The organism is Dyadobacter sp. CY312, assembly GCF_021390535.1.
Lineage (GTDB): Bacteria > Bacteroidota > Bacteroidia > Cytophagales > Spirosomataceae > Dyadobacter.
The window spans coordinates 230687-288357 of the sequence record NZ_JAJUXG010000013.1 but is presented as its reverse complement, the minus strand read 5'-3'; the positions used below and the strand labels follow the sequence as shown (position 1 = coordinate 288357).

Sequence of the window (57671 nt, the reverse complement as noted above, 5' to 3'; positions counted from 1 at the left end):
CATGCCGGCATACAGGCGGGGAAAACGCGCATCTGTATTTTCGGGAGTCCATGAATCCTTGAACATCGTAAGTGCATTGGACTCAAGATTGAACGGATCGTAGCGCAGAAATTGCTGAAAACCGGTTGCGCCCTGAAAATTTGCAGTCAGATCAAATCCATGATAATTCAGTGAAAGGTTAAGCCCAAAGATTAGCTGGGGAATATCACTCTTTCCTACTTTGTGAATATCCTTGCCGTCAATCACATTATTTCCATCAAAATCCACATATTTGATATCCCCCGTTTTGATGGATTTATTGCCGTTTCCATCCTGCACAGGAGCTTGGTCTATTTCTTCCTGAGTTTGGAAAAGTCCCGCTGATTCCAGCGCAAAAAACTGATCAAATGGTTGTCCTGTTCTTTTGATCCGGTTTTCTACGTCGGCGGGCTCATCCATATAAATGACCTTGCTCTTGGCGTAAGTAACATTCCCTTCTGCCGAAAATTTGACTTTCCTGAACTGATTTTGATAGCGAAGCACAACTTCCAGACCTTTGTTATCGACAATTCCGATATTTTCAAAAGGCAGCGTTGCGCCAAAAGTTTCAGGCACAGACGCATTTCTTGGCAATAATATATCTTTTGTTCTTTTGTAGAAATAATCAATTTCACCCGAAATTTTCCCGTTCAGTATTCCAAATTCCAAACCCAGATCTGTGTTTGTTGCCGTCTCCCACGTAATGTTTGGATTGGGAATACCAAGGTCGGTAATTCCCGATTGGTAGTTATTTCCGATTACAGAACCAGCTCCGAATTTAAAGCCGGTCAGGTATTGGTAAGCGGCCACACGGTCATTCCCAAACTGCCCGTATGATGCCCGTATTTTCAGATTACTGATCAGCGTCTGATTTTTTAGAAAGGCCTCTTCACTAATGCGCCATCCTGCTGACACCGCCGGGAAAAGTCCCCAGCGTTTGTCGCTTGGAAAATTGAAGGAACCATCATATCGGAAATTCGCCTGGAGAAGATAACGTTCTTCAAAATTGTAATTAACCCTTCCCACGTACCCCAAACGGGCCGTTTGGGTAGCTGACCCACCGTTTTTCTGATTCAGATCCGGACCGGCGAAAATCTGGTCGATAGCTGGTGAAATATAATTTACACGGGATGCCTGCAAATTTTGGTAGTTGTACCCGATCTTTTCTATCAAAAATAAGGCCGAGAGCCCATGTCTGCCGAAATTGCGGTCATAAGTCAGTGAAGTTTGTAGCGTAGAGCGCATATCATTGGCTGTTCCTTCCGACAAATTGGTACCACCGCCACTTTGGAATCTATTGTATTTATCAATCGCCCGGTCATACGTATAATAAGTATATGTAGTCGAAAAATTCTTGGCCGTTGAGAAAAAACGGTCATACGAGTAGCGAAGTTTGGCAGATAACCCTTTTAAAAAATTTGGTGAATAATCGGCCTGTAAGGTTCCTTGAAAAACATCATTTCCAGTTTTATTATAACCCGAATTTTTAGCCAGCCCGATAGGGGATAAGCCCTGTCCGTTAGAACCTAAGCCACCAGCAGCAATGTTGTCGGGCGTATACGGGCGTTCGGTTGGTTTGGAATAGATCACCGTTGAAAAAATTCCGTCGCCTATGGAAGACTGGCTCAGATTTTCATGTCTTGCACCAATATCCAGGCTGAGCCTCAAATCTCTGGTAACCTGGTTGTCAATATTGACTCTCAGATTGTAGCGCTTAAAACCAGACAGATCATACAACCCATCCTGATTGAGCACACCCATGGAAATAAAATATTTTGCACCCTCAGATTTTCCGCCACTAAGCGTAAGGTTATGCTGCTGAATAGCGGCTCTTTTTTTGAGTACTTCCGACCACCAATCCGTTGAAGGAAGCGTCCCGTTTTTGTATTGTTCCACCTGTTCATCGGTAAAACGCGGATTATCTCCCAGATTCACCTTTGCAATATTAAGATAAGTTGCATAGTCGTAGGCGTCCATGATCTTTGGCACGATTGTCGGCGTCTGAAATCCTATCGATCCGGTATAACTGATCTTGATTTTTCCTTCTTTTCCTCTTTTTGTTGTGATTAAAACGACTCCGTTCGCTGCCCGGGCTCCATATACGGAGGCGGAAGCTGCATCCTTCAAAACTGTAACACTTTCAATTTCATTGGGATCCAGCCGACTAAAAGAACGCTCAATGCCGTCTACCAAAATCAGCGCACCATTATCTCCAAAAGTGCTTTTTCCTCTGATCAGGAAAGTTGGATCGTCAAAACCCGGTTTTCCGCTTTGTTGTGTAGTGATCACGCCGGTCATTTTTCCTGTCAGGGAATTGGCAAGGTTTGGATTGGGTGCTTTGGTTAGTGCTTCTCCCCTGATCGTGGAAACCGAACCGGTCACATCGACTTTTTTCTGAGTACCATAGCCAACGACAACCACTTCGTCCAGCGCTTTGTTATCGCCCAGAAGTATTACAGAAAGTGAAGTTTTAGTGCCCGGAATAACCTCCTGAGATAGATATCCGACAAAAGAAAAAACCAAAGCCACCGCTATATCATCAGGTACAGATAATGAAAACTGACCATCCGAGCCTGAGGTTGTTCCCTGCGACGTTCCTTTTACAACAATACTTACACCTGGTAAAGCCGTTCCGGTTTCATCTGTGACAAGGCCGGTCAGATTTCTTTCGCTGGTTGCTCTGATGGCATTGCTTTCAGGTTTTTGTAAAACCGGGAGAGTTGGTTCCGTTTGCTGGCTGAGTACGATCTGATTCCCTGCCAAACGGTAATTTACTTCCATCGGCCTTAAAAGAGATTCAAGTACAGCCTTCAACGGCTGATTCTGAACATTGACTGTTGTCAGCCTTTCTGCGCGGATGGCTTTGGAACTATACACAAAACGAACAGAAGCCTGGTTTTCGATCGCCGTCAAAATGGCTTTCAGTGGCTTATCGCGCACCTGAAGGGAAAGTGGTTTTTCGAGCAGGTCCTGGCCAGGTGCATCAGTTGCGTAGGTCAATCCTGCAAAGAGCAAAGCCAGCATCATTTGGGTAAAGGATATCCTCATGATCAACAAGAGAAGTAAGTTTTTTTTCATAAATTTGATCGGCCTGAAAAGGTGGTTTTTGTTTAAAATGGTAAGAAATTTGAGGCAAAGACAATCCCTTCCCGCATTCCCCAATGCGCGTTTTACAACGGGATTCATTCTTGTCCGGCGGTGTTGCAAGCGCAGCCGGACAGTTTTTTCGATTTTAAGCTGAATTATATCACTGGCATTTTTTTGCATAGATCACAACCTGGCCATCCACGATTTCATATCGGGCCTGAATGGTTTCGCAAATCAGGTTGAGTTTTTCAAAAAGCGGCTCTGTCGTCAGCCGGGCCGTGAAGTTGCAATCGTGCAGAAGCAGTTCATCAAAAACGATTTTAATACCGTATGCTTTTTCCAGTTCGTACAAAACTTTGGGAACAGGTGTATCAACGAATTCAAGGACGTCGGCGCCAGTTTCTCCATGCAATATCACGGGATTCTCAACCAGCGTTTTTACCAGTCTTTCGCCGGATTTCTCATACACCGCCTGTTGATTAGGTGCCAGAATAATTTCGTCAGAAAGGGCATGCGATGTGGGTGCACCATTTTTTTGTTTAAAAACTGTAACCTTACCGGTGCTTACTGCTACTGAAACATTTTCATCTGTTGAAAAAGCCTTAATCTTAAAACTGGTTCCCAGCACCTTGGTAACCACATCTCCGGTATAAACAAAAAACGGTTTTTCCGTATTTCTGGCCACCGTAAAAAATGCTTCACCGCTCAGATACACCTCTCTTTTTTTCTTGCCGAAATCCGTATCTATCCTGAGCTTACTTTTGGGAAATAACGTTACGAGTGTACTGTCAGATAATCTGAAACTGCGAGGTTGGGATCCCTCATTTATTTCCTGAAGATCATCTGTCAAGTTCAGAGAAATGCCTGAATCAGAAAAAATGTTCTGTTTTAAAAAGACATATCCCAGGCTCAGTAAAAAGAGAATCGAAGCGGCGATTTTCCAAACCATTTTTTGATAGAAAGCGCGGGTATTATTGCCTGAGTCGGAGAGAATAGCGTCAATACCAGCTCTTATTTCCTGCTGATCAACCGGAATATCTTCACATGTAAAAGCAATTATCATGGTTCGGGCCTTTTCAATAGCCTCATATTGTAGGGTATTAGCAGCCTGCCAGGCTGGCCAGAAATTATCTTCCGGTGGCAATTTTCCAAGAACCCATTTTCGGAAATATGGATCCTGAACAAAATCTTCTGCCTCAAACTGATTGTAGTTTTTCATATATCTTTTAGCTTTTGGTTCTCTACTTGGGTAGCAGAACCGAAATTTTTTTATGTCTTGCGTGGTTTCTTTTGGTTATTTTTATCTTCTGTATAGATGTCAGACGGACTACAGAAGCCTCAATGATCAGATTACATTAGTTGCGGAATAAAAGCAGGGAAGCAATGCTTAAAAACCAATTTTTACGTAGAAATTTCAATGCTTCATAAACCAGATTGACTGCCGAATGATAGTTAATGGCCATAATGCCGGCAATATCCTCGTACTCCATTTGCTGATGAAAACGAAGATAAATTGCTTCACGCTGACGCTTGGTTAGTTTATCCAGCTTGACACGCAGTTTTTTCAAATCCTCGTGTTGCACCTCATTGGAAATCATATAGGATTCAATGGCAAATTGCACCTCAAAGGAGTAATCTTCAGTAACCTCATTTGCTTCCCGAAACCATTTTAATCTTCGGGATTCGCGAAGTAGTTTGCGACGAAGGGATTTTAGAAGGTACATTTTAATTAGACGTACATCGTCAAGCTTCTCCCGATTGTTCCAAAGATCAAGAATAAGATCATGCAGACAGTCTTTTACAAACTCACGGTCTTTCTGAAACCTTACACCATAATTTAACAATAACGGATAATACAATTCCAATAGATCCGCAAAGGCCTGTCTGTCTCCCAATTTGAAATTTCTCCACAGATCAGAATGTCTGTCGTCCGATAAAGTATCTGTCTGACCGGATAATTCTGTTTTCATATTTGGATCTGACATGGTCATTATCTTTACCTCTTGTGCTAAATATTTATAAAAATTCTTGCTGAAACCAAATTGTTAGAGGGGGTTCAGGTATAAAGAGACAATCGTCTTTGATATGTCCTGAAAAAAGTTGAATTATTTTTAATTTATTTTCTTTACAGGTTTCGATAATCTCCAAATCAAAGATTCTTCTAAGTTTGGAGCTATTTTCAAAAGGGAGAAAACACGGTTACTTGGCTGAATGTTGTTATATGACAGTTCAGTATTGTTACAAAATTCAGATTGAAGACATTAAGCTTTTTTACGGAGAGCTCGAATACATATCCAGATCTGAGCATACACATAGAGATTTTGCCGTATCCATTTCTGCTTATTTCGGTACTTGCACCAGCCCTAAGCTCATCATGAAAAATATCGCATCATCTGGAAAATCGGAACATAGCTCATAATTTTTTGAATTCATCGGCTTACACTCCTTTTCATGCCCTTATATTTGTTCTGCGGCAATTTATTGCGATTCGTTTTTTATTCCTTATCTCAATGTTTATTAATCTGAACCCGGCCAGACAGTTTATTCTTACCGCCCTTATCCTGGCGCTTACGGCTGCTTTTTGCTTCGCGCAGGATGCCACTGTTACGCTGACTGGCACCGTTACCGATGAAAAAACAGGTAAGCCACTGCCATTTGCCAATGTGTTTATCAACAACTCAACTATTGGAACCAATGCTGATGGTAACGGGAATTACCGGCTCACGAATCTTTCGATTGGAAATCTGGAAATGGGAGTATCCTTTTTAGGTTACGAAACCATCCGGCAAACTTTGCGTTTTGAACAGCCTGGTGTAAAAAAGATCATGTTTAAAATGAAGGAGGGCATGGCTTTGCAGGGCGTGACGGTATATGCCCGAAAGAACAAAAGGCGGGAGAAGAATCTAAAAATTATAACCAGGGAGTTATTGGGTACAAATCAGTTTGCCAAACTTTGCCGTATTGTAAATCCGGAGGTACTGAAAATTTACGAAGAGGACAACGGGCATCTGACTGCACAAAGTACCAAACCTGTAATTATCGAAAACAATGCCTTAGGCTACCGGATTTTTCAGGATCTGGATGACTTCGATTTTTTTGAAGGTAAAGTTTATTATGGTGGCAGCACGCGTTTTGAATTGCTCGTTCCCAAAGACGACGCACAAAAGAAATTATGGCGAGCTAATCAGAAGGTGGCATATACCGGGTCAATGAAACATTTGCTGGCAAGCATGGTTGCAGACAGTCTGATTGAGCAGGGATTCAAGGTTTATCAAGTCATTCCGGATTCGCTCCGCCGTTTTGGAGTAAGGCAAGGGTATGGGAACAATTTACTTTCCAATCACCTGCATACCAGAATCGAAGCTGTCCGTGGTATGCGTCTGATCCGCCCTGGTGAACTGGAAACGGAGAGACTGCTTGTGTCAGGTACTCCGTTGGAAGTGTTTTATACCAATAAAAAAAGTCGCTCACCTTATGCTGATATGCCTCATCCCTTCACGCAAATTACTTTCCCCAACGGATATATTGTGATTACACCACAAGGCTGGGTTTCTATGCCAATGGGTTTTGAAATTGCCGGAGATTTGGGAAAAGATCGGTTCTCCTCTCTTCTGCCAGCCGACTGGAAACGCGACGATTGACATTATTTTATCGTATTTTCCAAGATGACAAAAGGCGTTGCAGTATTCCAGTTCGGCGTAAAATGATCTTCATTCAAGAATCCTTTTGAGTAATTCCCAAGAACAATATCAATATCTCCGTCGCCATCCACATCATTCACATCCATACATATCCATCTGCCATTCTGGTTAACAGGAGCCGCGTGTGGTGTAAAGCTTAAAGTTTTGTTTTGGGAACTGTTTTTGTTTTCAAAATAAATGAAACCCTCAGCCGGGTTATTTTTTAAGTCTGCAAAAAACGCGATGGACGCCAGATCAATATCTCCGTCGAGGTCGAAATCAGCCGCAATCACTTTCGTAGCTCCGTTTACAGGATAGAAATAGCTTTGCTTAAAACTCATATTTCCTGAGTTTGTGAAAATATAAATACCATGATAAGGCTTCAATATGCGGGAATAATCGCTATTGTCGCCGGCTGTATAGATGATGTCAGGATTGCCATCTTTGTTGACGTCGGCCATCTGAAAGCTGCTTGAACCATAGACAGGAGGGAATCTGAGAATATTTTTCTGATCAAATCCACCTTTTTTGTTGTTGGTAAAAAGCCATATTCCTTCATCCCCATGTGCGAAAAGTGTCATGATATCCATCCAGCCATCAGCATTAAAATCACCAGTAATACTTTGCGTCGCACCGGCAACCTCACGAATCGGGAGGGTTTTAAAAGACTTGTCAGCCTTTTGTTTCATCAAAAAAAGCCCGCCTTTGTTATGTCCGAAACTTGATGTTACATAATCAGTGAGTCCGTCTTTGTCGAAATCCGCTGCAACTGTCTGTATTGGCCTGATCAGATTGGAGGCAATGGTTGAAGTACTCTTACCAGACTCATCAACAAGCATCACGTTTCCCGAAGGAATATCCAGTGCTTTCATTTCTCCAATGCAAGTGACTAACGCCTGTTGCTTATTGATAAAATCCATGTTCACCGCAGGGGAGGGCAGCGGGTTGGAAGAGATCAGTTTCAGATCATTATTCCAATGGTAAAGGTTTCCGGTTTCAGAATCACTCGTGTAAATGGAAAGGGTTATAGGATCAATAGCGGCCAATGTTGTTGTGGCGATCCGATCCGAAGGGGCTTGTGGTTTTCTGAGTTTAAATATTGAAAAGTCAGATTTCAATGGAACATCTGATTTTGCAGTTGCTAAATGGGCAGGTGCCAGTGAATCGTAATAGGCTACAATCATCATCCAGTCGGCATAAGAAATGGCTGATTTTTCATTTTGGTAGTAAGCACTATTTTGCCACACTTCCAAGCCAAGCTGCCTGGCCATAGCTGGTAGCACACGCTTTTTCCAGGTCTCCTTGTCCAGTAAAGCAGGTGATACGGCAAGATGACAACTCCCGCAGTGCCTTGCTGATAATTGCGCTCCTGGATGTGAAAGGTCGTCGGCAAGCCCTTCCTTTTTTGTGCCGGAAGAACAGGAATTCAAAAAAACACAAAGTAAAATGGATGAAGCAGTTAAAAGTCGATGCAAAATTTATGAGCGCTAAAAAGTTCTAGATCAGCTATAATTTTCCGGGGATGAAATATACAAAAAGAGGCAACCCGAAGGCCGCCTCTTTTATAGATTTGATCAGATTTTACTGATAATTAGGATTTTGTTTCAAAGATGAAACGCCGCCACGTGTACTTAAATCGATCTGACTTTGTGGAATTGGGTAGTATTCGTTTTTACCTTTTACGAATTTCCCACCTGTAATGTCAGAAGTGATTTTGCTTTCATATTGAATGTAAGCGTTAAGGGTCTCTTCCGAGATTCCCCATCTGCTCAGGTCAAAGAAGCGATGTCCTTCCATTCCAAGCTCCAATCTTCTTTCAAAATAGATCGTTTTAAGTGCCTTGTCTTTTCCAAGTGCTGCAAATGCTCCCGGAGCGTAAACCGCAACTTTGTAATTGGCCGCAGGCGTGGTTGAAAAACCTTCCAGTGGTTTTGCGTCGTTTTTGTACTTATACAGCCAGCCTTTCGGGTTTGCAGCTCTGGCACGAACCATATTTACATATTCCTGCGCTTTAGCCAGTGTTCCGGCCTGAGCTTCTGCTTCTGCTGCAAGTAGCAATACGTCAGCATATCTGATGATCAGGATGTTAATTGCAGAACCTGGTGCCCATGAGTGTCTGTCCGAATATTTGTCCTGAGTTGCTTGCCAGTAGATGTGTTTTTTAGGTGCATAAGGTCCGGCATAAGATTGTAGACGAATCCAGGCTTGTCCTGGGTGATTGCCCCAGTCATGATACGGAAGCCCGCGACGACCAACTGTCCAGTCTAAACGAGGATCAAGAGAAGTCACGTCGGGTGTAAATGGTGCTGTTGACAAAATGTTCATGTCGTTTTTAACCATTGTCGCATTGTAATTGTCAACGAATGGAAGACCAGTTGCAGGATCGGTACGGAAAGAGTTCACAAGATCCTGACTTGGCTGGTAAAACCCGCAGCATCCGAATGGACTTGAACCGTAAGGGTGATTCAGCATAGAACCTGCATTCGCGTTGTCAATGGTGTTGGTTCCGTCATTGGCAGCAGCCTGAACAGCAAAGATTGATTCAGAATTGTTCTTTGTTGCTCCATCGAAATTGTCTTCATATTTCTCGCTAAGGGCATATTTCAATCCGTTGCTTGTAACACCTTGTGATATAATCTGATCAAAAAGTGTTTTTGCCTCAGCAAATTTTTTCTGATAGACCAGTGTTTTTGCAAGATATGATGCAGCTGCCCATTTGTTGGCTCTACCAACCTCTGCCTGAGTGGCAGGCAGGTTGTCCATGGCAAATTTGAAATCAGCTTCAATTTGTGGCCAGATATCCGTCGTGTTTGTTTGCGCAGCAGGATCTGTCGTGGTTTCATCTATCCAGGGCACGTTGTTATACATTTTCTTCACCTCTGAATAATAATGACCACGAAGAAAACGAGCCTGAGCCATGATGTCCGCTCTTTGTGCATCAGTCATATTTGTTGCCAAAGGAGCAAATTTCAATACTGTGTTCGCACGATTAATTCCTTCATAAACAGCTTTCCATTTACTGTTGAAGAAACCATTGCTTGGTCCTGCACTATAAGTCATGATGGCGTTAATACCTGCCTGATCTGAACCATCACTTCCTTTGTGTGCATCGCCACCTGCAATACTGCCATATATCCAATTATCTGCGTTGGCATCCCATGCACTCGCAGCACCCACACCATTTCCGTCGAGTGCAGCATAGGCACCAATCAAGAGATTTTCAACACCTGCCTTGGTGCTTAGCTGAGCATCGCTGAGTGATCCAAGAGCTGGTTTGTCCAGAAAGCTATCCTGGCAACTATATAAGAAGAGCCCTGCTACGAGAGCCGTCATGATCTTAATATTTTTAGACATCTTCATCGTATTTAAGATTAAGCGTTAAATTAAAATGAGAGATTTAAACCAACAATGAACTGGCGCTGATTAGGATACGCACCTTCATCAAGACCAAATGATGTTGAACCTTCTGTTTGGCTTTGACCAATTTCCGGGTCTATACCTGAATATTTGGTAATAGTAAACAGGTTGGCAGTTTGGAAATAAACTCTCAGGCGATCCAATCCAACTTTTTTTACCATTGCTGATGGGAAGGTGTATCCGATCTGAGCGTTTTTTGCACGCAGGTAAGATCCATTCTCAACATAGTATGAGTTAGGAACGTCCGTAGTACTGAAAGACCCTTTGCTTTCTTGTATCGGAGCTTTTGCGTTATGGTTTTCGGGAGTCCAGGAGTCGTAAAGAGCTGTGTGGCTTTTTGCTCCCTGGAAGTTGGCGTTGAAATCGTGCCACCATTTCAGGTTGTTCCAGATGTCGTTTCCTTGTACACCATAAAGAAATATACCAAAATCGAAACCTTTATAGTTAGCGCCAATATTCAAACCGTAACTAAATTTAGGACTTGGATTACCCAGGAAGGTACGGTCAGTAGCGGTTACTTGTCCATCTCCATTCAAGTCGGCATATCTGAATCGACCCACTTTTACATCTGTTTGATATAATGCTTCGGGATTTTTAGTTTTTTCCTGTATCGCACTATTTGCTGCATCAATTTCGGACTGCGAGTTCCAGAATCCATCAATTTTATAGCCATAGAATTGACCAATAGAATGACCAACAGCATTTCTTACAATACTGCTACCATTGAATCTGCGTCCTTCCTGATCAAAATAATCGATTCCTTCTGCGATGGATACAATCTCATTTTGATAGGTAGTGAGCGTCAACGTTGCGTTAAGTTTAAGATCTTTTGTAACCTGCTTTTCGCCGTAAACCGAAAGGTCTAGCCCTTGATTTTTCATTTGCGCAATGTTAACAGCAGGCGCAGAGCCCTGGCCAACAGTACCCGCAAGTTCGAGGGTATAAAGAAGATCTTTAATGTCTTTGCGGTAATAATCAGCAGAAATTTCCAATGCACCATTGAATAATGTTGCATCTACCCCAATGTTGGAGTTGATATTACTTTCCCATTTAGCATCCGGGTTACCAATTCGCGTTCTCTGGAAACCTTGCACTGTGCTGTTACTTGATCCCTTTATGTCATAAAATGAATGACTTCTGTTAAGACCGTAAGTGGTAAAAGAGTTGGCAGGGTTAACATTAAGCTGGTTTCCCATAATACCATATCCTCCGCGAATCTTTAATTCATCCACCCATGTAACGCCTTTCATGAAATCTTCCTGACTAACACGCCATCCTGCACTCACGGCAGGAAAAACTCCGTAGCGGTTGTTTAAGAATCTTGAAGATCCGTCGCGACGAATTGTTCCACTTAATAAATAGCGATCCTTAAAGCTGTAATCAATTCTTCCTATTAAAGAGTACAAGGCGTCTGTGTACCTATAACTTCTATGCGTTGGTGTTCCTGCTCCACTTCCGAAATCGGTGTAATTCGGGTCAAATGAGAAGTAACTCTGAGTTGAACCTTCAAAATAACGACCGGTATTTTGGTAAGCCTCTGTTCCTGCAAGAACTTTAATGTTATGAATTTCATTAAAGTTCTTTTCCCAGGTCAGCGTATTTGTCCAGGTCCAGTTGTAGCCAGAGTAACCGGTCTCATTATAGGCATTTGTTGTGGTGTTTTCTGCATTTTCATATTGTGGATAAGAAAATGAGCGGGAATTTCCTGTGAATATCGCTCCCCCAAAACTACTTCTCAATACGAAATCTTTAAGAAAATCGGCTTCAATAAATACGTTACCTGTAATTCTGTTATCCAGACCCTTGTTGTTTCTTGCGCGCTCTCTGATCGCTACCGGGTTTGCTGCATTACCCAATCCCGAACCAAATGATCCCGCATAGTTTCCTCTGATGTCGTGAACCGGGATAATTGGTTGCATTCTGTATGCCATACCAATACCACCACCTTCTTCCAAAATACCCGAACGAGGGTTATCCATAAGGGCAATTGCAAGATTCTCGCCAATACGTACGTGTTTGTTTACGTTGAATTGCGTGTTTGAACGCAAAGTGTAACGTTTCAGGTAAGTATTTAACAATGTTCCCTGCTGATTGAAATAGTTGAATGAGAACAAGTAACTTCCCTGTGCTCCACCACCGCCAACAGAAATATTGTGGCTGGTAATAGGAGCCGGTTTGAAAACTTCATGAAACCAATCGGTACCTGCCTGGTTTGCCTTTACTATTCTTGTGAAGGAGTTAAAATCACTAGCATCCGTGTAGTTTGGGTTTACATAGTAGGTAGACTCATCAACTTCTCCTTGTTTCTTTCCTGACGGCACAATGTAATAAGGAAGGGTGGGGGTTGATCCTTCGCCATACTGGTCATCTTTTAGGGCTTCTCCTGAATTTCTTTTTGCCATCCATTTCAAATCAGCCATTCCCTGAGGGCTTAGTATATTCCATACATTTCCTGATGGAGTACGCTGTGTACCGTAATAAGCATCATATGACACCTTCACTTTACCTGCACCTCTTTTGGTTGTAAGAACTACCACCCCATTTGCCGCCCGGGATCCGTAGATAGAGGCGGAACCAGCATCTTTCAAAATCTGCATGGTTGCAATGTCATTCGGGTTAAGGCTGTTGATATCATCCGTTGGTACACCATCCACAACATACAATGGAGAGTTGTTACCAAATGTGTTGATACCACGAATACGGATTTGCGGAGCCGTTCCCGGTTGTCCTGAACCAAGTACCGTTACACCAGACGCACGTCCCTGCAACTGGTTGGTTAAGTTAGAGTTTGGTTGTTCTGTTAGTTCACCCACTTTTACAACCGAAACTGCACCTGTAAGGTCCTTCTTTTTGGCAGTACCGTAACCTACAACAACCACTTCGCTAAGTAGTTTTTCGTCTTGTGTAAGTGTTACGTTAGCGGAAGACTGGTTTGCTGTTACATCTACGTCCTTCGGTGTAAAGCCAACGAAACTGAATGTAAGCGTAACATTTCCATCCGGTACGTCAATCTTATAATTTCCTTCTGCATCGGAGTTAGTACCTCTTTGAGAACCTTTAACTACAACGGATACACCTGGAAGTCCGGCACCATTGTTGTCGCTAACGACTCCGGCTATACTTCGGTCTAAAGCACTGTTTTCCTGGAATGATGTCGGCTTCAAATTTCCTGTCTGAGTTTGGACTCTTTTAAGAATGATTTGTTTACCTGAGACTTCAAAACCCAGATTGAGTGGTGAAAGTATCGTTTTTAACGCCGCTCCAAGCTGCTCTTGTTTGATGTTGACAGACACTTTACGGTCTGACTTCACCAGGCTGGAACTATAAAGGAATTTAACCTTAACCTGCTCTTCAATAGTGGATAATACCTTCCGTACATCCTGATTCTGCATATTAATGGTGACGCGGCTATTTAGTACTTCCTGCGCTTCACTTGTTCGTGCGAAGGCTATGCCGGATAGTAGCGCCGCAATGATAAGTTGGGTACAACTAAATCTCATAATGGTTTGCCAGTGAGCATAGTTAGGATACAATTTTTGCATAACTTTACAAAGTTTTGTTAAACATGAAAAAAATGGGACAAAACAAATCCTCCATCCGTCGTAAGCGGATGTAATCGTAAGAGAGAGGAAAACGATCAGGTTGATGATGGTGCAAACATCATCAGCCTTTTTTTGTGGTGTTAATTTTGCATAAGCAGGGTGGGTTAAGATTATAAATTAGTTAGGTTTTTCGGTACAATAGCTGGTAAATTTTATTCGCACCCCTTGCCGGAGATCACGATCTGCGCATTCACAATGGCGAATTCGGCCTCCACGCCTTTACAGATCAATTCAATTTTGTCGTATAAAGATTCCTGTGAAAAGGAGGCCGTAAGCAGGCAGTTTTTGAGAATGTCTTTATCGTATACAATATCAATTCCATAAGATTCTTCGAGATTTTTAAAAATATCTGAAACCGGTGCGTCTTCGAAATTGACAATGGCTGGTGTAATTGCCGCACAGGTGATAATTTCCGGAGCGTCAATCAGATATTTTTTCATGCTCTCCGCTTTCCTGGAATACAGCACCCTATGGTTTGGAGTTAGGATAGTCTCTTGGGACTGGTCGTAAAGTTCCATGTTTTGGCTACGCGTAAAAACAGACACTTTTCCTGTTTTAACGGCTACTTCCATTTGTTGGGAATTTTCAAAGGCTTTTATGGTAAAGCTCGTGCCTAATACCTTGGTGACCAATTCGTTGGCATACACAAAAAATGGACGTTTAGTGTTTCTTTTAACTTCAAAAAAAGCTTGTCCGGATAGATACACTTCGCGCTGCTCCTTTTCATTGAAATTGCCGGGGTAACTTATAGCGCTATTAGGTTCCAGAACAATATGGCTACTATCCGGAAGTGTGATGTTGATGGCTTTTGCTGTATTATTTTTTCTTTCAACAAGTGGGATTTCAGAGGAAGTAGTCAGTTTGTTGTAAGTGATGTCTATTTTTTTATGCTCCGGACGTAGCAACCATCCGACAGTGAGAATTATTACCGCAGCGGCTGCCGCTATACCAGAAAGCCTTGGCCAAAGGGGCTTCATTTTTTTCTCCGGAATCGCGACACCATTTTGTATCCTTCCCCATATATGGCCTATCTGCTGGTCATCCGGAAAGTTACTTTCCATCTCTGCTGCCATGGAAAACAGGATTTCTTTCGCAGTCGCAATTACTTCTGATTTTTCCGGGTGATTCTGCAAAAATTCCTGCCAGAAGCGATTGGCTTCGGTGGTTGGTTCGTCTACCCATTTTTGGAAATAGCTGTCTTCTAAGAAGTCTTCCAGCTCGAAATCTCCGTAATTCATACTAATGGTACTATTTTGTGTAAAAATTATACACGACCTATATATAGTAAGAGGAACCAACGTGTCGGTTTAACTCACTATCAGGAAAAAAAATTAAATAGTAATACGAGAAGAATATTATGAAGGGAAAGTTGGCGCAGTTTCGATACACCGCGTTGGATGAGGTTTCGAACCGATTGTTCGTTAATGGAGAGGATTTCTGAAATTTCAGCATAACTAAAGTCCTGATAGTAACGTAACATCAAAACCTCATACTGGCGTATGGGCAGGTTTTTCAGCCAATAGTTCAGGCTGTCTTTTTGATGTTGCACATCTTCCTCTTCTATGATATAAAATTCCTGAGGAAGCGTAACGGGAAGTGTTTCTTCTGTTATGCATTCCCAGTTTTGGGTAGTCGTGTTTGCTGGCGATAGTGATTTATGGATACGCCTTCTAAGAGAACGAAAAAGGTAAAACCGTGGAGATTCGACTTGAGACAGCCTGCTCCTTGTTTGCCAGAGATCAATAAACAGTTCCTGAATCAGGTCTTCTACAGCGTCTTCATCGGATAGTAGCTTTTTACCATATGAGAACAACACCCTTACATGGCGCTGGTAGAGCGTGGTGAATGCAACTTCGTCACCGAGCAGGAAAGCCTGCCATAGTAACTTATCATCATTAGTAGTAGAATTTGATACCAAAGTGCCAGAACGTTGCTTTTGACAAAAGTATTAAAATTTCTTCAAATAGATCAATTTTTGCTTTTATGCCAAATATAATTTATCAATTTGTTGCCACATTTTGATGTGAAGCTACGAAGCGGGCGAGATAATTGTCTTGAGATAAAGCAAGTAATAAAAATCTCCGAACTTAAATTGCTGTTGCTCAATGAAAATTGCGTCAACCAGCATTGTTGCCACTCGACGCACTCGCGACAGCTCTTACCGGAACGAACCCAATAATAAGTTAACGGTGCAGGTGCATCAATATACTTTTATTAACTTTATTTTCTACATCGTTTCCTCATTTCTTCTCTGAACTGTACTCGTTCTTCGTGACTCATCCCCATCCATTTTCCCCGCCATGATCTTGGTTCAAATGTGTCTTGTCCGGTATTTTCTTCGGACGTTTTATTCTTCAATTCTTCGCGCCAATTCCGGTGATTTCTGAATTGCGCCCCAAAATTTCCAAGCAGGATGCGGCAAAGCGCGAGTAAACCAACGGCCTGCCAATATCGGATCGGTTTAACATTTGTAAGATCAGGAAGGATCAGGTTCCAGAGTAGCATCACGATGTATCCCATAATCAGTGCTGCTGCCAACATTAAAAATGGGAACATGATGAATTTTTTTCTTGATCTATGTTGCTGATTCATCTTCGATGAGGTTAGTAATTTACAAATTCGTTATAGGTGGTTTCCAGTCGTTGGCGCAGATGCTGCACAGCATAGCGTTTTCTGGAAATGAGCGTCTTGATATTTTCTCCGGTCCTGTCAGCTATTTCCTGAAATGTCTGATCTTTCAATTCATTCCATATAAATACATTACGTTGGTTTTCTGGAAGCTCTTCAAGTGCGAACGTGAGCTGTTCCCAAAACATTTCACGCATATAAACCGTTTCTGGTGTCCCATCGTCTGCAAGCAGAATATCTTTGAATTGAAAGTCTCCGTCTTCGTCCTCAAAAGTGTGATCCGAAAGGGAATCAGGTTTTTGTTTCCGGTATTTGTCTATAATCCGATTTTTTGCCACTCTGTAGAGCCAGCTCCCGACCTGTTCAATTGCTTCAACTTCCGGTACCATGCTCAATTGATACCAAACATCCTGCAAAATATCTTCCGCATCTTCTTGCGAGCCCACGCGTTGCCGGATAAAGCCCAGCAATTGGTTGCTGTACGTCTTTACGGTCTGAATGATATTTGGCTTTTTATCTGGCAAAGTTAAATTGTATAAATAGTATCCGGGTTTGTAGACGAATAAAAACGGAAATTACTTTAAACTCTCCCGGATATTTTACATCCTTTATTCTTATTTGGATTTCTCTCTGATAAAGTTGTTGTTATCTGTCATGTTATCAGAATGTTAAGTGTTTATTTGGTCTTCGAAATGTTGTCTTTCAGAGAATTACTATGATTTAAGTGTTTCTATGGTTTTTTATAGGTAGCACCATATTTTCGTTATCTTCTCGGTATTGCTGATAATTCTTTAAAAAATACAATGATTTAAATTTCCGATGTGCAAAAATCACTTGTCAAATTTCTCACTACTTGTTGTACTTTTACTCTAAACATATAATTATTCCAATATTAATAGATAATAGCAAAAAGAACTTTTACTAAACTAAACGTCTGCTATTGACATTAATACTGTTTTGAGTATACCTTTGAATCATCAAAACGGAAAAGCGAAAGTTTAACGGAAAGATGAAAATAAACTTTGAGTGTAATTTTAGAGTATCTGAAAAGTACAATTAGTTTAATCAAAATTTAGACATTTAAAACATTAGAAATATTATGAAAAAATTAATTTTAACCGTTGCAGTTTTGGTGGGAGTATCTGCTGCAAATCTTTCTGTTGCTGGTGAAAAAGTTGCTAACAATGCAGCTGCTATCGAATTGGTTTCTTCAAGCGATTTGAAATTCAAATTAACTCTTGAAAACGTAAAAGAGAGATCTTCTCTGGTTATCAAGGATAGCGATGGATCAGTTGTGTACAGCACATCTATTCCTCAGTCAGAGAAGTACACAAAAATATTTGACCTTTCTAACCTGCTTGACGGTAACTACAGCTTTGTAGTAAACAATGGTGGTGACGTAACTGCGAAACCTTTCGCTATCGCTACTGAAACAAAACGTCTGGTTACAGCGGTTGTTAAATAATTAAGCAATCAGGTTGACGCCTGATCGTCTGAAATAAGGAAAAGAGCGTCTTTCAAAGGCGCTCTTTTTTCGTTTACAAGGTGAAGCTGAATTAAAAACAAAGAGGATGCTCTTGGTAGAAGCATCCTCCGATTAGCTGATTATCGGCAAAAACCTATTTCGTTTCCGGCATCAGCACTACTTTAATGAAATTGTCATCGTTGAAATATTTGTTTGCAGCAGCTTTTGTGCTTTCTACTGTAATTGATTTGAGCAACTTATCCTGCATGAATACTTCTTCCAGGTCGTCGCCTAGGAATGTGTTGTCATCCAGGTAATTCAGCCAGAAACCGTTGGTTTTTAAGGCTGTTTCCATCTTCCGGTTTGTTTCTGCTACAAACTTTTCGATGTCTTTTTTATCGGCACCGTTCTGTTTTACTTTCGTTATTTCCTCCTGTGTGCGTTTCACAAGTTTGTCCACGTTTTCAGGAGCGCAACCAAAGCCAATACTGAAACGATAATGTCCAGTCGGGAATTTATCCGTACTTTCAGAAACACCAACACCGTATACACCGCTTTCTTCCTCACGAAGCGCTTCAATCAGTTTGATCTGCAATACTTCCTGTAATGCCTCAATTTGAATATTGTTTTCCGGGTTATACTCATATTCGCCGCTCGCGATCAACGAAACACGACTTTTTGGTTCAAGACCCTTGTAGATCGTTTTTTCGATCCGACCTTTTGGAGGATAAATATTAGGATGTTTGAAGGTATCGTCACGATCAGTTGATGGCAATGAACCGAGGTACTTTTCGAGCAGCGGCTTAATCTCTTCAATCTTAAATGCACCCACAAGTGTGAACACAAAATCGGATGCATCAGCGAAGCGATCTTTGTACATTTCAACAGCGCGATCAAGATTTATCTTATCTATACTTTCCGGAGTCAGTGGCTTGCGATCCGGATTGTAATTAGTAAGCACTGCGTTGAGCGAATCTGAAAAGACTTTTTCCGGAGTCAGCGTCTTTTTCATGTTCTCAAGATATGCCTTTTGGTTCGCAAGAAGTCCCGTTACAACGTTGGCGTCCTTACGTGGCTCGGTGAAATAGGCGTAGATAAGCTGCAAAGTTGTTTCCAAATCTTTTGGATTGGTACTGCCGCCAACTCCTTCTGTCAATTCACTCAGGTACGGACCGCCATTTACCGTTTTTCCTGCCAAAAACTTTTGGAGCTGTGTTTGATTATATGGACCAACGCCGCCGGATTGAATCAGATAACTCGCAAACATCCCCGTTTCACGTTCACCCGGGAACAATGAATATCCACCTTTTGCAGTTGCTTTAATCAGGATTTCGTCATTCTTAAAATCCGTAGGTTTAAGCATCACTTTCACACCGTTGGATAAGGTTAGTTCAGTCATTTCCAATTTTGGAAAGGCTTTTTCACTTACGATCTTACCTGCTTTTGGCTCTGCCGGAAGAAGTGGCGAATCCAGTACGTCGTCTACGTAAGCTGTAACATCCTTACCGGTATCTGCCAGAAGTGCACGGATTTTCGCTTCGGTCGGAATCTCATCTTTGCTCTTCTCAGGCCCCATAATCACAACCGATCTGTTTTTGTCGGTGATGTATTTTTTAGCCAATGCGTTTACTTCATTAAGCGATACGCCCTCCAGGTATTTTTGTACAAGATCAAAATACGCTTGTGCACCCATAAAAGGTTTGTCATTCAGGAAATGGTCGAGGTATTCCTGAACGTGGTTAGACGATTTGGTTTTATCCCGCTCTTTGTAATATTGTTCAATGGCATTCGAGAAATCTTTTTTCGCGCGATCGAGCTCTGGTTGGGTAAAGCCAAACTTCTGAACACGCGCGTTTTCCTCTAACAGTGCGATCAGGGCTGTTTCTATTGAAGGTGCATCCTTTGCAACCGCAACAGAGGTGTAAGATTCCAGATCCCCCAGGAAATTGCCATACTCACTGCCTCCGTATAGAAATGGTGGGTTTGCTTTCTGCGTTAATTCCTGCATCCGCTGACCCATCATGGCATTGTAAAGTTGCTGCGCAAAGTTGTCGCGTACATCTTTTAATGTTTTTTCTTTGGAACCAGGCTGTTTATAAATCAACTGGATTACATTCTGTGGATACTCAGGATCGGTCACAATTGCCACGTTGGTCGAACCATCCAATGGGATTTTATACTCCGTACGTTTTTTGGGTTTGGCCGGAAGAGTCATCGATCCGAATTTCTGTTTGATCGTTGCTTCGACTTTGTTAACATCAAAATCGCCAACGGCAATCACCGCCATGAGGTCGGGGCGATACCAGTCTTTGTAAAAAGCCTTGATCGTTTCCGGTTTGAAAGATTTCAGAATACTGTCTTTACCGATCGGAAGACGATCCGCGTAGCGTGAATTGTTCAGGATCATTTTCAGGTATTTGTCACGCATGCGTTGTTGCGCTCCGCGTCCCATCCGCGACTCTTCCAATACCACACCACGCTCTTTTTCAATTTCTGCCGGATCCAGAAGAGCACCATGCGCCCAGTCTTCCAATACCTGTAATCCCTTATCCAGCAATCCCGCTGAATCTGTTGGGATTGGCAACATATATACTGTCTCATCAAAACCGGTGTATGCGTTCAAATCTGCCCCAAAACGTACACCGGTCGTTTGAAGAAAATTGACCAACTCATTTTTTGGGAAGTTTGTAGTACCATTGAAATTCATGTGTTCCATGAAATGCGCAAGTCCTTGCTGGGCATCGGTTTCGAGAACAGAACCTGCTTTTACAGCAAGCCGAAGTTCTGCCCGATTTTTTGGCTCACTGTTCTTTTTGATGTAATAGGTGAGTCCGTTTTTCAATTTTCCCATTTTGACACTTGGATCAAGCGGAACAATCTGTTTCGATAAATCCTGGGCGTACAGAGGAGATGTGAAACTAAATCCGACACCGATAAAGCACCAAATTAAAAAGGTCTTTTTCATTATTCTTAGTTGAAATTGATAAAATGCAAGAGAAAACGAAAGATATAGTTAAAGCTTGCTATTCCAAAGTAGATAATAGAAATGTTTAACAAAAATTAACGCTGACACCACCTGGTTTATCAGGCGTATGTCAGCGTGAAATTTTTAAACACAAACTGAAATTTTTATCTTATAGTCAAAGACTTCGCTCCCAAAAGTTGATGATTAACTCACACACTTTTCCAGATGAAGGAGGTTTGGCACCTCTAAATTACCGGTTCCCGTAATATCGTTTTTAGTTTTTCCGGAGCTGTTTTGTTGAAATCCGACAAATAGATTTCGTGGTGCAAACCATTTCTGCCGAAGTTATTTTTTTGTATAAATTGCATCATCACGGCAAGCGTTTCAGGTTCGTTGCTGAATGGGCCTACGTGCAACATTTGAACTGACTTTCCTTCATTCATCCCAAAAAAGCTGATGTTTTCTACAAACGGAATGCCTTTCTTTTTTAGCACGGCATCTTTCGCGGCTAGGATGTCTGACTCGCTGACAAATTCCGGCATCTGGATCAATAGCCGATATTCCCATTCGCTTCTTGGTATCAGTTTGGGCGCATCAGCCATGGTAACGCCTCCAAATTTTGCGTCGTCAAACCACCAAAGTCCTTCGAGTTTTGCGACGACGAAATCATGTCCTTTTGCCTTAAAATTGAATTTTAAATGATAGGCTGTGGCGTAAAGCGCCTGAATATTCATTTGATACATTTTCTCTGAGGGATCGCCTTTTCCGGTAATGGACAGATACCGGGAGGGGTGAACATGCACTAATTCCGGCTTTGGCTTTGCCGTGTAATATTCTTTAAATGTTTTGGTTAAATCTATTTTGCTCATTTTGTGCCGATGGTTTGGATTTTTGATGTCCAAAGAAAATATTCATAAATGACAACAGTATGTCAGTATATCTGATTTTATTTCTAACCGGACTTAGTCAAACCTCCCAACAGAATCCATCCTCACGATCTCTTCAACTTCAATGGTCAGAAACTCAAATTCCTCGGTCACTTTTCCGCAGATTTTATAGATACCCTTTGTCGAAAATTTGTACTTCGCAGCAACGGGTGGGAAGTGAACCGTATCAATAAATTGCCCTTCCTGATCGAGAAATGTGCCAAAATACATGGTTTCTCCTTTTGCAGTACGGGTATTTTTGGTTGCGACCAGATAACCGTACTGAATCACATTTTGGTCGATGTATTTGTGCAGGTCTTTGGACATCACGCTTCTTGGTAAGGTATGTTTTACAAGATCAAACGGACTGCAAAGTGGAAACCCAAGCAATTCGATTTGATCGTAGGCATCATCGACCAGGGATGACTCAAAAACGGGTAATTCGAAATCTTTTACTTCGGCAGTAAATAGTTGTTTTTGAGGTACTTTTGGTGTTTTGTTAATCCAGAAATGCGCCTTCCAAAGCAATGATTTTTTGTCAATTCCCGTAAAACGAAATGCGTCGATACGAATCAGAATGGTGATTTGTTCAATCGAAATCGCCACCCGATCCAGGAAATTATTCAATGAGGTAAAAACTCCGTCAGACTTTCGTGCACGTACGATTTTCTCGATTGTTTTTTCTTCTATTTCATTCAGGAACTGCATGCCGATGTAAATGTTCTTACCTTCAATAACAGTTTCTGCATTGCTGTGGTTGACACACGGCGCCAGAATGTTTGCTCCGTGCAGCCTTGCTTCGTGAATGTAAAGTTCAGGTGCATAAAATCCGCCTCCGTTGTTCAGTACCGCCACCATGTATTCCAGTGGATAATAGGCTTTCAGAAAAAGTGTCTGGTAGCTTTCCACGGCGTAAGATGCGGAATGTCCTTTCGCAAAAGCAAAGCCTGCGAAGCTCGCGATCTGGTTCCAGACATCATGCGCTAATTTGTCGTCATGGCCTTTTTTTCGACAGTTTCTAAAAAATTTCTCGCGAACTGAATCGAATTCTTCGCGTCGCCGAAACTTCCCGCTCATACCCCGGCGGATAATATCAGCCTCACTTAATGTAAGATCAGCAAATAGATGAGCTACTTTAATCACATCTTCCTGATATACCATAATTCCATAAGTGTCCTTCATCAATTCAAGCATTTCCGGATGCGCTTCCTTTCTCCTTTGTTTGTCGCGGTGCCGTAAAATGTATTCCCGCATCATGCCGCTTTTCGCAACGCCTGGGCGGATAATTGAACTGGCGGCTACAAGACCCAAATAGTCATTGACTCGCAATTTTTTAAGAAGCATGCGCATCGCAGGCGATTCTACATAAAAACAGCCTATACACTGACCATCTGCAATGAGGTCATTGATTTTGGGATCGACTTTGAATTTTTTGACATCGTCTATATCAAATTCAGGTTCGTCGGGTCGGTTATAACGGATTACTTCCAGCGTTTCCTTAATTTTTGCCAAACCTCTCTGTCCGAGAATATCGTATTTGTTCAGCCCAACATCTTCCGCAATCACCATATCAAACTGCGTAGTTGGAAACCCTTTTGGAGGAAGATCCGTAGCAGTAAAATAATGAATGGGCTGTTCCGAAATGAGTATGCCACCTGCATGGATGCTCAAATGATTGGGTTGATTGTTGTCCTGTAAGTACTTCGCATAATTTATTACCAGACCGGAAAGCTGATCCAGTTTGTTAGGATCATATTTGCCATCGCTCAATGCATCGATTTCGTAAGTGGGTAAGCCAAAAACTTTCCCCAATTCGCGCACAGCGGCACTATGCTGAAAAGTACTGTATGTAGCCAGTAAAGATGCCTGGCCATTTTTTCCATAAGTGTCGAAAATATAGCGGGTAACATCTTCCCGGTCGCGCCAGGAAAAATCGATATCAAAATCAGGTGGATTTTTTCGGTACAAATTCATGAACCGCTCGAAATAAAGATCGAGTTCAATCGGATCAACATTGGTGATATTCAGCAGGTAAGCTACAATGCTATTCGCGCCGCTTCCCCGGCCAACATGGTAATATCCCTTGTGGCGCGCATAATTGACGATGTCGTGATTGACTAGGAAAAACGGAATGTAGTTTTGCTTTTCAATGAGATCAAGCTCCATCGCAATCCTGTCAAAAATCTGATCATTTACCGACTGTCCGTAGCGATATCCAATTCCTTGATAGCTCAATTGCCTGATACGATGAAAATCATCTTCCTTGCTTTTTCCAAATACCTGTAAATTCTGATTTTCTCTTTCTTCGCCAAAGCTGAACTGAATGTTACAGCTTGCCATTAACTTTTCCGTATTGTAAGTGATCGGGTCAAAATCCTGGAAATGATATTTCAGGATTTTTTCCTGTATAATCAGCTCTGTTTCTTTGGCTGTATCGGTCGGTTGCAGTTTGCTCAAAATCGTATTTTGGTCAATAGCCCTGAGCAACCGGTGCGCGTTAAAATCTTTCTTGGTTCGGAAACTCAGCGGCTGCAATGCCACAAGTTTGTCCTTGTGTTTATACAGGGGTGAAAAACGGAGCCTGTTCAAATCATTGGTAGAAATACCGATGTATTCGTTTGGTAAGAAGTTTTCCTTTTTAGTTTTTAACACTTTCTCAAAGGGATAGATAAAAGCAACGTTTTCAGACAGCGGAGCTTCATCAGGAAAATTTCTCTTTGCATTGGAATACTCCGACAAAAAACCATTGAGTTCCTGAAACCCGGCATTGTTTTTTGCCAACCCGACAAATTGCTGTTCAACGCCATTGCGAAAGTCGATTCCAACAAGGGGCTTGATGTCGTATCTCGGAGCCATTCGTATAAAATTAAGACATCCCGAAGTGTTGTTGATGTCTGTGAGTGCAATTGAGCCATATCCGTTTTCTTTACCCATTTTCAATAGTTCTTCTTCCGGAATCAAACCGTAGCGGAGACTAAAAAACGAGTGGCAATTGAGTAACATGGTGTTTTGAGGAAATGAATTTTATATGCTTAATTTTATATTTATGGAAAAACTGAAAAATATTCATCCGGGTGAGATTTTATTGGAGGAATTCTTAAACCCAATGGGCGTGACTGCATATAAACTTGCGAAAGACACCGCCATCCCTCAGACCCGGGTTAGTGAAATTATAAAAGGTCGAAGAAGGATCACTGCTGACACCGCCCTTCGGTTTAGTAAATACTTTGGAACCACACCTAAATTTTGGCTTGGTTTGCAGGATGATTTCGATTTGGAAGAAGAACAGCATTTGATTTTTAACGAGTTAAGTAATATTCAAACTGTGGATTATCAGGTCAGTTAGCATCAAGCATTCCTATGAGCCGGAATAATAGGCGGTTCTCCATTAAACGGATTTCCCATGCTCGCAATACTAGGAATTCCGAGCGTTGTTCCCCAGCTTAAAATTGAATTGCCCCGCTTGTCTGTGCCATATCGGTTTCGGATATAATCCATGGCCTGATACAGATTTAGCTTTTCCTCGGTATCATCAAACAGGTTGATCTGATAATTTCCTCCCACCAGATCACTGAAATTCACGCCCACGAGCCGCACCATCATCCGGCGGTTGTGGAGTTGGTCAAACAAGCGTTCTACTTGCGGAATAAGAATGTGATCGGCAGATGTGTAGGGGATTTTGAGCTGCCGGGAAACAGTATTAAAATCAGAATACCGGATCTTGACAGAAATACAAGAGGTTAGTTTTTCTCCAATGCGCAGTTGATACGCCAGATTCTCCGCCATAGCCCTGATCATTTCTCGCATCAATTTTACATCGCCTGTGTCCTTGCCAAACGTTCGTTCATTCGAGATCGACTTCCTTTCGTGAAAAGGAACAATAGGAGAATCGTCGCGACCGTTGGCTCGATTCCATAATGCAATGCCATTTTTACCCAACACCTTTCCCATCATTTCCATGGGCATATCCTGTATCGTTTTTACATACTTAATACCAAGATCATTCAGTACCTGCGCCGTTTTGTCGCCTACCATCGGAATTTTCTGGATACGCATCGGTGCCAAAAAATCCTTTTCATCACCCTGCTCAACTCTTTTTTCATTGTCAGGCTTTGCTACTCCCGTTGCGACTTTGGAAACCAGCTTGTTAGCCGAAAGCCCGAAAGAAATGGGAAGGCCACTTTCCCTTTTAATGCGTTGGCGAAGTTCGGATGCCATACGATGGCAGCTGTGAAATTTGTCAAGCCCCGACAAATCCGCATAGAATTCGTCGATACTTGCTTTCTCAAAAATCGGTACTGTTTCCTTTATAATTTCGGTCACAACTTTGGAATGATCGGAATAAGTACCACCATTGCCTCTGATCACAGTTGCTTCCGGGCAGAGATTTCGTGCCATTTTCATTGGCATGCCGGAATGAATGCCGTAAGGACGGGTTTCGTAACTGCATGCAGCCACAACCCCGCGGTCGCCTATGCCACCAACCAATACAGGTTTGTTGTTTAAACGAGGCTCAATTAACCTTTCAACGGATACAAAAAATGTATCAAGATCCATGTGAAGTATCGTGCGATCCATGAGTTTGGAAATTTTACAATTTTATGGATTATTTCCAAATATATGGAAATGATCCTGATTTATAAAAGGAAATATTCCAAAATATTTTTATCTTTGAGATTATTAAGGAGTTACAGACTTAATTCAGGAATATGTCAGTCGAAGAAGAGTTCAGGCGGTTTAAGCAGATAAGGGAAGAGTTAAAACTTACGCAGGCTACGTTTGCAGAAGAGCTTGGTATTGGCGCAACAACAGCCGATATCGAGCGGGGGCGTACGCGTATTCCAGGTTCTGCTGTGAAAGAGCTTTTGAAAAAGTATCATATCAATCCGCTTTGGCTTTTTGGTGAAAGCGGGCAGAAATATCTCAGGGCGGAAGAGGTGGCGATGAGCCCCAAGGTGATCACGGTTGACAATGAGGGAAAAGAAAACATCGTTTTGGTGAATGCCAAAGCTGCTGCTGGTTATCCATTAAACATCGGCGATACACAATGGTTTGAAAGTCTGCCTGCATTCAGTATTCCTTTGCCTGAATACCGTAATGCGTCTTTTCGCGGATTTCAGGTGGATGGAGATAGTATGTTACCTGCCTTGCATTCAGGAGAATGGATTGTGGGCCGTGCCGTGGATGACTGGGATAATCTGGCTGGTAACCGAATGTATGTTGTCGTGACGGCAGATAGTATTCTTGTTAAGAAAATACAGAAGGACAATGCCACAACTTACATCAATCTGATTTCACTCAACCCGGAATATACACCGATCCGTATTGATCGCAGCGAAATTCGTGAACTCTGGCAGGTGAACAGTAAACTAAGTTTTGATCTGGATGCAGATTTTCAAAATGTAAGCCTGCAAAGTTTACATCAGGAAATGAAGGAATTGAAAGAAGAAGTGAGGAAGATGGCGAAGTAGGGAGACGCTAGTAATGGAAGCGGCATTGTATAATATGAACTGAATCCTTTTTTACTTCGTAAACTAATCTGTGTTCATCAGTAATACGTCTGGACCAAAAGCCACTAAGGTTGCCCTTTAGTGGTTCGGGTTTTCCCTTACCTTCAAAAGGAGTGCGGAGACATTCTCTGATGAGTTCATTTATTTTCTTGACAATTTTTATATCTGTTGTTTGCCAATAGACATAATCAGCCCAAGCGTCACGATCCCAGGAAAGAATCATTCTTCAATCAAATTATAATATTCAACATCTCCATTTTTTGAACGATCAATAGCTGCGAGTAAACGGCTTTTATTTGTAGAAGTGCTAAGCAGATAATCAGTAGTGTCCATCTGATTTGCGGAGCTACTTTCTACTTTCTTGAATTTAATAAATGGAATACTTTCAATCAATTCCATTATAAAAGAGACCTTGTTGTCAGGTACTTCCAATTCTATTTTCATATTTCAACGGAATAGTAAGTGGTTGAACAATAACAAATATAAGAATAAACAGTGGTTTTGTTAAGGCGATGTTTATCAAACTTCCTCCGCCATCAACTGCTTCTCATACAATTCTTTATAAGCGCCATTTTTCGCCATGAGCTCGGTGTGTGTGCCCTGCTCAACAATCTTCCCATCGTCCAGTACAACAATGCGGTCGGCCAGCTTGGCTGAGGAAACGCGGTGGGAAATAATTACGGATGTCCGTTGATCCATAATCCTTTTCAGGTTGTTCAGAATAATGTTTTCTGTATTGGTGTCAACAGCCGAAAGGCAATCGTCCAGGATTAGGATTTTGGGGTCCCTCGCAATGGCGCGTGCAATAGAAAGTCGCTGTTTTTGTCCGCCGGATAGCGTGATACCACGTTCACCAAGCATCGTTCCATAGCCCATTGGGAAATCCTGGATGTTTGTATAAAGATCCGCATCTTTCACAGCCTGCTCAATACGCTCAAAAGGCATATCAGTTGTTCCAAATCTTACATTGTTTTCAATAGAATCAGAGAAAAGAAAAACATCCTGGGGGACATAGCCGATCTGCCGGCGATAGGCATGTACGGCGTAATCTTTCAAAGGAATATTGTCAACAAGAATTTCACCTTCGGTGGGATCATATAAACGGCAAAGCAGATGCGCCAATGTACTTTTTCCCGAGCCTGTTGTGCCCAAAATCGCGACGGATTCTCCTTTTTCAACTTTAAGATCAAAATTTTCCAGCGCCTTAATTCCCGAATCGGGATATACAAAGCCCACGTTTTTAAACGTAATGGAGCCTTCCAGCGGGTGCGTAATGTTTTTGTCAGAAATGAGTGTTGTTTTCACATCTAAAAACTCATTGATCCGTTGCTGAGAAGACGCGGCCCGTTGTATCTGACTGGTGGTCCAACCCAAAGCCATTACCGGCCAGGTCAGCATGTTCACATAAAGGATGAACTCCGTAATGTTGCCGGGAGTGAGGTTCCCGTTAATAATTTCCTTTCCGCCAACATAAATGATGAGAATATTACTAAGCCCTATCAGCAGCAAAATGATCGGGTAAAAAAACGAATCGACCTTTGTCAGTTTCAGGGATTTGTTCTTAAAATCCTCCGCTTCTGTTTTGAAATTGGAAAATGAATGATCTTCCTGAACGAAAGATTTTATGACCCTTATACCCGAAAAGGCTTCCTGTACGTAAGTGGACAGGCTCGAAAGCTGTTTCTGAATTTCCTGTGAACGCTTCATGATCATGCTATTGACCACGTAAACACTGATGGAAAGCAACGGCAAGGGCAGTAAAACATAGAACGTCAGTTTTACATTCACAGTAAGCATGTATGAAATCACCAGGAAAAACAACACAATAAGGTTGATTCCGTACATAAGAGCAGGGCCGACGTAAATTCGCACATTGCTCACGTCTTCCGAAATTCTGGCCATTAAATCACCCGTGCTGTGTTGTCTGAAAAAGCTGGTTGGCAGCGTTTGATAATGTTGGTACACATCGTTTTTCAGGTCAAATTCAATATGTCTCGACATGACGATGATGGTTTGCCTTACCAGGAAAAGAAAAATTCCTTTCAGTAATGCCATCGCCAGGATCAGCAAACCATATAACAGAATGCTGAATGCGAAAATATCGTACATCTTACTTTGAAGCGCAGAGCCGCCAAAAAGGTAATAAATATCCAGTGTTTCAATCACCAGATCCAACGCATAGCGAACCAGCTGGGCCGGTATAATACCAAAAAGGTTGGATATGACTGTGAAAACGGTTCCCAGAATGAGGTACCATTTATATTTCCATAAGTACTGGTTGAGGTACTTTAATGCTTTCAAGAGATATAGAATTAAAAGCGAGCCTTTACCGGATCGATTGGTTTAATAAGGAAAATCGAGATGAAAATGTTCAATACCTGTTTCCATCTGTAATTTTTGACAAAGTTAAAAAGAAGAATTAAAGGGGAATTGTAAAAACGTTAAAGAATATCATGAACTGCGTAATAGGAGATAAGACCAATTTTTCTGGTAAAGTCCGTCATATTCATGCTGAAAAATTATCCATTCCGCTCATCTTGCCAAAGATTGACCTGTTTGTCGGGAAAAATTAGCGAATCTTTTACTGAATGCTGTGTCCCGGTATGGTAAAATGGGAGCTTTCAATTTTTCCGATTCTTAACAAAATAGTCTAATTTTGCACTCTATTTAAAAAAGAAACGCAGGGCTGGTAACTATTAACCTTGCAATAACATGCAGACACGTTCTTTGGTTTACTGTACCTTTTTATCCATTAGTTATCCGGCATATGCTGAATAGAAGATTATTAAGAACAAAAGCTGTTCAGGCGCTTTACGCGCGAAAATTGACCGCTGATGCCAATCGCCTGCTGGCGCTGGATCAAATTGAAGAGGCTTTTGCGCCAGATCTGAACTCAATGGAGTTTCAGGATCGCGTTAAACTCAATGAAATGAAGAAACAGGCAGGTGTTATCCTCGACGAACTTATCAAAACCGGTAATTCGAACGAAGCTGAGGAAATTCCTGCAAAAGTTAGTGTCGTTGCCAAAAGTGCTTTTCTTGCTTACCAGCGACAAACCGGCAGCGATGGACAGAAAATGGTTCGCCGGGTATTGAATGAAACCGAATCCATTTATGTCGATTTTATAAGAGTGCTTTCCATGTTGATTGAGTTGTCGCATCAGGCAAAAATTGACAGAGAAAGACGTTACGACGATCCGGAAGCACCATTTCCAAAAGACGGAGGACTTAATACCAATCAGGTAATACAGGTTCTTACGGCTGACAAAAATCTTGAAGAAGAAATTATCAGAAATGGTATCAATTGGAGTAATGAGATGAACCTGATCCGAAAAATATATCGGGAAGCTCTCAGAAAAGATGCTGAATACGAAAAGTATTGCAGCCAGGCGTCCCACACGCCGGAGGAGGATCAGCAAATCATCCAGTATATCTTACGTCAGGTTATTCTGAAACATGAAATTTCACTGGGATATCTGGAACAGCGTGACTTGTACTGGACAGACCACAGCGAACTGATTCGCAGCCTTGCAATTAAAACCTTGAAATCTGCTGATAGCAGCGAAACCCTGCAACTTGCCCCGCTTACCAAAGATTGGGAAGAGGATAGTTCTTTTGTAGAGGAATTGTACAGGATTGTGATTGAAGAGAGTGATCAGTACGACGCATATCTGGACGATCAGCTTAAAAACTGGGAATTGGACCGTATTGCCCTTGTGGATATGATCATACTTAAAACTGCATTGGCAGAATTGATTCATTTTCCAGGAATTCCGGTTAAGGTGACAATCAACGAATTTATTGAGATTGCTAAAAGGTACAGTACCCCTAAAAGTGGTAAGTTTGTGAACGGTGTGCTTGATGTATTGTCCGTGAAGCTTGCCAAAGAAGGCGTGATACGCAAAAGCGGAAGAGGATTGATTGACAATAAATAGTAAAGTGGGAAGGTTTGTCGGGTGTGGAATAATTTTTGACAACATTGGTTAACAATTCAGCGAAATGCTGGTTGTTCATAAAAACTAACAAACCATGAGCAAAACAACTAACGGTTTAATTGCATTTGTGACCGGCTGTGTAACAGGAGCGGCACTTGGGGTATTGTATGCACCCTATAAAGGAGAAGTATTGCGTACGCAGCTGACATATCGTTTGTCTAAGTACCGCGAAAAGCTTCAGGACGTCATTGAAGATTTGGTTGATAAAAGAGATCAGCCGGACAGTTTCGCCAAAACGGAAAGTGAAAGAGTAGTAAACGATGCGCGTGAAAAGGCAGAGAAATTGCTCGAAGACGTGGATCGCCTGATGGCTCAAATAAAAGGAGAAGCGAGCTGAAACCTTACGTTATGAAGAAAATATGCACGTTTGCATTTCTTTTTGGAATATCCATTTCTTTACTGAGCTGTTCAGGTACAGAGAAGAAAAGTGAATCAAAACAGGCAGGGTCAAAGCTGCCTGTTTTGGCTTTGATGGACAGCTCTTCTTATGATTTTGGGACTGTGCAGGAGGGGGCGGTTGTGGAGCACACATTCCGATTCAGAAATGATGGTGAGTTTCCACTGATATTGAACAACATCACTTCTTCTTGTGGCTGTACAACACCAGAATGGCCGAAGGAGCCGATTGAAGCCAATGCGACTTCCAGCATCAAAGTGCGGTTTGATACTAAAAACAAATCGGGACCTCAGGTTAAAACAATCACAGTATATGCCAATACAGAGCCGGCTTATTCGGAGTTGCGTTTGAGAGGTATTGTGAATGCTGCACCAAAACCAGCGGCAGAAAATTAAAAAGCATACAGTTATTTTATTTAAATTTTAAAACCGGACATCTTCCTTTTTTCATAATGAAATTATCTCTTTTAGTACAAGCAGCAGCAGGTGGCGACCAAGCCATGATTTATCAGGTGGTGATGTGGGTCGGTATCATCGGCGTATTCTATTTTTTCATGATACGTCCACAGCAAAAAAAGGCCAAAGAACAAAAAGCTTTGTTGGGCAACCTCAAAAAAGGTGATTCTGTCGTTACAATCGGAGGGATACATGCTAAGGTATATACTGTTGAGGAAGCCATTGTAGTATTGGAACTTGACAAAGGGGTTAAGCTTACAGTTGAAAAATCAGCAATTTCCCGTACCATTGCGGAATAAGTAATTAATAGTTGTTTGTTGAAAACAATTTCGCAAAGTGCTTTTCAATAATTAAACTAACCGGTGATTTGCTGTGAGTGAAGTTCCTTCAGGAAAAAATAAAGTAAAAACCTTCTTGGTTTGTGTGTTGGCCGCCACTTTTTTTTGGTTAATGAATGTGCTTAATAAGGATAATTATTCTATCAAGCTTAATTATCCTCTTTCAGTGGAATTCGACAATGCAGCGTTTGTTCCTTTGCAGCCGTTACCCAAGCGGGTTTCAGTAAATGTCTCGGGTAACGGCTGGAATTTGCTACGTAAGTCCTGGCTGAACTTCAATGCCTCTCCTGTAATTTATAAAGTAAACAATCCCAACAAGTCGAGCTACATCAATTCCACGACGCTTACGGATCAGATTACCGGATTATTTCCGGACTTGCATGTTAATTATGTAGTAGCTGACACGTTTGAGCTAAGTTTCGAGCGTAAAATCAGAAGAATCATTCCGATTCGGGTAGATAGCGCCGGCATTGACATTCCTCCTGGTTATGTGATATCCAGTATCATTAATGTATCGCCATCACTCATATCTGTGGATGGACCTATTTCGATGATACGCACTTATCCGGACACGATCAGACTAAGAATATCCGCGCCGAAGATTCAGAATAACTTCGATGAAATTTTGCCGATCCCACTTCCTGTCTCTCCCTTGGTGGAGGTTAGTCACCGATCGGCCGGTGTTAGTTTTGAGGTAGCACAATACCTTAATCCTGTTCCACCGAAGCCATAAACGACTAACAGCGATGGACCTGACTGATCGTATCCCACTTCAGATTGGCGTTACCGGCGGAATAGGCTCCGGAAAAAGTATAGTCTGCAAGGTTTTTTCCTGTCTTGGAATATCGGTCTATGATGCTGATACACGTGCTAAATGGCTTACGACACACGATTCCGGAATCCGTGAAAAGGTCGTTGCTTTGCTTGGTCCTCTCGCCTACGATGCATCCGGCGAATATAATCGCTCATATGTTGCTTCAATTGTTTTCAAAGACGAACTGCTTCTCAAAAAGCTAAATGCGATCATCCATCCCGTGGTTTTGAAAGATACAGAGAAATGGATGTCGGAGAGGGGCAACCAGCCCTATGTTATAAAGGAGGCTGCCATTATGAAGGCTGCCGGTGACGCAAACAAGCTTGATTATGTTGTGGTAGTTCAGGCGCCTCAAGAGCTTAGAATCAGGCGAATTTTACAACGCGACAAACGAAGTGAAGACGAGATCAGGGCAATTATCGAACGTCAGATCTCTGACGAAAAACGAAAAGCGATCGCAGATTTCTTTATTCAAAATGATGAAAATGCTGCCTTGATCCCACAAGTGCTGGACCTTCATAGGGCTTTCCTTGAAAAGCGGAAGAGCCGCTAAAAATCGACATCCAATCCTAAGGCTTGTTTTAAGTCTAGTAAGTGAGGGTTTTTCTCGGCCAGGTAGCTGAATTTTTCTGCCGGGGTGTATGGCAAACGGCTCACTTCCTGTGGTGCAACTCTTGGAGCAATATCCAGTTTTGGTTCGTTGAATCTGCTTTTCAAAAACCCGAGCAGATCGTAACGCATTCCTTGAATGGCGTCAAACTGGTGGTCGTTGTCCAGAATGACTTCAATTGAAAAACCGTCTAACCTGAACTCTTTTCTCAGAGCAATTTCTTCGGTCGTTGAGTTCTTTACCTGCCTTCTTTTTTCTGCAAATTCGTACCAGGCACTTTGTAAATTCTCGAAGGTCAAGTCTTCAACTCTGCCAGACTGAACTATTGTAGCATGCCCGTCTTGTTTTTCTTCTGCTTTCTGAGAAGTTGCTATTTCCTGAGCTGAGGCAATGAGCTGGGTGGTACTTCTAAGTTTCGATGGTTTGGCGGCAGTATTGACTGTAACAGAAGCAGGCGCAACGACAGGTTCTGGTCGCGGTGCTGCGGTTCTTTCATAAACTGGTGCAGCAGGTTCTGTTGTTATTTGCTGAGGTCGTTCGGGCTCAACTTTTTTTTTTGCCGTTTCATCAACGGCTGCAAGTGAATTAAGTTGAAGAATGTGCGTCAGATGGGCCAGTTTCATAAGACACAGCTCGACGTGTAGTCTCTGATTCTTGGCAGATTTATAGTTGATGTCGCACTGGCTCGCCACACTAAGCGCCGATAGCAGAAAACTCATATCGGCGGAAACAGCTTGTTCCAGATATTTTCTTTCAGCAACCTCGGAAACCTGCAAAAGAGTAACGGTGGCAGGATCTTTACATACCAGTACATTTCTGAAATGTTCCAGCAGACCTACCACAAACAAATGTCCGTCAAATCCTTTTCTTAAAATTTCATCGAATAACACCAATGACCTGGCAACACTGCCGGACGTGAGTGCGTCGGTTATTCTGAAGTAATAGTCGTAATCAAGAATGTGCAGGTTTTCCAGCACAGCCGCGTAGGTGAGATGGTTGTCCGTTGAAAACGTAACGTTTAAGTCGAACATAGAAAGGGCATCACGAAGACCGCCATCTGCCTTTTGGCCGATCAGTTCCAACGCTTCTTTTTCAGTCTCAATTCCTTCCTTTTTTGCTATGTCTGCAAGATGGTAGGCAATATCCTTAGGCTGTATGCGGTTGAAATCAAAGATCTGGCAACGTGAAAGTATGGTCGGCAGAATCTTATGTTTCTCGGTTGTCGCTAAAATGAAAATAGCATAACCAGGTGGTTCTTCAAGTGTTTTCAGGAAAGCGTTGAAAGCCGCTTGTGAAAGCATGTGAACCTCATCAATGATGTAGATTTTATATTTGCCTGTCTGAGGAGGATAGCGAACCTGATCAATCAGATTTCGTATATCTTCCACAGAGTTGTTGGATGCTGCATCCAGTTCATGCACATTGAATGATGCATTGTTCTGAAAACTTACGCAGGATTCACACGCTCCGCAAGCTTCCACATCCTCACTTAAATTCTGGCAATTAATGGTTTTTGCTAAAATACGCGCACAGGTTGTTTTTCCCACACCCCTTGGTCCGCAAAAAAGAAATGCCTGCGCCAGGTGATTGGTGCGGATGGCATTTTTAAGCGTAGTAGTAATGTGTGATTGGCCAACCACCGAGTCGAAGGTGACGGGACGATACTTCCTGGCCGAAACAACGAAATGATCCATGGGCGCAAGTTACTTCCATGCGCTGGAATTTCAAAGCTACTTTTTTTCAACCAAAGGGTAAACCCGTACATAATCCACCTCCATTTTTTGAGGGAAGATGCTGTCATCCACGCCTTTCTGACCTCCCCAATCGCCTCCAACGGCAATGTTTAATAAAAGATGAAAAGGTTTGTCGAATGGCCATTCTTCCCAGGAATAGAAGGTTTCTTTCTTAAATTTGAAATATTGGACCCCATCAATCAAGATGCTGATTCCCTCTGGCGTCCACTGGCACGCATACACGTGAAACTCAGAATCCGCATTGACGGTCATGATCTTGTTGCCCTTATTGGTTTTTATGGCGTGGTTAAAAGCCTTCGTGTGCACATTACCATGAATGCGATTTGGGTCGAAACCGACATGTTCCATGATGTCAATTTCGCCGTTGTCCGGCCAGCCATTGTTTCCGTAAGTATTGGTACTTGCGAGCATCCAAATGGCCGGCCACGTGCCTGTTCCTTTCGGTAGTTTGGCTTTAATCTCAAATTTTCCATATAAGAAATCGCCCTTACCCTTTGAAATCAGTCTGGCCGAGCTATATTCCATTTTCCCTGACTTTTCCTTAATCACCTCAATTATCAGCTTGCCGCCCTCTACACGGGCATTTTTTGCAAGGTCAGTATAGTTTTGCAGCTCATGGTTGCCCCAGCCATGGTCCCCCAGGTCGTAGCTCCATTTCGCAGGATCTGGTTTGCCGGTATATTGGAATTCATCCTGCCACATTGGTGTTTTTCCGAACTCATATTTTGAAGGTGCAGCGGGAGCCTTTGGGAACAACTGCTGTGCGTTACAGTTTATAGCAATCAGGCTAAGGGATATAAAAAGTGCTAAAGGTATGGATTGCATAATCATTTTAGCTAATTAACCCTGTTTGCTAGTTGGTGTAATAATTATCTTGGAAAGGTCAACTCGACGTAGCATGGCATTTGCTTCGTCAAGCTTTTTTTTGACTATTTGTTCTCCGCTAAGTTGTTCCTTGTGGACATTTTTTTTATTTGCTTTCATGATTTCCTATCAAATAAAAGTCGTAAGACTCATTTTTTTTGAATAAAGATATGTCTTCCTGAATAACTCCTAGTATTCTATATTTTTTGGAAAGGTTTGTTAATTCTCTACTGATTGCAATCCTGTATAAGCGCTGCCGTCTTTCATCACTTCCTCTAAAGACAACAAGATAATATGGGTTTGTATGTAAAAAATCTTCAATAATTTTATAAACTGTAGATAGAACAGTTTTCAGATCCTCGTTATTTGTTTCCGAAATATCACTAAGTGTCCCATTTTCAAGTAGGTCAAGGAGTGCAAGGTTGTAAATCTCCGGTGATTCTGTTTGACTGAACAGAACGACTTTGCGGACTTCTTTTCTCTCACTTTTACTAACAAATTCGTATCTAAACTCGTTTCGTGATAGCCTGAAGGGATAACTATCCTCGTTCATTATCTAATTGATAGTGTGTTGAATTCTTACCAAAACTATTTCATTTTTTGTAAATAAAGAAGCTGCATGCCCGACTTTTCACGCCCGCTAGGGATTTCCTGTTAATTTTGCAGTTCTACACGATTGAACAACATGAAGCCGATAAGACTACACACGGAAGTAACCGTATCTACTCCGGACTGGAAAATAGATCAACACTCAAAAATATTAACAATAGGCTCTTGTTTTGCGGAGGTGATGGGCAGCCAGCTTATTGGTTACAAATTTCCTGTTTTAAACAATCCGTTAGGTACCGTTTTTAACCCAATCAGCATTTGTAAAATATTAGATTCTGCGCTGGAGAATCGCAAGCCAAATCCTGCTTTGTATTTTGAAGATGCCGACAAAATATGGTTTCACCATGATTTTCACTCGTCACAATGGGCTACAAGCCGGGAGCGACTTGAAAATCAGTTGGTTGAGAAACTTGCCAAAGTGAAGGATTTTTTAAATACAGCTGATGTGTTGGTTATCACACTCGGAACCGCTTACGCTTACAGGCATCGTGCTGCGAATACGCTGATAGGTAATTGCCACAAAGTTCCTGCCGACCGTTTTGTGAAAGAACTGCTGCATTCCGATCAGATCAGCATTCCGTTTGAGCAATTGATGCACAAATTACGTTCATTCCGTCGGGATCTTCGTATCATTTTAACTGTCAGTCCCGTGCGGCACACCAGGGATACGCTTCCATTGAATCAGGTGAGTAAAGCAACTTTGAGACTTCTGTGTCATCGCTTATCTGAAAAGTTTGTACAGGCGGAGTATTTTCCTTCCTATGAAATTATGGTTGATGAACTTCGCGATTACCGCTACTATGAGGAAGATCTTATTCACCCGAATAGCGTGGCTGAGGAGTATATCTTTCGTACTTTTGCTGATTCCTACATTAACCCGGCTACATATCCGTTTATGAAAGAGTGGGAGGGCATAGGTCAGTTAATGAATCATCGTCCGCAGCATGGATATACAGCTAGCCAGTATAAACTTCTGATAAATGTCAGAACCCGATTGAAGCAGTTGTCGGCAACAACGGATGTTTCGGATGAACTTGAAGAAATTGAAAGAAGAATTCGAGAATTTCCGGCAGCTTTATAAACTCATTAGGAATTATTGGTGTTGCATTGTATTGAGGGAGACGTGGCGAATATTATTTAACAAGAAAGGGATTTGGAACCTTTTACAGGAAATCCGCAATCAGTATAATGGGAGAGTTTACAATTAATAAGGAAAGAGTTTTACAGGCGTTAAGCACTGTTGAAGAACCGGATCTGAAAAAGGATCTGGTGACACTTGATATGATTCGTGACATTGAGGTTGGTGTAAATCAGGTTAAGTTTACAGTTGTACTAACCACACCTGCGTGTCCGTTAAAAGAGCTTATCAGAAGAAGCTGTGTGGAAGCCATTCATACGCATCTGAGCCCTGATGTGGAAGTGACAGTTAATTTGACTGCCAATGTGACTTCAACAAGACAAGCCGGCCCGATGATACCGGGAGTGAAAAATGTGATAGCGATATCATCAGGAAAAGGCGGCGTTGGTAAGTCAACGGTAACTGCCAATCTTGCAATGGCTTTACATCGTTCAGGAGCGAAAGTTGGAATCATTGATGCGGATATTTCTGGGCCATCTATGCCGTTGATGTTTGGAGCAGAAAACATGCAGCCGACCATTACTCCGAAAAATGGTAAAAATTATATCAACCCGATACATCAGTACGGGATTAAAATTATATCCATCGGTTTCCTTACACCTGCCGACAGCGCGGTTGTGTGGAGAGGACCAATGGCTAGTCAGGCATTGAAGCAGTTTTTTGGAGATACTGATTGGGGTGATTTAGATTATCTTTTAATTGACCTTCCTCCCGGCACGAGTGATATACATCTTACACTCGTACAGACAGTACCTGTTACAGGTGCGGTGATTGTTACAACACCTCAGAAGGTAGCTCTTGCTGATGCTACAAAAGGTTTGTCGATGTTCCGTCAGCCTCAGATTAATGTGCCGATTTTAGGTGTTATAGAGAACATGGCCTGGTTTACTCCGGACGAATTACCAGACCACAAATACCATATTTTTGGACAAGGTGGAGGGCAGTTGCTTGCTGACAAGTTTGAAGTTCCTGTTTTGGGGCAGATTCCGCTTGTGCAAAGTATTCGTGAAGCCGGTGATAATGGGAAGCCTGCGATTATGAACAACAATGAAATCGTGAATGAAGCATTCCGTGGTGCGGCAGAAGCACTCGCTCAGCAAGTTGCGATTAGAAATGCTTCCCGTGAAAAGACTCGTACCGTGGAGTTGCAGGTTTAAGACCGAAGCGTATTTTTGACTTTAACGATAAATTTTTGCATCTTAGCAGATAGATTTTTTTACAATGGATTCGAAAGAAAAAACAATAGAACTTATAGAGCAGGCGCTCGAAACGGTACGTCCTTATCTTCATGCAGATGGAGGTGATGTGAAATTAGTAGAACTGACGGACGACATGACTGTTGTGCTTGAATTACAGGGGTCTTGCCAAAGCTGCCCAATGAGTGCAATGACTTTCCGTGCCGGTTTGGAAGAGTCGATTCGCAAAGCTGTTCCCCACGTGAACAAAGTTGTTGCGTCTAACGTAGCCGCATTAGCCTGATCTCCGGATCAGGTTTTAATAGCCTTCTGACGAAATATTTCATGTGCATTCACCCTTGAAATTGATTCATCTCAAATACTGCCTTATATTGCAGTCACGATTTGAATGAAATAATCAGGATAAATTTATGCGCATTGGAGTGTTTTTCGGAGGACCTTCCCGTGAAAGGGAAATTTCTTTCGCAGGCGGGAAAACCGCCTTTGAATATTTAGACAAATCGCTCTTTGAGCCTATCCCGATATTTGTAGATAGCTTCGGGCGTTTCATTAAACTGGAACACAGCTACATGTATTCCAGTCAAATCCGAGACTTTTACCCTGCTCCTGATGTTCGTAAAGACGGTTTCAGTACTTACGTAGAATCGCATCCGGAGCTTGCCAGTGAGCCAGTTCCGGCAAATATCGGAATAGAAATTACGCCTTCCCAATTCAAAGAACACTTCGAATTTGCGTTTTTGGCCATGCATGGCCCAGGTTGTGAAGATGGTGCTATACAGGGTCTTCTCGAATGGTACCAAATCCCTTACAGCGGTCCTGGTCTTATGGGTTCGGCAGTCGGTATCGATAAAATCCTCCAAAATGACATGATAGCCCTGGTCAACGGGCAGGAAAAAAAGAGCTGGACACTACGTTACAGCCAGTGGATTCCGGACGAATATCCGTTACTTTTTCAGGTGCTGAAAAAACACCTCGGGTTGCCGTTGGTAATTAAAGCTCCACATCAGGGCTCTTCCATCGGAGTTGCTATTGTAAAAGAAGACTCTCTTGACGAATTTATTGCGGCCGTAAACCAGTGTTTCTTTCAGATAGAGGTGAATGCTGAAAGCTGGACGTCTCTGAATACAGATGAGAAAAGGGCATTTGCTCAAAAAATGGCTAATCTGGATGAAGGAATCGGTTTTCCGGTAGTGCTAGCTGGTAAAAGCATCTATCTTCCACAGCAACTTATTGAAGAACTAGACAGGCATTTTGCACATGAAAATGATACACTTTTTCTAAGCAGTTCCAATGCAGAAGATCAGGTACTCATTGAAGAATTTGTAAATGGTCAGGAATTCTCTTGTGGCTGTATTCAGTTTGCAGACGGGAAACCACTTGCTTTACCTCCGAGCGAAGTGCTTAAGTTGGTTGATGTATTCGATTTCAATGCGAAGTATAAAGCAGGAGCAAGCCGCAAACGCATCCCTGTGGATACAACACTAAGCAAAAATCAGGAGATCCAGCAGGTTATTGCGCAGGTTTTTGAGCAATTAGGGATCAACGTGTGTGTGCGAATTGATGGCTTTCTCACGCCTGATGGAACCATTGTGCTGCACGATCCGAATACCATTCCGGGTATGTCGCCCACCTCGTTTATTTTTAAACAGATGGCAGAAATCGGTCTGAACGTTACAGAGGCACTTACCTACCTCATCCGCCAGTCGATACGTGAGAGAATCCGTACAGGAAAAAATACCTGGAAACTTCGTGAACTGCTGTACTCACTGGATGAGCGTATAACCAGCGAAACGGAGTCAATTCGTCCCGTGAAAGGTATCGTTTTTGAAGAGACTGATGAACAATATGTATCAGCGCGGCTTAAATATGGGCAGATAAGTGCGGAAGGGAAATTCAGAGCCGTTCCCGTTCTTCATGCTGCTGATGGGAAATATTATCAGCTGCCCAAGCCATTCATGTTTAAAGAGTACATCGCAGATGTAATGGCTCTGCTTCATGAAGAACGCCATCCTTTGTTGTCAGAAACTGCGGAGAGAGCAAATAAAACAACAGCTTTTTATGCAGGAGATGTTGATTACAAAGTTCGCCCATACGAAAAACGTGAAGAGATCTCAGGTGTAAGCGAGTGGATAGCAGCTTAAAAAATTAATTGTAATGCAAACGTTTTAAAAGAGAACCACCCGAAAAAATAAGGGTGGTTTTTTAATAATTTGTAATTTCTACGGAGAGTAATGGCGTTTTTAATGTGCAACTTTCTATCTTGTGGTTGTTTACATACAAATTGATTCATCAAGAAAATTAATACTATTAATGGCACAAGGCGCTGAAAAAGTAAGGTTAAGCCTTCAGAAAGAAAATAAGGGATGGAAAAAGTGGGGGCCCTATTTATCAGAACGTCAGTGGGGTACGGTACGTGAGGATTACAGCGGCAATGGAGATGCCTGGAATTACATTACACACGAAATGGCGTATTCGAAAGCCTATCGGTGGGGAGAAGATGGTATAGGAGGTTTTTCAGATAACAAGCAACACATTTGTTTGTCCTTCGCATTCTGGAACCATCAGGATAAGCTAATCAAAGAACGAATATTTGGTCTTACCAACCGGGAATCAAATCACGGGGAAGATGTGAAGGAAATGTATTACTATCTGGATAGTACGCCTACACACTCTTACACCAAAATGCTTTACAAATATCCACAGCAGGCTTTTCCTTACGACAAACTCCGCCAGGAGAATGGAAGGAGAGGAAAGGAAGATCCTGAGTATGAGATCATGGATACGGGCATCTTTGAAAACAATGAATATTTTGACATTTTTATAGAGCACGCCAAGGCGGACGAAGAAGATATTCTGATGAAGGTTACGGTTTTTAACCGTGGACCCAAGGATGCGCCAATCACTGTCTTGCCTACAATCATGTTCAGAAATACCTGGGCATGGGGTTATGAAGCTTATAATTACAAACCGATGATGAATGGTATTTCACACCGGTTAATTGAAGTTACCCACCGCAAGCACGGCAAGTATAATCTGTATCTCGAAGAAGCTGACGAACTTTTGTTTTGTGAAAATGAAACGAACTTTAAAAAGCTCTACAATACTGCCAACACAACAGCTTTCCCTAAAGACGGTATCAACGATTACATTGTAAGCGGAGGGAAAAGCAACACTGTAAATCCAAATAGCATCGGTACCAAAGCATCGGCACGGTTTACAAAGACCATTAAAGCTGGCGAAAGCGCCACCTTTCGCATGCGTTTTGTGAATCACACGATCTCGGAGCCGTTTGGTGGATTTGAGGATCTGTTCGTAAAACGTATTCGGGAAGCTGACGATTTTTATGACGATCTACATAAAGATGTTACCGATCCGGAATTGAAATCCATTCAGCGCCAGGCTTATGCGGGTATGCTGTGGAGTAAACAATTCTACTATTACAATGTATATGAATGGCTGAAAGGTGATCCTGCCCAGCCAGGTCCGAATCAGGGGAGGAAATGGGGGCGGAACTCGGGATGGAAGCATTTGTATGCAGCCAACATTATTTCAATGCCTGATAAATGGGAATATCCATGGTTTGCCGCCTGGGATCTGGCTTTTCACTGTGTGCCGTTGGCCAGGGTGGATGCGGATTTTGCAAAACGCCAGCTTGAAATACTGCTTAGGGAATACTATATGCACCCAAATGGGCAAATACCTGCATACGAGTGGAATTTCTCGGATGTGAACCCGCCTGTACATGGATGGGCCACCTGGAAAGTATACGAAATTGACCGGGAACAGAATAACGGTGTAGGGGATATAGAGTTTCTTGAAAAAATATTCCATAAACTGCTATTGAACTTTACCTGGTGGGTTAACCAGAAAGACGATACAGGAAATAACATTTTCAGTGGCGGCTTCCTTGGGCTGGATAACATCGGTGTATTCGACCGGTCTACGCCAATGCCATTTGGAGGAAAACTGCAACAAGCGGATGCAACCGGCTGGATGGCCATGTATACGCTCAACATGCTTCGAATCTCAGTTGAAATATCACTGACGCACTCAGTTTATCAAGATATGGCTTCCAAGTTCTTCGAACACTTCCTGCACATTGCGGGAGCTATGGAGTCTATTGGTGGCAAAAATTCCTCAATAAGCCTTTGGGACGAAGAGGATCAGTTTTATTATGATGTCATCCACATTCCGAATGGACAGAGTATCCTGTTAAAAGTTCGCTCTATTGTGGGGCTGATACCACTATTCGCTGTTGAAATTCTGGATCCGCAGAACCTGGATAAAATGCCGATTTTCAAGCGTAGGGTAGAATGGGTATTAGCCAACCGTCCCGACCTTGCAAGGTTGATCTCCCGCTGGTTTGAATCAGGAAAAGGAGAAAACCGTTTGCTCTCGATCCTTCGTGGACACAGGATGAAAATGATCATGAAACGAATGCTCGACGAAAGCGAATTCCTTTCAGATTATGGAGTGCGGGCTTTGTCTAAATACCATGAAGAGAACCCTTACAAGTTCTATATCAACGGCGAGGTATTGCAGGTAGATTACACGCCTGGGGAGGCTCTGACGGATATAATGGGAGGAAATTCAAACTGGCGTGGTCCAATCTGGTTCCCATTGAATTACCTTATATTTGACTCATTGATGAAGTTCCATGCTTACTATGGAGAAGATTTCATGGTGGAATATCCAACAGGTTCCGGAAATCTGGTGACGATTAAGGATGCAGCCGTTGGTATTGCCACCCGTCTCATCAACATCTTCAAAAAGGATCCTGATGGCAAGAGGGCCGTTTATGGCAATGATGAAAAGCTGCAAAACGATCCTAACTTCAATGAGCATATTTTGTTCTACGAATATTTCCACGGCGACGATGGACGGGGATGCGGAGCAAGTCATCAAACTGGTTGGACCGGCCTCGTAGCCGAGCTCATTCATAAAACGGCGAAGGAAACGCTGGTAGAAACTTCCAAAGAAGAATTAGAAATAAGTAAATAATTTTCGAATATATTTACATTTATAGTGCTCTATAAGAATTGGTAAAATAATTATGCGTCCCTTTCCGGTATAAATCACTGACAATCAGTTTTTATATATCGAAAAGGGATTGCTTTTAACTAAAATATTATCCAAAATTCATTTCTACATAACTAATTATGACCGCAAAACTGGAACCGGGTGTAATGGCCAAAGTCAATAGCTGGCTGAACGGTGATTATGATATCGATACAAAACAAGCTATTCAACAGCTTATTGATCAGGGAAACGACACAGAACTTACCGATGCATTTTATAAAGACCTTGAATTTGGAACGGGTGGTTTGAGAGGTTTGATCGGAATCGGTTCCAACCGCATGAACCGTTATACTGTGGGCACGGCTACACAGGGGCTTGCGAATTATCTCAACAAGGCATTTCCAAATGAGGCAAAAAGTGTAGCGATTGCTTATGACAGCCGTATTAAATCGGATGAATTTGCTAAAATTATTGCAGATATTTTCTCTGCTAACGGAATCGATGTATACCTTTTTGAAGCACTGCGTCCTACACCAGAATTATCGTTTGCAATACGTGAACTAGGTTGCAAAAGTGGGGTAGTGGTTACCGCTTCTCACAATCCAAAGGAATACAATGGCTATAAGGCTTACTGGGACGATGGTTCACAGGTAGTGGCACCACACGATTCAAATATTATTGATGAAGTAAACGCGATACAGTCTATTGATGATGTGAAATTTGATGGTAACCCTGCGAAAATCACTAAAATCGGTTCTGAAATTGACGAAAAATACCTGAATCACATTCTGTCTCTTTCGATCTCAAAAGATGCGATTGCACGTCAGAAAGACTTGAAAATCGTGTATACGCCTTTGCATGGAACGGGTGTAACACTTGTGCCTTCTTTACTTTCTAAAATGGGTTTTGAAGCTGTTACAATTATCGAAGAACAGGCAGAGGCTAACGGCAACGGACAATTCCCGACGGTGGTTTACCCCAATCCGGAAGAAACCGAAGCAATGTCCAAAGCGGTTGATAAGGCGAAGGAAATAGATGCGGATCTGGTTTTAGGCACTGATCCTGATGCAGACCGTGTTGGTATCGCAGTGAAAAACCATCACGGCGAAATTCAATTGCTGAATGGTAACCAAACAGCCAGTGTATTGATTTACTATCTGCTGAATGCCTGGAAAGATGCGGGTAAACTGACCGGTACGCAGTTCGTATGTAAAACCATTGTAACCACCGACCTGATCGACAAAATGGCGGCTGCTTTTAATGTAAACTGCTACAACACACTGACAGGCTTCAAATACATCGCACAGGTCATTCGCGAAAAAGAAGGTATTGAGCAATTTATCGGTGGCGGTGAAGAAAGTTACGGTTATTTGATCGGTGATGCGGTGCGTGACAAAGATGCAATTGCTTCCTGCGCTATGATTGCTGAGCTTACTGCTTATGCCAAAGATAAAGGGCTTAGCCTTTTTGATATGTTGATGGAAATCTACAAACAGTTTGGTTTCTATTACGAAGGATTAATTTCCCTGACTAAAAAAGGAAAAGCTGGTGCAGACGAAATTCAGCAAATGATGGCTGACTTCAGAGCAAATCCTCCAAAAACACTTGCTGGTTCTCCTGTGATCAGAATGGACGACTACAAAGCGCTGACCAACACTGATTTCACGTCTGGAACCACAACTGCTATTCCGTCTGGTGAAATGGGTATTGAGCCATCAAACGTATTACAGTTCTTTACCGAAGACGGAACCAAGTTTACCTGCCGTCCGTCCGGAACTGAGCCCAAGATTAAGTTCTACGTTGGCGTTCGTGCAGCGCTTGAAAAAAATGAAGATTTTGATAAAGTTTACGCCGATCTGAAAGATAAAGTGAAGGCGATTGGCGAAGAGTTGGGTTTGAAGTAAAACTTAGTTCAGAGTAATAAAACGAAGAGGTTGGCCCACCAGGTGCCAACCTCTTTTTGTATTCATACAATCTGGAAAATTATTTCAGGATGGCCTTAACAACCACTGGCTGGTGATCAGAAGGATATCGCTGGTCTTTGGCGTCGGTTAGTACGCCGTATTTAAGCACTTCAACATCCTTGCTAACGAATATGTAATCAATACGTTGTTTCATCGGAGCGTCAAATTTGAAGGCATTAAACGTTCCCTCAGGGCCGTAAACTGGCTGTTTGGTTATCTCGTGCGAATCGCCTAATAAGGTTTGGATCGTTTTTATCTGTTCTGTATCCGGTGTGGAGTTGAAGTCTCCTGTGAGTATTGTGGTTGAGTTGCCTGCAATTTCCTTGATTTTCTTAACCATCAGGAACCCGGACTGACGACGCGCTTCCACGCCCTGGTGATCGAAATGTACGTTGAAGAAAAAGAACTCTTTTTTGGTTAAAAGATCTCTGAACTTACCCCAGGAAGAAATGCGGTTGCAGCAGGTTGCATCCCAGCCTTTTCCCGGCTTATCAGGTGTTTCATTCAACCAGAAATCACCCGATTGAAGTAATTTGAATCGGTCTTTTTTGTAGAAAATTGATGAATGCTCACCACCTTCCAACCCATCGTCCCGTCCTTTTCCCGTGTAGGCATAAGCACTCAGTTCTGATATATCTTTCAACTGATGTATAAAAGCTTCCTGAACACCAAACATGTCAAAGTCATGATAAACGATCAGGGCCTTTACATTTTCCTTGCGGTTGGGCCATGCATTGATTCCATCACTCTTGGTATCCATTCTGATGTTGTAGCTGGCAATGTTGATTGGGGCGTTCTTTTGTGCCAGAACAGAGGTTGTCAGGCAGGATAATAATGCTAAGCAGAATAATAAACTCTTCATGTGGATTTGGATAGTTATAAATAATTAAAGTATTCGATCGGGTGAAATCTACCTTGACTTCTTCTGGATTGTTAATTTTCCTGCCAGCTCGCCGTCATCACGTATCATCTTCAAATTCAATTCTTTGGATGTTGCATGCAGTTTGATCAGCGTCCGGTTTCCTTCCAATGGACCTCCGCCGATCATGATGGGAAAATTGTGGGTGGAGTCTGCTTCATGCGTGGCATATCGGTGGGTATGTCCAGATATTTGCACGTCAATTTTTGCCTTATTCAGTACCGGTCCGAACACCTCGCGACAATGCATTGTCCCATGCCAATCTCCCGAATGCCAGGGTGAAATGTGAATCAGCAATACCCTGAATGCCGCCTTTTTGAATGCTTCAGTTTCAATTTCTTTTTCGAGCCACTTTTTCTGAATCTCCCGGTAGCGATCAAAAGCAGATAATCCTCCATACTCAACACTGTCATCCGTTTTATCCTCACCAGAATCAAGGATTAAAAAATGAACCGGGCCGCGGGTAAAAGAATAGTAATATTTATTTTCCGGATAAGAAAAATATTCCGGAATACGCCGCGAAAAGCTCCCCCGGCATTCGTGATTTCCTTGGGTAAGTATAAAAGGAATTTCACTGGCAAAAACATCCGTAGACGGTTTTAAAAGGTGGTCCACCATTTGCTGTTCTGACGTCACCCAATCGAAACAGTCGCCGTTAAATACTACAAAATCATAATCGCGCTTATTTCCTGTGTAACCATGCCTGTAAAGCAATTGCGGAATGATCTGAGGACGATCGTGTATGTCGTTGAAAATAACCATTTTGAATTCCTCGTCCCCTGACGAAGGGGTCTTGAAACCATACAGTGGGCTGGAAATCGTCTCGCCAAACTCTACCTTGGAGCCCTTGTAGCCAAGTATTTCGGTAGACACGACTTTGTATTTGTGCTCTGTTCCGGGTTTAAGGTTGGAGAGTGTAATCTTATTGACGCGATTGTTGGCCTCGATAAGACCATTATTATAGCCGAATTCTCTTTTACTGGTGTATGTTCCGCTTCCATATTCCACCCAGCTGAAACTATTTTTGCTGGTGATAAACACAATCGTTATTTCATCATTACCGGGATTTTGTAAATAAGGGTCGGCGACAAAATGATTATTTTCTTCGATAGGTAAGGTATCGGTAGAATTGGCCAAAACCGGAGCGACGGGCAGTAAACTGAGTGCACCGATTTGTGACATTTTTTCAAGAAAGGATCTTCTGTCGGAGATCATATGGCCGGGAGTTTAGGTGTTTTATAAGAAAAGCAGGAAAACCGATTTTCTAATAATTGCGAAGGAAATACAAAATACAGGTCTTTAAGATTAAGGAACTGTTAACTTATTTTTTTCAGATGGTAACTGCATTGATATCAGCTGTTAATGAAATGTGAAAATATTTAACGGTTTCACATGTATCCCAATCTGCGTATTTTGTGACAGGTATAAGTAATGGTTGTATGGAGAAATGGTAGTTCTGAACGATTTCAAATGATGAAAAAGAATAATTTGTACTTCCTCGCCATTGTATTGCCAGAAGATCTTCAAAGAAGGATCGTGGCTATTGAAGAGTACATAGCAAATAACTACAATAGCCATAAATCATTGAGAATAATTCCGCACATCACGCTCAAAGCTCCATTTACTATTGATGCGGCAAAGCATCAAATGGTGAGAGATTGGTTTGTAAATCTTAATGTTCAGGCTAAAACCTTTGATATAGAATTGAAGAATTTCGGAAGCTTTGCCAACAAAAATCATCCTGTTATTTACATCAATCCGATATTGAGTAAGAATCTTTCATTTTTGCAAACGCAGATTATAGATCAATTTGTTGTGAACTTCCCGGAGATTGCCATTATGAACCACGAACGGCATTTTCATCCACATGTTACAGTAGCTTACAGAGATTTGACGCCGGAGCAATTTCTGCCAGCATGGGAAGATTTTAGGGAACGAAGCTTTTTAGCGAAATTTCCTGTTCACGACTTTCATCTTTTACAACACAATGGAATAAAATGGAATACAATTGATATATTCCGGCTCAGTTAGGCTTTTCGTCGGTTTGGCAAAGAGATCTATAAACAGATGTTCGGTTTAATACAAAACTTGCTGCAACAGGAATTTCCTTTGTACTTATAATTTTTGAGTAGAATGACCAATTATCCCAACGCCACGGGTATTTTGTTGGCTCTTGATTGCATCATTTTCGGTTTTGACGGGAAGGATATCAAATTGCTGTTGATTAAAAGAAACTTCGAACCGGAGAAGGGGAAATGGTCTTTGATGGGCGGGTTTCTTGATTTTGATGAAAATCTGGAAGATGGAGCAAACCGGATTCTTTACAATTTGACAGGCTTGAAGGACATTTATGTAGAGCAGCTGGGCGTGTACGGCAATGTAGGCCGTGATCCGGTAACCCGGACGGTCTCAATCGTTTTTTTTGCATTGATCAACATTGATGATCATGACGAGGATGCGATGCGGTTTCACAATGCGTCATGGATAAGTCTCGACGATCGACCCTCCCTTATTTTTGATCATAATGAAATGGTTTCGCAAGCCATTGAGCACTTAAGATACAAGGCTGCATTGCATCCGATCGGTTTTGAACTTTTGCCGGAGCAATTCACCATTCCTCAGCTCCAAAAGCTATACGAAGCCATATACGACACGCCGATAGACCGCCGGAATTTCAGTCGTAAATTGTTGTCTACCGGGTTGTTGATAGATACAGGTAACAAAAACAGCCAGTCTGCAACTAAAAAAGCTACGTTATACAAACTGGATACTGCTCGTTACAAAGCTAAATTTAATTCTTTCTGGAATTTTATGCCAGATCCCAAAGACAACGGAGATAAACTTTGACCGGTGACGGAGCAGTCGGTTTAGTAGTGACCACGATAGAAAAAGTTGGATATCTGGGATGGAGGTCAGTTCCTTTTGGTTCTTTTAGAGGCAAGGTTTCTGAATTGCTGTAACGCTTCCTGGCGTGACATTTTTGTCTCGTTCGATTTTGCTTCTTCGATGGCTTCTTTCGAAAAGCGTCCTTTCAGGAAATTTAATACTGCAAATATCATAGCTGACTACCTTTGTTATTGATTGAGACGGGTAAAACCGACATCAAAAATAACGAAAAACAATGGTTTGTCACCATCCCAATCTTCAAAAGCTTATGCCTGAATTTCTTTTCTTTTAGATTTGGAGCCGCCGGGAATGAACTCATCTTTGATCCATCTCACGAAGTTGTAGGAGTTGTTCCTGTAAATCTCAACAGATAGAGGTTTAATTCCGCTGAGCTCAACTTCCTTCACGTACTGGTTATGCAATTTTACAATTTCAAGCAGGGTCTTGTCGTCAGTTTTCATTTTAGGGATTAGTAGTTTAAGGTATAAGAGTTTAAAATTCCTATCCCCAAACATATCGTACCCAATGAAGCATTTAATTCTTGCGGTGAAAATATTTTATATTCTTTATTGAAAATATCACAATTTTTAATTTTTCAATCCCGTGTGATAAAAACCTGTTTTACCGTAATGTACTATTTGGAAACAATGTGTGGAATATGGAACTGCCGTCCGTTCCTCACCATCCTTCATATAACTTAAACAGACAATTGTGATTCTATAAGTAGTTGTGTGTCATTAAGCGAGCCTATTTTTTAGCACTTCAATTTCCAATGGCTTTGGTAGTAAGTCAATGATGTAGGGGCTGGATCTCGCCTTTTCGATATCACGCGAGTCGATGGTGGAGGACAACATGAAAATCTGTATTTTATTTTTCAGTCCTTCCGGCACCTTCGCATAGGCATCAATAAAGTCAAAGCCATTCATATCAGGCATTTGCAGGTCCAGAAGGATAACGGTTTGAGGCAACGCGCTTTCTTCTGATATCAAAAATTTCAATGCTTCACGTGCAGAATTGAATGTTTTGACTGTCCGGGTTATGCCACTTTTAATGAGCAGTTTCTCATAGATGAACAAGTCAAATGCACTGTCGTCGATCAATATAATATTGATAAAATTCATAACGTTTTATTTATTGATAGAAGGCAGGTTCAATTCAAAAATACTACCTGTTCCATAGACGGAGGAGATATTTATTCCTCCTCCTAATTTTGATATTGCTTCATGAACAATATAAAGTCCAATTCCAGATCCGCTGTTGGTTGCTCCCGCCCGATAAAACATTTTAAAGATTTTATCCTGATCTATTTCTCTGATCCCCATGCCATTATCTTCAATAATGATTTTGGCATGCTCTGAGGAAGCCTCCACCTTAAGGTGTATAAATGGATTCTCCTTGGATGGATCCTGAAATTTTACAGCATTATTGATGAGATTATTAAAAATGATCCTGAGCTTCATTACATCAGATTTGAAAACGCCTTCCTGCTGAATGTCTGAGGTAATTTTCAGTCTGCCAAATTCCGGCAGATACTGGATAGTTGCCTGAACTTCGGTAATCAGCTCTTCAAAATTGATGTTTGAAATAACGGGTACACCTCGTGCATTTTTATAATAATCAATAATGTTAATGATGAATGTGTCAAGCTTTTTTACCGACTTTCTAATCAGTTCCAGGTATTCGTTTTGTGATTGAAGGTCATCTTCCAGTAAAGCGAGGTTAACAATCCCAAGCACCGACATCAGTGGTGCGCGAAGATCGTGTGAGGCACTATATACGAATTTATCAAGCTCTTCATTTGCTTTTTGCAGTTCTATATTCCTTTGTTTCAGATCCTCACGGGTCTTGTAAATGTCATATGCATGCGTAATCGCATTTTCGACGTATACGTAATCCCATGGCTTATCAATAAAACGGAATACTTCACCTTTGTTAATAGCATCAATAGCCGCTCCGATGTCTGTGTGTCCCGTGATCAGTATTCTGATGATATTAGGATATTGGTCCCGGATCTTTTCAAAGAATTGTACACCTGTCATGATCGGCATACGCTGGTCTGCCAAAATGATATTGAAATCTTTGGATGCAAGAATTTCCAGTGCTTCTACAACAGAAATGGTCGTGGTAATATCCCATTGCTTACGGAATGTCGCCTTAAACGAATGGAGGTTATGTTCCTCGTCGTCTATATACAGAATTCGAATTGGTTTATTACTCATTGATTGCTAAGATAGTATTCTTTTTCTTTATGATAGGAAGGGTAATGATGAATTCTGTTCCTTGTCCAACTGCCGTATTGACTACAATATTACCCTGATGTACTTCTATAATTTTAAAAACAATTGACAAGCCAAGTCCCGTTCCTTCCCCCACTTGTTTGGTTGTGAAAAACGGTTCAAAAATTTTGGCCTTTACTTCCGGTGTCATCCCGGTGCCATTGTCTTTCATAGAAATGCTGACGTGGTCCGCATCGCTCATCCAGGTTTTTACCCAGATCGTGGGCTCGGTGTTGGTACTATCGTTTTGAATAACATGAATTGAATTCGTCAGGATGTTCATGAATACCTGATTCAGTTTTCCACCATATCCTTCAATATTTGGAATGCTTCCCAGATCTTTTACAAGTTTGAGTGCAGGACCCATCTGGTAGTTCAAAATGACCAGCGTAGACTCAATCCCTTCGTTGACGTCGACCATGTTCAAGTCGGTATCATCCACACGCGCAAACATTTTAAGACCTTTCACAATCTCAACGGTTCGGTGTGCGCCGTCTTCCATCCCTTTAAGCAAAACATTAAGTTCTGTTTTAATATAGTCGAGATCAAGGTCATTTTTCAGGTCGTTTATCTCCCTCAACTGATCTTCTGTAATATTTGTCGCGCCTGCTTCATGAAGTTCCCCGTACGAATCCAGAATTTGAAGCAAATCATCAATATCCCTTCTCAGCGGTCTGATATTGGAGCTTACGAAGTTGATCGGATTGTTGATCTCATGGGCAATCCCGGCAGTTAACTGACCCAGCGAAGCCATTTTTTCAGACTCTATCAGCTGTGTTTGAGTATCTTTTAGCTTAGTCAGCGTGTAGATCAATTCAGTATTGGCCTGTCTCAGTTCCCGGGTTCTCTCCTCCACATTTCTTTCCAGCACCACATTTTGCTCAGTAATAATACGCTCGTTTTCGAGTGAGATCAATAGTGCCTGTTCCTGTGAGAGCTCCTTTTCCCTTTTGAGCACATTAATCTTATCTGCCAAGGCAAACGATAGTAATATCACCTCTATGGCTGTTCCGGCCTGCATGGTGTAATTAGTGAAAGTATTGAAGGGCAATATGTTCAGGTTACGGAGAACGAAAAGTGACAGACCAAGAAAAAAGATAGCCCAGGCGATCAGAAAAAACTTGGCGGGACGGTAGTTCTGGTAAGAAAGTATTGCCGACACAACAAGCGCAAGAATTACTGAACAAACACCTGCGAGGTTGGTCAGCATATAGCTTATAAACTCAACGCCCGCGACCTTAAAAGCAAGTGAAAGAACGTAGGCCACGACAATGACAGACAATCCCTTGTCAAATACCGGTGTTTTTTCTCTGGTATTCAGGAAATTTCGGAAGAACAACACGGCAAACAATCCTGACAGGGCAGAAAATAGGGTGGGAGCCAGAGAGTTGAATTCCGGTTGCCGCGGCCATATCATTTTAAATCCGTAGCCGGTGAGGGTAAGTTGCGCCAGACCGATAAACAAAATGTACAGTACGTAGTACAGATAGCTGTCTTCTCTGATGGAGAAATAGAGGAACAGGTTGTAGAGCATCATTACAAACAAAATCCCTGCGTAGATCCCGGTCAGTATTTCGCTGGTGAGCATGGAGTCAAAAAAGCCACCCTGGGTTCGGATAAAAAGCGGGAGTACAATTTGAGTTTCTTCTCTTACTCTAAAATAATAGGTACGGCTGTTGCCTTTGTCAATTGTTAATCTGAAGACCAGATTTTGATGTTTGGTGGCGCGTTGATAAAATGAATCGTCAGCAGCTATTCTTTGAACTGACGCAGAATCATTTTCCGTAAATAGTTCGCCGGAGTGAATGAGCGGGTAACCCAGTTCGAGGTAAAGGTTTTTATCAGATATTTCGTTTTTGACTGTAAATTTAATCCACCATGCAGAGCTGCTGAAACCGAAATTTGGTGCATCCTCCGTGCTTTTTGTAAATTTTAACGTGTTAAGATTATGAATGGTACGGCTGCCACTGGGATCTTCGGCAATTTCCAGGTATTTGCCAATCATTACGTCTTTTCCTGTAAAGGGTATTTCCGCACCGTAGCTTACATGCGTAAAACCCAGTAGTAAGAAAAGTAGTATGTTCTGTACAACCGGTGGCCTAAATCTTCGTATCATAAATAATTTCAAGTTCGCCTTTCGGGCCTTTTTCCACCGCAAATTGGCTAGGATTATTTCTTAAATCAAGAATACGGTTTTTTTCCTCGATTGTCGCATTGGGAAGGTTTTGAACATCTTCAATAATCAGGGCCGTTGCGATGAGGCTTTCTCTTGGATAATAGAACGTTCCATTGTTTCCAAGATCTCTAAGTATTTCGAAACCAACCCGTAAGCTGTTTCTAAGTGTTGCTGGTGAACACAATCCCATCAGGTGATCCACACCCATGTTTGCGCAAATGGCAATCGCTATTCTTCCCAGAAAAATACTGCCGATTCCATACCCTGCTACCTCTTTGGAATTAAACAATCCACAGAATTCCGCCAGTTTTTTATTTTCATATTTATCCATGTAGGCATAAATATTACTGTCTATTTTTGAAATCGCATCCTCCATCGGCATTTTCAGGTTTTGGGACCGAATCTGAACCCGGGTACCTCCAAATATCCTGTCTCCATCCTCCGATTCTACGATCACCACATAAGTTTGATCATCATATAGCCAGTTGTGATTGGCAGAGGTTACTTTTTTTACTCCATACGATTCCAATACCTTCCGGTGCCCTTCAATGTATCTCAGACTAGTTTCAATGTCATCAGGTGATTTATAAGCTCTGATTTTGGCTTTCATTCAACACTGTCGTTTACCCGGAACAAAATTTCATTTATTGGAAGACGCTTGGTGCTCAACGACTGTTTGTCGGCTCTTGCTAATTTGAATAGAAATACTTCTATTTCATTTTTTTGTAAGTTAGCAATAGTTCTAAATTTACTGCTAAGTTTTTTTAGCTTCTCTTTCTCATCCTCTTCCAGGCCTGCGCCCGACGCCATCCGCCGAAACAGGGAGATCGGAGTAAATAGCGGTTGTAGCGTATAGCCTAGCTGTGTTGCTTTTAACCAAATTTTCTGCATTAACATTCCACCTCTCAAAAAGCCTTCAGGCGAATGACTGGTCATGCTAAGCACACCGATGCCGGAAGCGCTGCTGGCTGAAAATCCACTTGCTTGTACCAAAGCATTTCCTCCTCCTATGGTTCTTAAAGCAGACGCCACTTTTTTATCTCTTAAAACCGTGAGGGCAGCAATAAGCGGAGGCGCATTACCGGGTACTTGCAAAGGTATTCCATCATTTGACCGGCTGTATTCGTCAGTAGTCCAGCGGGTATTCCTTTCAAAATAATCGTGATGACCATGTTCATTTAATAGTGTGATGAGGTCACATTCTCCTGCAATTGCACCAATCTGGCTAATTTGTTGCTTGTCGGTCAGTATTTTAAGGGTGAATGTTGGATTGTCAGGTAAAGACTCAAAGACTTTCCGGTCTTCTGAATCCAGCTCTGATTGAGCGCTGACGGTTCTGTTGGTGGAACGTGTGCCAATGTACTCGTGAAGTTCGGGAGACGGGACACTTTCCACACCCGGATCACTCAGATCGCGGAAATAGATCGCGGCGATTAAATCTGATTTTTCACCCAGGGGAAAGATAGCACTGTCAACGCCAAAGCCAAGTTGATAGCTTTTTAAAACCACGTTTTCATATGCAGCACCGAGAGAAAGATAAGCCGCGGCGTTGTCAACATTAGCGAATGAAAATGACCTGGAACGGTCCTGAAATAAATGAAGCCTGCCGTTTCGGAAAACCCATTTCCAGGCTTGTTCGTTACCCGACGAGGGTGCTTGTCCGGCTGCCTCAATAATCTCATTCAATTCCGTTTCAGAAGGCAGGTGTGATACCTTTTTGTACGGTAACGAATCTGCTATACGAACGGCCTCTGGCAGGTTGAATGGTAGCGGTATTTTGGTATAGGTTAGCTGTTCTGTTGTTGGATTTTGATTTGCAATGAGCTGTTCAAGATCTACATAATACCTTCCGGAGTCGGTAAACTGATGAAGCAGGATGCGCCTTGCTACATCGGTAACCACGCCACCGCCAAGCGTTACAGCGCTGGCAAGCTGCGGCCATGTGCTTATGCTCTGTCCTACTTCCAGTAACGAAGCTCTCCCTCGTACAGACCCTTTTGTTGCGTCAACCATTCGCATGATTAACGGTACGCGGTCTTGCGGACTGATATTTTTAAGTTTTTCATCAGGAATTCCTGCCAGCAGGCCATGAAGTATAGGTCTGTTTGTTTCAAGGTCGAATCTTTCTACATCGAGCATGCCACGATCGCTGGTTTCCATCACTACCGGAATATGGTTTTGTTTGGCCATATTTCTGCATGCTATTTTGATCTCAATGTCGTCACATTCGTCAATGAGGATGTCCAGCTTGCCTCCCTCAGTCATGAAACGCTGCATGTTCTGGTCGTTAATACCTTCTGTGTAGCATTCAATTTCAATAAAAGGGTCTATTTCGGCGATCTCACGGGCTGTTACCACGCATTTGTTCAATCCGATGTTGTGCAGCCCCGTTTTCAATCTGTTCAAATTACTCAACTCAATGGTATCGAAATCTGCCAGCTTTAACTTGCCGCAAATTCGCTCGGTGGCTATACTAATGGCTACCGAATGACCTACGGAAAGACCGATGATACCTATTGTTTTTTCAAAAAGATCAGCCTGCTCGCCGGGAGAAATTTTATGATGATTTCTGCTGGTGCGAAGTGTGATAAATTCTTCCCTGTCAAGTAAATGTATAAGCCGGTAACTCCACGGATAATAAACCCAGGTACCTTCATCGTCAGGATTTTTGCCCTTAACCCATTCGCTGTAAATGCGGTTCAGATCTTCATCAGAAAATCTTGTCCCCGGATTTTGTATTTTAAATATTTCTTTTTTTTGAGATTCGAACAGGTCGAGGATCAGCGTATCAGGAGAGTCTTTCTTTTTCGCTTTAAATTCCCGGGCCTTAGAGTTCTGATCTTTTGCGAAGACAATTGGCGAAAATAATCGGTCTGATTCCTGTTTGTGGTGCATTTTTTCAAATTTATTGCTGCTTATCCGCGGCCTTGTCTGACTAGTATTGTAGCTACTCTAAATTCTATA

At 42.1% G+C, this 57671-nt stretch carries 47 protein-coding genes (1 of these 47 cut by a window edge); 18 read left to right on the top strand and 29 right to left on the bottom strand.

What is annotated here, in order from left to right; all coding sequences use genetic code 11:
* From LZG71_RS19570 to LZG71_RS19560, 3 genes are all read right to left on the bottom strand, one after another.
* Positions 1 to 3096: the 5' portion of a TonB-dependent receptor gene (locus LZG71_RS19570; protein WP_233823199.1), read on the bottom strand. It extends 276 nt beyond the left edge of the window; the window shows 3096 of its 3372 coding nt (coding positions 1-3096); it begins with the start codon at positions 3094 to 3096; its stop codon lies off the left edge, out of view.
* A 169-nt stretch (positions 3097 to 3265) separates the two neighbouring features.
* Entirely contained in the window at positions 3266 to 4324 is a 1059-nt protein-coding gene (locus LZG71_RS19565; protein ID WP_233823197.1) for a FecR family protein, read from the bottom strand.
* A gap of 136 nt (positions 4325 to 4460) precedes the next feature.
* Positions 4461 to 5075, bottom strand: a complete 615-nt coding sequence (locus LZG71_RS19560; protein WP_233823195.1) for an RNA polymerase sigma factor — start codon at positions 5073 to 5075, stop codon at positions 4461 to 4463.
* A gap of 540 nt (positions 5076 to 5615) precedes the next feature.
* Here LZG71_RS19560 and LZG71_RS19555 point away from each other — a divergent pair.
* On the top strand, positions 5616 to 6746 hold the full coding sequence (locus tag LZG71_RS19555) for a carboxypeptidase-like regulatory domain-containing protein (RefSeq protein ID WP_233823193.1): 1131 nt from the start codon (positions 5616 to 5618) through the stop codon (positions 6744 to 6746).
* Positions 6747 to 6748: 2 nt separating this feature from the next.
* Here the strand turns inward: LZG71_RS19555 and LZG71_RS19550 are convergent, their stop codons facing one another.
* The 7 genes from LZG71_RS19550 to LZG71_RS19520 all read right to left on the bottom strand — a co-directional run bounded on the left by LZG71_RS19550 (position 6749) and on the right by LZG71_RS19520 (position 16956).
* Entirely contained in the window at positions 6749 to 8215 is a 1467-nt protein-coding gene (locus LZG71_RS19550; protein WP_233823192.1) for a VCBS repeat-containing protein, read from the bottom strand.
* Between the two features lie 151 nt (positions 8216 to 8366).
* Positions 8367 to 10145 carry a RagB/SusD family nutrient uptake outer membrane protein gene (locus LZG71_RS19545; RefSeq protein WP_233823190.1) on the bottom strand — a complete coding sequence of 593 codons (1779 nt, stop codon included), beginning with the start codon at positions 10143 to 10145 and terminating at the stop codon, positions 8367 to 8369.
* Positions 10146 to 10168: 23 nt separating this feature from the next.
* A complete protein-coding gene (locus LZG71_RS19540) occupies positions 10169 to 13744 on the bottom strand; it encodes a TonB-dependent receptor (protein WP_233823188.1) in 3576 nt (1191 codons plus the stop codon).
* 212 nt (positions 13745 to 13956) lie between these two features.
* Complete coding sequence (locus LZG71_RS19535) at positions 13957 to 15042, bottom strand: FecR family protein (protein WP_233823186.1); 1086 nt, start codon at positions 15040 to 15042, stop codon at positions 13957 to 13959.
* Positions 15043 to 15122: 80 nt separating this feature from the next.
* Positions 15123 to 15722: an RNA polymerase sigma factor gene (locus LZG71_RS19530; RefSeq protein WP_233823184.1), complete on the bottom strand. Its 600-nt coding sequence runs from the start codon at positions 15720 to 15722 to the stop codon at positions 15123 to 15125.
* Between the two features lie 302 nt (positions 15723 to 16024).
* Positions 16025 to 16360, bottom strand: a complete 336-nt coding sequence (locus tag LZG71_RS19525) for a hypothetical protein (protein WP_233823182.1) — start codon at positions 16358 to 16360, stop codon at positions 16025 to 16027.
* Positions 16361 to 16407: 47 nt separating this feature from the next.
* On the bottom strand, positions 16408 to 16956 hold the full coding sequence (locus tag LZG71_RS19520; protein WP_233823180.1) for an RNA polymerase sigma factor: 549 nt from the start codon (positions 16954 to 16956) through the stop codon (positions 16408 to 16410).
* Between the two features lie 575 nt (positions 16957 to 17531).
* On the opposite strand from LZG71_RS19520, the gene LZG71_RS19515 reads away from it, so the two are divergent.
* Positions 17532 to 17897: a hypothetical protein gene (locus LZG71_RS19515; RefSeq protein ID WP_233823178.1), complete on the top strand. Its 366-nt coding sequence runs from the start codon at positions 17532 to 17534 to the stop codon at positions 17895 to 17897.
* Between the two features lie 154 nt (positions 17898 to 18051).
* Here LZG71_RS19515 and LZG71_RS19510 read toward each other — a convergent pair whose 3' ends face one another.
* From LZG71_RS19510 to LZG71_RS19500, 3 genes are all read right to left on the bottom strand, one after another.
* On the bottom strand, positions 18052 to 20862 hold the full coding sequence (locus LZG71_RS19510; protein WP_233823176.1) for a pitrilysin family protein: 2811 nt from the start codon (positions 20860 to 20862) through the stop codon (positions 18052 to 18054).
* A gap of 245 nt (positions 20863 to 21107) precedes the next feature.
* Positions 21108 to 21731 carry a GyrI-like domain-containing protein gene (locus tag LZG71_RS19505; protein WP_233823174.1) on the bottom strand — a complete coding sequence of 208 codons (624 nt, stop codon included), beginning with the start codon at positions 21729 to 21731 and terminating at the stop codon, positions 21108 to 21110.
* A gap of 93 nt (positions 21732 to 21824) precedes the next feature.
* Positions 21825 to 24791 (bottom strand): DNA polymerase III subunit alpha, encoded by a 2967-nt coding sequence (locus LZG71_RS19500; protein WP_233823172.1) that lies wholly within the window; start codon positions 24789 to 24791, stop codon positions 21825 to 21827.
* 43 nt (positions 24792 to 24834) lie between these two features.
* Between LZG71_RS19500 and LZG71_RS19495 the strand changes: the two genes are divergently transcribed.
* A complete protein-coding gene (locus LZG71_RS19495) occupies positions 24835 to 25134 on the top strand; it encodes a HigA family addiction module antitoxin (RefSeq protein ID WP_233823171.1) in 300 nt (99 codons plus the stop codon).
* 2 nt (positions 25135 to 25136) lie between these two features.
* Here the strand turns inward: LZG71_RS19495 and dinB are convergent, their stop codons facing one another.
* Positions 25137 to 26366 (bottom strand): DNA polymerase IV, encoded by a 1230-nt coding sequence (gene dinB / locus LZG71_RS19490; RefSeq protein ID WP_233823169.1) that lies wholly within the window; start codon positions 26364 to 26366, stop codon positions 25137 to 25139.
* Between the two features lie 131 nt (positions 26367 to 26497).
* Between dinB and LZG71_RS19485 the strand changes: the two genes are divergently transcribed.
* On the top strand, positions 26498 to 27259 hold the full coding sequence (locus LZG71_RS19485; RefSeq protein ID WP_233823167.1) for a S24 family peptidase: 762 nt from the start codon (positions 26498 to 26500) through the stop codon (positions 27257 to 27259).
* Positions 27260 to 27266: 7 nt separating this feature from the next.
* Here LZG71_RS19485 and LZG71_RS19480 read toward each other — a convergent pair whose 3' ends face one another.
* From LZG71_RS19480 to LZG71_RS19470, 3 genes are all read right to left on the bottom strand, one after another.
* Positions 27267 to 27521, bottom strand: a complete 255-nt coding sequence (locus LZG71_RS19480; RefSeq protein WP_233823165.1) for a Txe/YoeB family addiction module toxin — start codon at positions 27519 to 27521, stop codon at positions 27267 to 27269.
* Positions 27518 to 27742: a hypothetical protein gene (locus LZG71_RS19475; protein WP_233823163.1), complete on the bottom strand. Its 225-nt coding sequence runs from the start codon at positions 27740 to 27742 to the stop codon at positions 27518 to 27520. The genes LZG71_RS19480 and LZG71_RS19475 overlap by 4 nt, the downstream gene beginning before the upstream one ends.
* A 75-nt stretch (positions 27743 to 27817) precedes the next feature.
* The gene (locus tag LZG71_RS19470; RefSeq protein ID WP_233823160.1) at positions 27818 to 29599 is read right to left on the bottom strand and encodes an ABC transporter ATP-binding protein; all 1782 of its coding nucleotides are present in this window, start codon (positions 29597 to 29599) and stop codon (positions 27818 to 27820) included.
* 466 nt (positions 29600 to 30065) lie between these two features.
* On the opposite strand from LZG71_RS19470, the gene nusB reads away from it, so the two are divergent.
* The 6 genes from nusB (at position 30066) to coaE (ending at position 33849) form a co-directional block, all read left to right on the top strand.
* Complete coding sequence (gene nusB, locus LZG71_RS19465) at positions 30066 to 31232, top strand: transcription antitermination factor NusB (RefSeq protein ID WP_233823158.1); 1167 nt, start codon at positions 30066 to 30068, stop codon at positions 31230 to 31232.
* A gap of 94 nt (positions 31233 to 31326) precedes the next feature.
* Positions 31327 to 31629 carry a YtxH domain-containing protein gene (locus tag LZG71_RS19460; protein WP_233823156.1) on the top strand — a complete coding sequence of 101 codons (303 nt, stop codon included), beginning with the start codon at positions 31327 to 31329 and terminating at the stop codon, positions 31627 to 31629.
* Between the two features lie 11 nt (positions 31630 to 31640).
* Entirely contained in the window at positions 31641 to 32084 is a 444-nt protein-coding gene (locus LZG71_RS19455) for a DUF1573 domain-containing protein (RefSeq protein ID WP_233823154.1), read from the top strand.
* A gap of 56 nt (positions 32085 to 32140) precedes the next feature.
* A complete protein-coding gene (gene yajC / locus LZG71_RS19450; protein WP_233823152.1) occupies positions 32141 to 32443 on the top strand; it encodes a preprotein translocase subunit YajC in 303 nt (100 codons plus the stop codon).
* Between the two features lie 73 nt (positions 32444 to 32516).
* On the top strand, positions 32517 to 33215 hold the full coding sequence (locus LZG71_RS19445; protein ID WP_233823150.1) for a hypothetical protein: 699 nt from the start codon (positions 32517 to 32519) through the stop codon (positions 33213 to 33215).
* Between the two features lie 13 nt (positions 33216 to 33228).
* A complete protein-coding gene (gene coaE, locus LZG71_RS19440; RefSeq protein WP_233823148.1) occupies positions 33229 to 33849 on the top strand; it encodes a dephospho-CoA kinase in 621 nt (206 codons plus the stop codon).
* Here coaE and LZG71_RS19435 read toward each other — a convergent pair.
* From LZG71_RS19435 to LZG71_RS19425, 3 genes are all read right to left on the bottom strand, one after another.
* On the bottom strand, positions 33846 to 35600 hold the full coding sequence (locus tag LZG71_RS19435; protein ID WP_233823147.1) for a DNA polymerase III subunit gamma/tau: 1755 nt from the start codon (positions 35598 to 35600) through the stop codon (positions 33846 to 33848). The two genes, coaE and LZG71_RS19435, sit on opposite strands and share 4 nt — an antisense overlap.
* A gap of 36 nt (positions 35601 to 35636) precedes the next feature.
* Positions 35637 to 36485, bottom strand: coding sequence for a family 16 glycosylhydrolase (locus LZG71_RS19430; protein ID WP_409013642.1), 849 nt, complete (start codon positions 36483 to 36485; stop codon positions 35637 to 35639).
* Positions 36486 to 36630: 145 nt separating this feature from the next.
* Entirely contained in the window at positions 36631 to 37077 is a 447-nt protein-coding gene (locus LZG71_RS19425) for a DUF6934 family protein (protein WP_233823145.1), read from the bottom strand.
* 132 nt (positions 37078 to 37209) lie between these two features.
* On the opposite strand from LZG71_RS19425, the gene LZG71_RS19420 reads away from it, so the two are divergent.
* From LZG71_RS19420 to LZG71_RS19395, 6 genes are all read left to right on the top strand, one after another.
* Positions 37210 to 38214 carry a GSCFA domain-containing protein gene (locus tag LZG71_RS19420; RefSeq protein WP_233823144.1) on the top strand — a complete coding sequence of 335 codons (1005 nt, stop codon included), beginning with the start codon at positions 37210 to 37212 and terminating at the stop codon, positions 38212 to 38214.
* 107 nt (positions 38215 to 38321) lie between these two features.
* Positions 38322 to 39428, top strand: coding sequence for an Mrp/NBP35 family ATP-binding protein (locus LZG71_RS19415; RefSeq protein ID WP_233823143.1), 1107 nt, complete (start codon positions 38322 to 38324; stop codon positions 39426 to 39428).
* A gap of 64 nt (positions 39429 to 39492) precedes the next feature.
* Positions 39493 to 39750 carry a NifU family protein gene (locus tag LZG71_RS19410; protein ID WP_131957985.1) on the top strand — a complete coding sequence of 86 codons (258 nt, stop codon included), beginning with the start codon at positions 39493 to 39495 and terminating at the stop codon, positions 39748 to 39750.
* Between the two features lie 127 nt (positions 39751 to 39877).
* A complete protein-coding gene (locus LZG71_RS19405; protein WP_233823142.1) occupies positions 39878 to 41608 on the top strand; it encodes a D-alanine--D-alanine ligase in 1731 nt (576 codons plus the stop codon).
* 169 nt (positions 41609 to 41777) lie between these two features.
* The gene (locus LZG71_RS19400) at positions 41778 to 44468 is read left to right on the top strand and encodes an MGH1-like glycoside hydrolase domain-containing protein (protein ID WP_233823141.1); all 2691 of its coding nucleotides are present in this window, start codon (positions 41778 to 41780) and stop codon (positions 44466 to 44468) included.
* A 158-nt stretch (positions 44469 to 44626) separates the two neighbouring features.
* Entirely contained in the window at positions 44627 to 46390 is a 1764-nt protein-coding gene (locus LZG71_RS19395) for a phospho-sugar mutase (protein ID WP_233823140.1), read from the top strand.
* 79 nt (positions 46391 to 46469) lie between these two features.
* Here LZG71_RS19395 and LZG71_RS19390 read toward each other — a convergent pair whose 3' ends face one another.
* Positions 46470 to 47312, bottom strand: a complete 843-nt coding sequence (locus LZG71_RS19390; RefSeq protein WP_233823139.1) for an endonuclease/exonuclease/phosphatase family protein — start codon at positions 47310 to 47312, stop codon at positions 46470 to 46472.
* Between the two features lie 48 nt (positions 47313 to 47360).
* Complete coding sequence (locus LZG71_RS19385) at positions 47361 to 48584, bottom strand: metallophosphoesterase (protein WP_233823138.1); 1224 nt, start codon at positions 48582 to 48584, stop codon at positions 47361 to 47363.
* Positions 48585 to 48839: 255 nt separating this feature from the next.
* On the opposite strand from LZG71_RS19385, the gene LZG71_RS19380 reads away from it, so the two are divergent.
* Positions 48840 to 49400 carry a 2'-5' RNA ligase family protein gene (locus tag LZG71_RS19380; protein WP_233823137.1) on the top strand — a complete coding sequence of 187 codons (561 nt, stop codon included), beginning with the start codon at positions 48840 to 48842 and terminating at the stop codon, positions 49398 to 49400.
* 102 nt (positions 49401 to 49502) lie between these two features.
* Complete coding sequence (locus LZG71_RS19375) at positions 49503 to 50216, top strand: NrtR DNA-binding winged helix domain-containing protein (protein WP_233823135.1); 714 nt, start codon at positions 49503 to 49505, stop codon at positions 50214 to 50216.
* Positions 50217 to 50281: 65 nt separating this feature from the next.
* Here the strand turns inward: LZG71_RS19375 and LZG71_RS19370 are convergent, their stop codons facing one another.
* The 7 genes from LZG71_RS19370 to LZG71_RS19340 form a co-directional block, all read right to left on the bottom strand.
* On the bottom strand, positions 50282 to 50428 hold the full coding sequence (locus tag LZG71_RS19370) for a hypothetical protein (protein WP_233823133.1): 147 nt from the start codon (positions 50426 to 50428) through the stop codon (positions 50282 to 50284).
* A 93-nt stretch (positions 50429 to 50521) separates the two neighbouring features.
* Positions 50522 to 50716, bottom strand: a complete 195-nt coding sequence (locus LZG71_RS19365) for a hypothetical protein (RefSeq protein ID WP_233823131.1) — start codon at positions 50714 to 50716, stop codon at positions 50522 to 50524.
* A gap of 276 nt (positions 50717 to 50992) precedes the next feature.
* The gene (locus tag LZG71_RS19360) at positions 50993 to 51376 is read right to left on the bottom strand and encodes a two-component system response regulator (RefSeq protein WP_233823129.1); all 384 of its coding nucleotides are present in this window, start codon (positions 51374 to 51376) and stop codon (positions 50993 to 50995) included.
* Between the two features lie 6 nt (positions 51377 to 51382).
* Positions 51383 to 52474: an ATP-binding protein gene (locus tag LZG71_RS19355; protein WP_233823127.1), complete on the bottom strand. Its 1092-nt coding sequence runs from the start codon at positions 52472 to 52474 to the stop codon at positions 51383 to 51385.
* Positions 52467 to 54647 carry a 7TM diverse intracellular signaling domain-containing protein gene (locus LZG71_RS19350; RefSeq protein ID WP_233823125.1) on the bottom strand — a complete coding sequence of 727 codons (2181 nt, stop codon included), beginning with the start codon at positions 54645 to 54647 and terminating at the stop codon, positions 52467 to 52469. The genes LZG71_RS19355 and LZG71_RS19350 overlap by 8 nt, the downstream gene beginning before the upstream one ends.
* Complete coding sequence (locus tag LZG71_RS19345) at positions 54631 to 55317, bottom strand: hypothetical protein (RefSeq protein WP_233823123.1); 687 nt, start codon at positions 55315 to 55317, stop codon at positions 54631 to 54633. The genes LZG71_RS19350 and LZG71_RS19345 overlap by 17 nt, the downstream gene beginning before the upstream one ends.
* Positions 55314 to 57602 (bottom strand): Rv1355c family protein, encoded by a 2289-nt coding sequence (locus LZG71_RS19340; protein ID WP_233823121.1) that lies wholly within the window; start codon positions 57600 to 57602, stop codon positions 55314 to 55316. Before LZG71_RS19340 ends, LZG71_RS19345 begins: the two co-directional genes overlap by 4 nt.
* Positions 57603 to 57671: the final 69 nt, after the last annotated feature.

What these genes read in the sequence shown, in the direction of transcription:
- LZG71_RS19425 (WP_233823145.1), bottom strand. Translation starts at nt 37,077, where the DNA reads ATGAACGAGGATAGTTATCCCTTCAGGCTATCACGAAACGAGTTTAGA.
- LZG71_RS19460 (WP_233823156.1), top strand. Translation starts at nt 31,327, where the DNA reads ATGAGCAAAACAACTAACGGTTTAATTGCATTTGTGACCGGCTGTGTA.
- LZG71_RS19525 (WP_233823182.1), bottom strand. Translation starts at nt 16,360, where the DNA reads ATGTTCCCATTTTTAATGTTGGCAGCAGCACTGATTATGGGATACATC.
- LZG71_RS19340 (WP_233823121.1), bottom strand. Translation starts at nt 57,602, where the DNA reads ATGCACCACAAACAGGAATCAGACCGATTATTTTCGCCAATTGTCTTC.
- LZG71_RS19395 (WP_233823140.1), top strand. Translation starts at nt 44,627, where the DNA reads ATGACCGCAAAACTGGAACCGGGTGTAATGGCCAAAGTCAATAGCTGG.
- LZG71_RS19515 (WP_233823178.1), top strand. Translation starts at nt 17,532, where the DNA reads ATGAAAAAATTAATTTTAACCGTTGCAGTTTTGGTGGGAGTATCTGCT.
- LZG71_RS19535 (WP_233823186.1), bottom strand. Translation starts at nt 15,042, where the DNA reads ATGAATTACGGAGATTTCGAGCTGGAAGACTTCTTAGAAGACAGCTAT.
- LZG71_RS19500 (WP_233823172.1), bottom strand. Translation starts at nt 24,791, where the DNA reads ATGTTACTCAATTGCCACTCGTTTTTTAGTCTCCGCTACGGTTTGATT.
- LZG71_RS19545 (WP_233823190.1), bottom strand. Translation starts at nt 10,145, where the DNA reads ATGAAGATGTCTAAAAATATTAAGATCATGACGGCTCTCGTAGCAGGG.
- LZG71_RS19410 (WP_131957985.1), top strand. Translation starts at nt 39,493, where the DNA reads ATGGATTCGAAAGAAAAAACAATAGAACTTATAGAGCAGGCGCTCGAA.
- LZG71_RS19355 (WP_233823127.1), bottom strand. Translation starts at nt 52,474, where the DNA reads ATGAGTAATAAACCAATTCGAATTCTGTATATAGACGACGAGGAACAT.
- LZG71_RS19345 (WP_233823123.1), bottom strand. Translation starts at nt 55,317, where the DNA reads ATGAAAGCCAAAATCAGAGCTTATAAATCACCTGATGACATTGAAACT.
- LZG71_RS19475 (WP_233823163.1), bottom strand. Translation starts at nt 27,742, where the DNA reads ATGAAAATAGAATTGGAAGTACCTGACAACAAGGTCTCTTTTATAATG.
- LZG71_RS19430 (WP_409013642.1), bottom strand. Translation starts at nt 36,485, where the DNA reads ATGCAATCCATACCTTTAGCACTTTTTATATCCCTTAGCCTGATTGCT.
- LZG71_RS19415 (WP_233823143.1), top strand. Translation starts at nt 38,322, where the DNA reads ATGGGAGAGTTTACAATTAATAAGGAAAGAGTTTTACAGGCGTTAAGC.
- LZG71_RS19565 (WP_233823197.1), bottom strand. Translation starts at nt 4,324, where the DNA reads ATGAAAAACTACAATCAGTTTGAGGCAGAAGATTTTGTTCAGGATCCA.
- LZG71_RS19365 (WP_233823131.1), bottom strand. Translation starts at nt 50,716, where the DNA reads ATGAAAACTGACGACAAGACCCTGCTTGAAATTGTAAAATTGCATAAC.
- LZG71_RS19455 (WP_233823154.1), top strand. Translation starts at nt 31,641, where the DNA reads ATGAAGAAAATATGCACGTTTGCATTTCTTTTTGGAATATCCATTTCT.
- LZG71_RS19555 (WP_233823193.1), top strand. Translation starts at nt 5,616, where the DNA reads ATGTTTATTAATCTGAACCCGGCCAGACAGTTTATTCTTACCGCCCTT.
- nusB (WP_233823158.1), top strand. Translation starts at nt 30,066, where the DNA reads ATGCTGAATAGAAGATTATTAAGAACAAAAGCTGTTCAGGCGCTTTAC.
- LZG71_RS19495 (WP_233823171.1), top strand. Translation starts at nt 24,835, where the DNA reads ATGGAAAAACTGAAAAATATTCATCCGGGTGAGATTTTATTGGAGGAA.
- LZG71_RS19510 (WP_233823176.1), bottom strand. Translation starts at nt 20,862, where the DNA reads ATGAAAAAGACCTTTTTAATTTGGTGCTTTATCGGTGTCGGATTTAGT.
- LZG71_RS19540 (WP_233823188.1), bottom strand. Translation starts at nt 13,744, where the DNA reads ATGCAAAAATTGTATCCTAACTATGCTCACTGGCAAACCATTATGAGA.
- LZG71_RS19390 (WP_233823139.1), bottom strand. Translation starts at nt 47,312, where the DNA reads ATGAAGAGTTTATTATTCTGCTTAGCATTATTATCCTGCCTGACAACC.
- coaE (WP_233823148.1), top strand. Translation starts at nt 33,229, where the DNA reads ATGGACCTGACTGATCGTATCCCACTTCAGATTGGCGTTACCGGCGGA.
- LZG71_RS19350 (WP_233823125.1), bottom strand. Translation starts at nt 54,647, where the DNA reads ATGATACGAAGATTTAGGCCACCGGTTGTACAGAACATACTACTTTTC.
- LZG71_RS19370 (WP_233823133.1), bottom strand. Translation starts at nt 50,428, where the DNA reads ATGATATTTGCAGTATTAAATTTCCTGAAAGGACGCTTTTCGAAAGAA.
- LZG71_RS19420 (WP_233823144.1), top strand. Translation starts at nt 37,210, where the DNA reads ATGAAGCCGATAAGACTACACACGGAAGTAACCGTATCTACTCCGGAC.
- LZG71_RS19385 (WP_233823138.1), bottom strand. Translation starts at nt 48,584, where the DNA reads ATGATCTCCGACAGAAGATCCTTTCTTGAAAAAATGTCACAAATCGGT.
- dinB (WP_233823169.1), bottom strand. Translation starts at nt 26,366, where the DNA reads ATGGATCGCACGATACTTCACATGGATCTTGATACATTTTTTGTATCC.
- LZG71_RS19400 (WP_233823141.1), top strand. Translation starts at nt 41,778, where the DNA reads ATGGCACAAGGCGCTGAAAAAGTAAGGTTAAGCCTTCAGAAAGAAAAT.
- LZG71_RS19435 (WP_233823147.1), bottom strand. Translation starts at nt 35,600, where the DNA reads ATGGATCATTTCGTTGTTTCGGCCAGGAAGTATCGTCCCGTCACCTTC.
- LZG71_RS19360 (WP_233823129.1), bottom strand. Translation starts at nt 51,376, where the DNA reads ATGAATTTTATCAATATTATATTGATCGACGACAGTGCATTTGACTTG.
- LZG71_RS19505 (WP_233823174.1), bottom strand. Translation starts at nt 21,731, where the DNA reads ATGAGCAAAATAGATTTAACCAAAACATTTAAAGAATATTACACGGCA.
- LZG71_RS19560 (WP_233823195.1), bottom strand. Translation starts at nt 5,075, where the DNA reads ATGAAAACAGAATTATCCGGTCAGACAGATACTTTATCGGACGACAGA.
- LZG71_RS19375 (WP_233823135.1), top strand. Translation starts at nt 49,503, where the DNA reads ATGACCAATTATCCCAACGCCACGGGTATTTTGTTGGCTCTTGATTGC.
- LZG71_RS19405 (WP_233823142.1), top strand. Translation starts at nt 39,878, where the DNA reads ATGCGCATTGGAGTGTTTTTCGGAGGACCTTCCCGTGAAAGGGAAATT.
- LZG71_RS19380 (WP_233823137.1), top strand. Translation starts at nt 48,840, where the DNA reads ATGATGAAAAAGAATAATTTGTACTTCCTCGCCATTGTATTGCCAGAA.
- yajC (WP_233823152.1), top strand. Translation starts at nt 32,141, where the DNA reads ATGAAATTATCTCTTTTAGTACAAGCAGCAGCAGGTGGCGACCAAGCC.
- LZG71_RS19485 (WP_233823167.1), top strand. Translation starts at nt 26,498, where the DNA reads ATGTCAGTCGAAGAAGAGTTCAGGCGGTTTAAGCAGATAAGGGAAGAG.
- LZG71_RS19480 (WP_233823165.1), bottom strand. Translation starts at nt 27,521, where the DNA reads ATGATTCTTTCCTGGGATCGTGACGCTTGGGCTGATTATGTCTATTGG.